The following is a 55,152-nucleotide window of genomic DNA, read 5'->3' as shown; positions in this document are numbered from 1 at the left end:
CCTGCGCCTGTCGCACGCGCAGCAGGTCGAGTGGATTGAGGCCGAGCCGAATCTCTTCGAGGCCGTGGACGGTGCTTGGGGCCGGCGCGGGTGGACCAGTCTCACCCTCTGGGAGGCGGATGAGGACAGGCTTACCGCGGCTCTCCTGGCCGCTTGGCGTGAAGTCGCTCCCGCAGCTTACGACCAGCTCTGACGTTTCGACATGAAAGGGATCCCAACCGATCGCCCTATGACGCGGCGGGACGGATGCGCTGAAGCCGAAGACTTCGTACCGTCCCGTCCCGGGCAAACTGGTGCGTGTTTTTACGCTGCGGCTTTGGCAACAGCCTCGACCACATCATCCACCACCTCCGTCACCAGGTGCCGGTCGTCTCCTTCAGCCATCACGCGGATCACCGTCTCGGTGCCCGACGGGCGGATCACCAAGCGGCCGGAATTGCCAAGTCGTTCACGCGCCTGGGCAATTGCCGTGACGACAGAGTCTGCATCCAGCGGTTGGCCAGACCGGTAGCGCACGTTCTTGAGGATTTGTGGCAAGGGATCGAAGCAGTGGCAGACCTCGCTGACTGGCCGCTCTTGACGCTTCACCACACTCAGCAGCTGAAGAGCCGCTACGAGGCCATCGCCCGTGGTGGCATAATCCGACATGATGATATGCCCGGATTGCTCGCCACCCAGATTGTAGCCGTGTTCCCGCATATGCTCGAGCACGTAGCGATCCCCTACAGCGGTACGTGCCAAGTTGAGACCGATACCCCCCAGGAAGCGCTCAAGGCCCAGGTTCGACATGATCGTGGCGACCAACCCAGGCTGCGTCAGGCGGTCATCCTCCTTCCATGACCGCGCGACCACGGCCATCAGCTGATCGCCGTCAACAGACTGGCCCTTCTCATCAATGATGAGCACGCGGTCGGCGTCTCCATCGAGGGCAATACCGATATCAGCGCGAAGCTCCCGAACTTTGGCCGCAAGCGCGGCAGGCGCAGTCGATCCGACATCGCGATTGATATTGAATCCGTCGGGCTCCACGCCGATGGCGATCACCTCGGCGCCCAACTCCCAGAGGGTTTCAGGTGCCACCCGGTAGGCGGCACCGTTCGCGCAATCCACGACGATGCGCAGGCCGTCGAGGGTGACGTTCCGCGGCAGGGAGCGCTTGGCAAATTCGATGTAGCGGGCGTGCACGCTCTCGATTCGCTTGGCACGTCCAAGATCTCGCGAGCCTGCCAGACGCTTATGCAACTCGCCGTCGATCAGCGCCTCGATCTCACGCTCCACATCGTCGCTGAGTTTGAAGCCATCGGGTCCAAACAGCTTGATGCCATTGTCTTCGAAAGGATTGTGAGAGGCCGAAATCATCACACCGATATCAGCGCGCATCGATCGGGTGAGCATCGCCACGGCCGGCGTTGGCATCGGCCCGAGTTGCAGCACATCCATGCCCATTGATGTGAAGCCCGCAATCAGGGCCGTTTCGATCATGTAGCCCGAAAGACGCGTATCCTTGCCGATCACGACGCGGTGGCGGTAATCGCCGCGCTGGAAAATGAGGCCTGCCGCTTGACCGACCTTTAGGGCAAGTTCCGGTGTGATGACGCCGTTGGCCCGTCCCCGGATACCATCGGTACCAAAATACTTGCGCGACATGCTCTTCGCGTCCTGTTTGCTGTTCTCGGTGTAGGGGAACTGAGTCTGCCTCAAGACGCAATCCTCTGGCTTACCGCTGGTGATGATGCTTCGGCATTAGGTCCACCCCGGGGACTGAAAATCCCGTTGCCGGATCCCGCTCGGGAGGACCAAACCTCCCATACCGTTAAGGAGGGCCTAGATACGAACGAGCCCGCCGGTGGCGGGCTCGTGACGTTAGTTGAAGAAGGCTGCAGCCTGATGGCTCAAGCCTGAGGCTGAGGCTCCAGTCCGTCACTCCCACGCGGACGACCACGACCGGCGGACGGAACAGATGATCCGCGCAGTGTCGTCGGTCCATCGCCCGCATCACGGATTGGAGGTTTGCCAGCAATGAGGTTCTTGATCTCGTCGCCGGACAGCGTTTCATACTCCAAGAGGCCCTGCGCCAACGCCTCCAGGTCATCCTTGTGATTACCCAGGATGCGGCGCGCTTCTTCGAGGCCCGTTTCCACAAGGCGGCGAACTTCCGCATCGATCTTCTGAGCGGTCGACTCCGAAACCGTCTGCTGACGGCCCATCGACATCCCCAGGAAGACCTCGTCGTTGTTCTCTCCGTAGGCAACGGTCCCGAGTTCCGGTGAGAAGCCCCAACGGGTGACCATCATGCGGGCAAGACGTGTCGCCTGCTCGATGTCCGATTGAGCACCCGAGGTCACCTTGTCGGCACCGAAAGTCATCTCCTCGGCGATGCGTCCACCCATCATGATCGCAAGCCGCGAGGTCATCTGCTCGTAAGACATCGACAACTTGTCACGTTCGGGAAGCTGCATGACCATGCCGAGAGCCCGTCCACGCGGGATAATCGTCGCCTTGTGCACGGGATCCGTGGCCGGGACATTGAAGGCAACAATCGCGTGACCGCCTTCATGATAAGCAGTGAGCCGCTTCTCGTCCTCAGTCATGACCAGGGTGCGCCGCTCGGCGCCCATCATCACCTTGTCCTTGGCATCCTCGAACTCGTGCATCGTGACAATTCGTTTGCCGCGGCGGGCCGCCAGCAAGGCCGACTCGTTGACGAGGTTCATCAGATCGGCGCCGGAGAAGCCCGGGGTGCCGCGCGCGATGACCTTGAGATCGACGTCCGGTGCCAGGGGCACCTTACGGACGTGAACGCGCAAGATACGCTCCCGACCGACGACATCAGGGTTCGGCACCATGATCTGGCGGTCGAACCGACCCGGACGCAGCAGAGCGGGATCAAGGACGTCGGGACGGTTCGTGGCGGCGATGATGATCACACCTTCATTCGCCTCGAACCCGTCCATTTCAACGAGGAGCTGGTTCAGCGTCTGCTCACGCTCATCGTTACCGCCGCCAAGACCCGCGCCGCGATGCCGGCCAACAGCGTCGATCTCATCGATAAAGATGATGCAAGGGGCATTCTTCTTCGCCTGTTCGAACATGTCGCGCACGCGAGAAGCACCGACACCGACGAACATCTCGACGAAGTCCGAGCCGGAAATGGTGAAGAAGGGCACGTTGGCTTCACCAGCGACCGCCCGGGCAATCAAGGTCTTACCCGTGCCCGGAGGGCCGACGAGAAGCACGCCGCGCGGGATACGACCGCCCAAACGCTGAAACTTCTGAGGGTCACGCAGGAATTCCACGATTTCCTGCAGGTCCTCCTTGGCTTCCTCGACGCCAGCAACGTCATCGAAACTCACGCGACCCGAAGCCTCGGTGAGGAGCTTAGCCTTCGACTTGCCGAAACCCATTGCGCGTCCTGCCCCGGACTGCATCTGGCGGGAAAGAAAAATCCAGGCGCCGATGAACACGAGGATCGGTAACCAACTGACGAGCAACTGGATGAACCAGGGCGTGTTGTCCGACGGAGGACGCGCAGTGATCTGAACGCCCTTGCTTTGCAGCTTGGACACCAGGCTCGGGTCATTGGGAGCATAGGAGGTGAAGTTGCCGCCGCCGACATAGGTGCCGCTGACATCCTGCCCTGAGATCACAACCGTCTGAATCTTGCCGGAATCGGCATCGTTCAAAAGCTGGCTGTAGGCGATCTCGGAACCGCCACCACGATGACCCGGGTTCTGGAACAGGGTCACGAGGGCAAGCACGAGCAGGAAGATGACGACCCACAAGGCGAAATTGCGGAAATTCGGGTTCATCGATCTATCCCTGGAGGCATCGGGGCCCACCACGCGAATTGGGGCGGGTCGCTCCTGACGCTCCCCGCCAATGTAGGCAGCGAGTCACCCCTTGCCAAGTCGAAGGGGAGGCCGTGCCATGGGCATGCCGCCGCGGCAAGGCTGCATCCAATGGGAAGGTTACGAAGATTTCTTCCCCCGGCGCGGCGGTGCCGATGTCAGGACCAAATCCGCTGCCAGCGTCACTTCGAACAAGATCCCGCGCAGAGTCCTGCGTATCGGAGTGCGCGCATGAAGCGCGGGTCGAAGGTCGTCGAGAACAAGGGCTTCGAGCCGCTCCAGCCGTTCCGGCCCACCCGGGTTCATCTGCTCTGCGGCGAGACTGGTGAGACGAAGAAGCACGGCGTCCGGCAGCGAGCACAGATGTCGACCATCCAGACGGATGCCAGGGCGGAGCTCTGGCCTCCGTGCCACCGCGAATGCGATCTGCGCCGCTTCCGTCAGTGCGGCATCGTCACGTGCGCAGCGCGCTGCTAGGCGGCAGAGCCGATCCGTACTCAGCCCTTCGCGGGTGAGGCCCGGAAGGAGCCGGCGGAGGCGAGCCCGGGCGAAGCGGTCGTCGTCGTTGGAACGATCGCGTACGAAGGCGAACCCCTGGCGCTCGCAATAATCCACGAGTTGGGCCTTCGCGATCGTCAGGAAAGGCCGTACCAGCTTGATGGACGGTGTGAGAGAGCGCTCGGTGCGCATACCCGCAAGGCCTGCGGGCCCGCTTCCCGCCAGCAGACGCATCAGAACCGTCTCGGCCTGATCGTCACGGGTGTGTCCAGTGAGCACGAGTTTGGCACCGACGATTTCGGCATGGGTCGCGAGGAGGGCGTAACGCGCCACACGGGCGGCTTCCTGAAGACCCCGCGACGGTTTCGGTCCGGTCCAGCTCAAGGTTCGGTGCGGAAGGCCGAGCGTCTCAGCGAGAGCCGCGACCGCTGCGGCTTCCGCGCTCGCTTCGCGCCGTAGGCCGTGATCGATCGTGGCGACGTGGACGGTTGCCGCAGACTTTACAGCCACGGCCGCGGCCATCAGCGCAGTCGAATCGGGACCACCGGACACCGCAAGGAGAACCGTCTCGCGCGACAGGTAGGCTCGGAGCGCGTTCTCGACCCCGTCGACCGCCTTGGTCAAGCAGCGCAGCGTGCGCGCTTCTGTTCACGCGTCACGCCCTGACGGACGCTGGCGCTGGCGGAAGGAAATTTACGCTCTAATTCGGCAAGGGTCGCACAGGCTTGCTCGCGGGCGCCGAGCGCGTTCAACGAGGCCCCGAGCTTCAACATGGCATCCGGCGCCTGCGCCGAACGGGCATAGTCCGTCGAGACCTTCAGAAACTGCTCAGCCGCCTCGCGATTGCGGTTGCGCTGCAGGTAGCTCTCGCCGAGCCAGTAGGTTGCCGATGGCACCAGCGCGTCGCGCGGATGAGACTGAATGAATTGGCGTAGGCTCATCTCGGCCTGCTCGTACTGGCGCTGAAGGATGTAGGCGTAGGCTGCCTCGTAATCCCCGCGTGCATCGCCTGACCCCGTGGCAGCGACGCTGCCAGCCCGGGGCGGATTCGGAAGGGCACCGGTGGTCGGAACGCGGGCGGGTGGTGAGAGGTCGACGGGGCCGCCGAGACCAGGTGGCGTCAGGCCGGGCTCTTCGTCGTCCGCCTCCACGACTGTCGGAGGCACATTGCGTGTCCGGGGCGCTTCGGCCACCGCCCCGCTCGGCGTTGTGGTGCCCAACTGCATCGGCGCGCCCGGCAGGCCGGGATTGTGCTCGGGATCGAAGGCATCACTGCGCTTCTGCGGCTTGGCCGAAGCCGGATTGGTACCGGACGGGGCGCCGCTGCGGCCTCCCTTCGCTTCCTGCAGGCGGAACTCCACATCTTCCTGAAATTTGCGGAGTTGCTCCTTCAGCTGGCGATTCTCGTATTGCAGCGTCTCGATCTGCCCGGCGGTCTGGCGCGACTGGTTCTCCAGCCGGTTGAGCCGGACGACGAAGTCCGAGGCGTCCTGTGCCATCGCGGGAGCCGACATCCCACAGAGGATTGATCCCATGACGACGCCGGCTGCGGTGCCGAGGCGGGTCGCGAAGAGGAGGCGGGCAAGCATGGCGGTCGTTACCGGTGATCGGGGGGCAGAAGTGCGCTCGCGAGGATCGCGGTCCGCCGATAGCAAATGCTGTCCCACGCGGCAAAAATGCGGCCATGCCAAACTGCGGCGCATCGTTTTGGATGCGGGATCCCGGGCGAGCATCTGTCCCGAGATCCCGACATAGCCTGGGTCAGGAGCCGGCGCCACGGTCGAGAACGGTAACGGCGCGGCGATTCTGCGACCAGCACGAGATGTCGTTGCAAACGGCCACCGGACGCTCTTTACCGTAGGAAACAGTGCGGATCCGTCCGGTCGCGATCCCGCGCGAGGCGAGATAGTCCTTCACCGACTGCGCGCGGCGCTCTCCGAGCGAGAAGTTGTACTCACGAGTGCCGCGCTCGTCGGCATGACCCTCGATCAGGAAGGTGTAGCGCGGATAGCGCTGCAGCCAGGTGGCCTGCTTGTCCAGGGTGGCGATGGCGGTGGGGGTCAGGTCGGTGGAATCGGACTCGAAGAACACCCGATCGCCGATGTTCACCACGAAGTCCTGAGCACTTCCGGGTGTGTTTGCGCCGCCGTTCATGCCACCGCCGGCGCCGAACCCGGAAGCATCGGCCAAATCCTTATCGTTGGTGCAGGCGGCGACGCTGAGGGCGGCGCAGAGGGCGGCCGCCAGCGGAAACACGCGGAAGCGCGCAATCATGGGCATGATCCTGTTCTCCTCGGGCACAGCCGCCGGGTTCCTGTCAATCAGGCTGGCAACGTCGCCTCATGTGCCCCCCTCGGGGACTCACTGTCGGTTCTAATGTGGTCTCGGTTAAGCGAAGGTTCCGTCAACCTTGAAGCGATCTTTCCGAAATCGGCCAAGGTCTCTTGTAACGCAGTCGTCACGCCAGCCGGCTCCTGATCACTCCGGCGATGGCTTCGGTGAAACGAGATCCGGAATCGTCCCCGATTGCGGCGGCGGCGCGACGCTGACGTCGAAGCATGCATGGGCGTCCCATCCGTGACCGGATGGCAACATGCCGTAACCCGAGGGCTTCAGGATTGGATTCGGATGGCCCGGATCGCCGTCACCGCGGCTTCGGCCGATTTCCGGACCGCTGCGAGAGGCTCGGCAAGGTCGGCTCCCTCCAGGCAAGCCCGCTCCATCTGCGAGCAGCGCTGGGAAAGATCAAAGAAGCCGAGTGATCCGCTCGCGGAAAGCAGAATGTGGGCATCCTGCCCGAGGATGATGCGTTCCGAGGCCGGCGCCAGAAGCCGTCGGCCGATCTCGGTCCTTAAGCGATCAAGCAGATCCATTAAGCGGGCCCGGCCGAAGATGTCCTCCAACTCCTTGAGCGTGCGGGGCTCGTAGATCGACCCCGCCTGCACAACGGGCGCATCGGGGGCTGCGGACGTCCCGGCCTCGTGGGTCGAATGGTCCGGCATCTTGTTTTCCAGACTAGGTCAGGGGCTTGACTTCGCCGAACCGTCGCTTCTGTTGATCGGCAATTAACCACTAGCGGACTAAGCCGGCTGTGCAAAGAGTTGGTGCGATTCATGCGTCGGCGTCAGATCCTCGTCGTCGAGGACAATTACCTGCTTCTTGAGATGCTGACCGCTCTGTGCCAGCGGAACGGCATCGCCGTGGTTTCGGTGTCCAGCGGAGAGGCGGCAGTGGCTGCGATCCGGCAGGCCACTGCGGCAGAAGATAGAGCAGACGGTGCTTTCGCGCTCCTGCTTACCGATATCAACCTGCCAGGCCTCATTGACGGCTGGTCCGTCGCCCAAGCTTTCCGCATGCTCAATCCGAACGGACCGGTCATCTATTCGTCGACCGGGGGATGCAACGATCGCCGTGCCGTGCCGGACAGCGTTTTCCTGGCCAAGCCCTTTCGGATCCAGGATGTGGTTGATCTGGCCAACTCGATGATGCGTGAACCCGCCGCCGGATCGGAGTCGCTGATCCTACGCGCGATAGGCTGAGGGAGGAGCGCGCTCAGGCCTTGAACAATGACCGCACGGCAGGGTTTGCCCGCCAGCCCTCGACTCGGATGCACCCGAGAGACTCCGGTGCATGGCGCCGGTAGATCGCGAAGCTTGCCGCGATGAAGCCCGGTAGGTCGTAAAGTTTCGGGTCGCCCCGGCGGGCCCGGTCCTTGAACAGCATCGTACCCGTCAGGCCATAATGCGCGGCGAGGTCCGGGTAGAGGGGCCAGACCACGTCGGCGGCAAGGGTATCCGGGAGGTAATCCTCAACTCGGGCTGAAAGGGGCCGCAGGCCCGCTTCTACGGCGAGTCGCCGGGCAATATCGGCCAGAACGAACAACTTGGGATGGTTCAGGACGTGCATGAAGCAACCGCGTCGGGACCATCGGGCGAGTTCCGCCTCCAGCGGAAACATGATGTCGCGCGCGCTACCCAGGAGTTCCGCTGCGGCCACGTTCCAGGCTTCATAGAAGCCGAGCCGCGTATAGATCGAATCCCGGAACAGTTCTGCGGTCTCCTCCGGTTTCAGGCCTTCCAAATAGGCGCACAGGACGATGGCAGAGTGATAGGGACCTGTGGGCGAGGCGATGAGGCGCGATGCGGAGAGCGCCCCGACATCACCCACGAGGACCATGTCAGGTTGGTAGCCTGGGAATAGTATGGTCGGATACAGGCTCAAGCGAGGATCGTCTTCGCCGAGAGCATGGACGTTTCCGCCCTCGACGAAACCCTGGGGGAAGAACTGCGTGAAGACGTGATCGAAGGGAGCGAGATAGCCCTTGAGGCGATCCAGAGTGCCATGCCGTTTGCCGAGGCCGTCGAAGGGGACGAGGTGGACCTGCGCGCTGGGGAGCAGAAGTCGCAGGGATTGGGCGATACCCTCGGCCTGGCAGTTGCCGAGGACGGCGATCCGCGGTCCGTCCCGCACCGGGCCAGGGTCGATCCGGGGCCCGCGCCATGCTCCCGCCCAGGATCGCCACGATGAACCCGGACGTGTGAGGGAGGCAGCCAGGGCCGCGAAAGAGTCCGAGACCATTGTCTTGGTGAACGTGCGCGGCAATGGCCTGAGCGATCGGATGGAGATGCCGCCGTGGTAGTGAACCCTTACGCCGATCTACCGGCCGAGCGATTCTGGCGCAAGGTCGTGGCAGGCGTGGCGCCCTTCGCCCTGGCGCCCGCCCCGAGCAGCCGCTTCACCATCGGCCCTGAAGCTCGGGTGGCGACCGCCGGCTCGTGTTTCGCCCAGCACGTCGCCCGCGCCCTGACACGGGCAGGGTTCGGGCATTATCTCACGGAGGTAGGGCCCGACGGTATGGCACCCGAAGCCGCCGCCGACCGGCAATATGGGATCTACTCGGCCCGCTACGGCAACATCTACACCGCCCGCCAGCTTCTGCAGCTCTTCGACCGTGCCTGGGGCACCTACGCTCCTGCCCTGTCGACGTGGACGCGTCCGGATGGTCGCTTGGTTGATCCGTTTCGCCCTGGAATCGAGCCGGCCGGCTTCGCCGATGCGGCCGAAGTGGAAGCCGATCGCCGGAGGCATCTTGCGGCGGTACGGGTCATGTTCGAAAGCCTCGACGTCTTCGTATTCACCTTAGGCCTGACGGAGGGTTGGATGCATCGCGCGGATGGCGCGATGCTCCCGGTAGCGCCAGGGGTCATCGGCGGTAGCTTCGACCCGGACGCCTACGCCTTCGTGAATGCGCGGGTGGGTGATGTGCGGGACGACATGCTGACTTTCCTGGAGCGGCTGTTCGCGGTCAATCCAGCCGCTCGGGTGATTCTCACGGTCTCGCCAGTGCCCCTGATCGCGACCTACGCGGACCAGCACGTGCTGGTCTCCAACACCTACAGCAAGGCCGCTCTGCGGGCGGCGGCCGAAGAGATCGCCGCCGCTGAGCCGCGCGCCGTCTACTTTCCCGCGTACGAGATCGTGACGAGTACCGCCAATGCGGGGCGTTACTACGAGGACGACCTGCGGTCGGTTACGCCCAGCGCGGTCGCCCACGTGATGCGGGTGTTCCTCGACGCCTTCACTGCCCGGGCGAAAGCGCCGATCCTGACTCAGCCCCTCGGCAGCGAGTATCGACGCGCGGCCAGCGTGATCTGCGACGAGGAGGCGATCGAGCGAAGTCTGGCGTGAGCGCCTATTGAAGATGCCGCGCGTAGGTGTCGCCCGCTGCCCGCTTCAATTCGGCGCCGGCCTCGCGTCCGATCTCGGCGGCGTCCGCCACCGCGCCGGAGCGCTGGACGGCCCAGTGGGCGCTGCCGTCGGGCAGGAACAGCAGGCCGTCGAGGTTGAGCGTGTCGCCGCTGATCCGCGCCAGGGCGGCGATCGGGGTCCGGCAGGAGCCGTCGAGCTCGGCCAGGAGACCGCGTTCGGCCGCGAGTTCGGCGGTGGCGGTGGCGGAGACCAGGGGGCCCAGGAGCGCGCGCACGTCCGCGTCGGCTTCGCGGCACTCGATCCCGAGGGCGCCCTGCGCCACGGCCGGGAGCATCTCGCCGACGTCGAGCACGCTGCGGGCCATGTCGGCCATGCCGAGGCGCTCCAGGCCGCAGAGCGCCAGGAGGGTGGCGTCGCAGGTCCCCTCCTCCAGCTTGCGCATGCGCGTGTTGGCGTTCCCGCGCAGGGGGACGATCCGCAGGTCCGGCCGGCGCATCAACACCTGCGCGGCCCGGCGCAGGGACGAGGTGCCGATCCGGGACCCCGACGGGAGCTCGGCGAAGCCGGAAGCTCGCGGCGACAGGAAGGCGTCACGGGGGTCGTCCCGCTCGAGGATGCAGGCGATCACGAGCCCGTCGGGCAGCCACGTCTCCACGTCCTTCATCGAGTGGACGGCGACATCGACGACGTCGGCATAGAGCGCCTGCTCGAGCTCCTTGGTGAACAGCCCCTTGCCTCCGATCTCGGAGAGCGGGCGGTCGAGGATGCGATCCGCCACGGTGTTGACCACCACGATCTCGGTCTCGAGACCCGGATTGGCCGCGACGATCTTGTCCCGGACCACTCCGGTCTGGGCCAGGGCCATCGGACTTCCGCGCGTTCCGATGCGGAGGGGGCGTTGGATCATGGGCGAGGATCGCTCGGTGGTAGGGAGAGTCCGGCGCCCGGGGACCGGGCCGGTTCGGCCTGCTGAACCTAGGTACGCAGTCCGTGCGCCGATGTCACCGGGAGCGCGTTCGATCGTCCTCCGGCCGCTAAGTATTCCGAAACCACGCGCGTAGGTCGCGCCTCCCGCGCCCGGCGATCTTAGGCCAAGCTTATCGCTCTCGGCGTGTATCTCGTGCGACGAGGATGTCACGAGCCAGGTCGGCGGACGCTCACCGATGAAGCGCAGCAAGCTTGAAGCCTATTACGAGCAGGAGTTCGGTCCGCGCGACGACGAATCGGAGGACCGCCCGCCTCGGCGTCCGTCCGGTCGGGATCGTGCGCCGGCCCGTCCCCGCCGGCAGCGCGGCGGTTTCGGCTTCTTCCGCCTGCTGAAGGTCACCCTGATGCTCGGCCCTATGACGATCCTGCTGGCCGCGAGCCTGCTGATGGATTGCCAGGGGAGCGCCCGCGGGTCCTGGGTCCCCGACCTCCTGCGCAGCACCGCCTGCGCCCGCCGCGACCTGGCCGGCCGGATGCTCCATCTCGACAGCGACCTGCGAACGGTCGCGAGCGGCCTGCGGTAGCGCGGCGTGATGGGAACGGATCATCGCGATCGCGGCGGGAGGTCATGGTGACGCTCGGAGCTCGGACGATGCCCCTGGAGACGCGCGCCGGGCCGGCGCGGGACGATCCCGAGGCCGAGGCGGCGATGCCGGCGCAGGCCGGGGTCCGTCAGGCGATCATCCGTGAGGGTCTGCGCACGCCCCGGACGGTGCGCCGCTTCCGGGATGTCGAAGGCGAAGCGGAGCCGGAGGTCCGGTCGTTCGCCCTGGGCTGGGCGCCGTCCCTCCTGCTCAACCTCATCCTGCTCACCGCGCCCTTCGCCCTGGTGATCGCGCTCCCGCCCGTCCTGGCCTGCCGCGAGCGCGCCGCGCAGTTCGGTTTCTTCGCCGGCGAGACCCTGTCGGGATGCGCCGCGCGCGGTGTCCGCGCGCGGATCGGCCGGCTCGACGACCGCATCAAGATGCTGGTGCGCGGTTCCGGCTCCTGACGCGTCCCTTAGAAGGCCTGGAGGGCCAGTTCGGTGTGCTCGACGCTCGGCGGGGCCTCGAAGCAGGGCGAGACCATGGCCCGGTAGTCCTTCCAGGCCTGGGAGCCGGTGAAGTCCACGGTGTGGTTCTCCAGGGTCTCCCACTCGATGTGCAGGCGGTAGCGCTGCGGCTTCTCGATGGAGCGGCGGACGGCGAAGCTGCGGCAGCCCTTGGCGGCCTTGAAGATCACCGAGGCCTTGGCGATGCCGGCCTCGAACTCGGCCTCCATCCCGGGCTTGACGTCGATCTGCGCGATTTCGAGGATCATCGGGGGTCTCCGGCCGTAGGGTTCGAGGGGGATCAGCGGAAAGGGAATTCGCGAAAGGGACTCAGCGAAGGGGGCGGCCGAGGGCCTGGGCGAGCAGGCGCTGCGGGCTGCGCTCGGGGCGGGCCTGGTCGGCCACCGCGAGGTAGGCGGTCTGCTCCAGCATGTACTGGCCGCCCATGGCGCCGTGCATCACCAGGTCCGAGAAGGTCACCCAGGTCTGGCCGGGGGAGAAGTGCACGTCCGCCTGGGGCGCCGTCTCCTGGTAGGCCATGTCCTGCTTCAGGGCGTCGTGCAGGTGCAGCATGAGGTGGTCGTACTCGCTGCGCCGCGCCTTGGTGATCTTCAGGAGCGCCAGGATCCGGGCCGAGAGCGGCGAGTAGCCGGGCAGGCGCGGCAGGAATTTCTGCGCCATCGACGGGAAGTCCTCGCCGACGCGCCAGTGACGCGGCTGCCCGTTGGGATTGATGTTGCGGAAGATGCGCAGGATGCGCTTCTCGCCGATCGGGTTCGACGGGAAGGCGTCCACGTGCAGGCGGGTGTCGTCGCGCCGCCAGCTCAGCTTGCGCTGGTCGACCTCGAAGGGGCGATAGGAGGTGCCCGCGAAAGAGACCTTGCCGGCATAGGCCGGCAGGTGCTCGGCCAGCAGCGTCTCGGCGAAGCGGCGGTAGCGGATCAGGACCTGGCGCAGGGCCTCCTGCTCCTCCGGCGTGCCGGCCGCGCCCCGGAGGGTGGCCTCCGGTCCGCGGATATTGACGTTCTTGGCCTTGCCGTCGGCGAAGGGGCGCTCGACGAAGCGCTCCTCGAAGCGGCTCAAGGGAAAGTCCAGATCGGGGAACATCAGGACCGCGCCGCCCTCGAGGGCATCCACCAGGGACGGCGTGCCGGGGGGCGGCCCCGCGCGTGAGACGGATACGATCGGGCTGATCATCGGGCGGGGATCCTCGAAAACCGCGGCAGGACCGGCGGTTTAGCCGAACGACACGCCGCTGACCACGGGCGCGGCGGCCCGTCAGAGGCCCCCTGCCCGCCCCGGACCGGGTCGGTCCGGGCGGATAGCGGTGGATGACGGTGCTTGCCTGTTGTCACGATGCCCGAACCAGCCCAACCCTGACGGCCTGTCCGGAGCAACCCTGGCGTTTCGGTCGCGTTGATGGAGCAGTCGCGGTTCCGACCTCACGGAACCCTGCGGCGATGAGGATGCCGACCATGGCGACGTTGAAGGAATTCGAGGAGTCCCTGCGCGAGCACGGCATGCACATGGCGCTCGCCCTGCTGGAGCGCCTGCGCGAGCGGGACCGGGCGACGCGGACGATCAAGCCGGCCCGGCGCCTGACCGGCCAGAAGATGACCCCGGAGCTTGCCCGCGCGATCCTCGACCTGCACGCCTCCACCGGCATGACCCAGCAGGAGATCGCCTTCAAGGTCGGCGTGAACCAGGGCCGGGTCAACGAGGTGATCAAGCGCGGCAAGTGGCTCGACGATGATCCCCATGCCCCGGAGGCGATCGCCCGCGACAAGGCGAAAGCCCGTCTCAGGGCCGATCCGCCGGCCGAGCGCCCGGCCGCACGCCGGACCGTGGGCAAGCCTGCGGCCAAGCGCGCCAAGGGCAATCCGGCCGCGCGGCGTCCGAGCCCGCAGGGACAGTTGATCTTCGGCGACCTGTGAGCGCACGCAGCGGCCGAGGCGCCTGAGGCATGGGGCGCGCCGCGTCCCGCGTCGGGATCGACCGGTCGCCGAGCGCGTTGGCCCGCCATGCCGATCCGCATTGCCCGCGCCGCCCTCGTCCTTGCCCTCTGCACCGCACCGGCGCACGCGCAGCGGGCCTCAACGACAGCCATGTCCTGCGGCCAGGCCAAGACGCTGGTGGACCGCCGGGGCGGCCTCGTCCTCGGAACCGGGGGGCAGACCTATGACCGCTTCGTGCGCGACCGCAGCTTCTGCGAGGTCACCGAGATCACGATCCCGGCCTTCGTGCCGGCGCAGGATACGCCGCGCTGCTTCATCGGCTATCGCTGCAAGGAGCCGAGCCGCGACGATGGATTCGACGGCGACTTCTGAGCCGACCGTCCGTCCGGGCACGCGGTCTCCGGATCGGAAGACGCTTTCGGATCGAAAGACGTCTCCGGACAGAAAGAGGCTTCTGGACAGAAAAACGCCCCGGCCGTGCGGCCGGGGCGCTCCGAACGTCCTTACGCGCCGATCAGGCGGCCTGCTGCACCGAACCCTCGATCACCGGGGCCCGCGGGGTGCGGCCGGTGGCGATCTGGATCTGACGGGGCTTCTTCGCCTCCGGAATCTCGCGGACGAGATCGATGTGGAGGAGGCCGTTCTCCAGGGCGGCACCCGTCACCTGGACGTAGTCGGCCAGCTGGAACCGACGCTCGAAGGCGCGGGCCGCGATGCCCTGGTGCAGGAATTCCGCCGGCTTGGCGGGATCGGACTTCCGCTCGCCCTTCAGGGTGAGCGCGTTCTCCTTGACCTCGATCGCGAGATCGGAGTCGGTGAAGCCGGCCACCGCCACCGTGATCCGGTAGGCGTTCTCGCCGGTGCGCTCGATGTTGTAGGGCGGATAGGTCGGGGCCGCGTCGGCACTCACGAGCTGGTCGAGGGCCGAGAAGAGGCGGTCGAAACCGACGGTGGAGCGATAGAGGGGAGCAAGGTCGAACTGACGCATCACATATTCTCCGTAAGAAGCAACATGCTGGTTTCAGGTCCGCCCGAGGGCCAGACCAGTCGCACCGCCGTATTGGCCAGTGCTCCCGTGATATCGGCGCTGGGTTTCAGCCTCGCAAGAGCCTGAGCCGGTGCCTCGGCCAAAAAATTTGGTTCCTTCCTCTACCTGAGACTTCGTCGATGCTGACTCTGCGCTCCACCCCCGACAATCCCGTTCCGCCGGGCGGTGCCCTCAAGGCGGTGCGCACCGACGACGGCATCGAGTTGCGCGCCGCCCATTGGCGCCCGACCACCCGCCTGGTGAAGGGAACCGTCTGCCTCCTCCAGGGCCGGGCCGAATTCATCGAGAAGTACTACGAGACCATCGCCGATCTGCGCGGGCGGGGCTTCGCCGTCGTCGCCTTCGACTGGCGGGGCCAGGGCGAGTCGCAGCGACAGGTCGACGATCCGCATCGGGGCCACGTCGCGGATTTCGACGATTACCGTCTCGACCTGAAGGCGATCGAGGATGCCATCCTGCATCCCCTGATGCCGCATCCGCATCTTGCCCTCGCGCACTCGATGGGCGGGGCCGTCGCCCTGACCGGGGCCCATGACGGCTGGCTGCCGTTCCGGCGCGTCGTCATGGTGGCGCCCATGCTGTCGATCCGCATGGTGCGTTGGCCCGCCGGGGCGGCCCTCCTCGCCGCTGCCCTGCACGCGATCGGCTGGGGCCGGCGCTACATTCCCTTCGGCTCGGCGGTCTCGATCGCGACGAAGCCCTATCCGGGCAATCGCCTGTGCCGCGATCCGAAGCGCTATGCCCGCAACGCGGCGGCCGCCCGGGATGTCGGGGCCGGCGCCGTCGGCGATCCGAGCATCGCCTGGCTCGCGAGCGCCTTCCGGGCGATGAAGCGCCTCGCCGATCCGCGCGTGCCGGGCCGGATCTCGGTGCCGACGCTCATCGTCGCGGCGGGCGCCGACCCCGTCTGCGGTACCCGCACCACCGAGCGTTTCGCCCGCGGCCTGCGCGCCGGGCACATCCTGGTGCTGCCCGATGCCCGGCACGAGATCCTGTCGGAGCGCGACAGCATCCGTCAGGACTTCTGGGCCGCCTTCGACGCCTTCATGCCCGGCTCCGACACGACCCAGCCGACCAACGCACGCGTTCGGCAGGAGGCGTAACCTGAGGGGTCAAGAGGAGGCGTGCGCGTCAGGGACGTCTGGCGGTACCCGATGCGGGAGACCTGTGCCGCGGGGGCTGCTTTCGACCCAATTACGTCGTAGCCGACACTTGGAGTGGCTCTTGAAAGCGGACGGTCCGCTGGAGGGCGAAAAAACCTGACATCCGCTGCGTCCGATCCTCCGGCTCATGGCTAGCGCTCTTGATGTCGCCTTCGCGGCAGATGGAGAACGCCATGCGACTGAGCCTTATCGCCGTTACCCTGCTGGCTGGGACCTGTTTTGGAACCGCCGCGCGTGCCGAGATCGTTGCGGCACTCGTCGGCGATGCCACGCTGGCGCATGTCGACACGGCCGCGAAGAAGGTCACGAAGACGGTGACGATCACCGGGATCGGCGGCAGCGTCCTCGGCATCGACGTGCGGCCTGCCGACGGCATGCTCTACGCCGTGATCTCGGATGGCAGCGTCGTCACGATCGATCCGGTGTCCGGTAAGGCGACGGCCAAGTCGAAGCTCGATACGATGCTAGCCGCCGGCACCGCGGCAACGGTCGACTTCAATCCCGTCGCCGACCGCCTGCGCATCATCGGTTCGGACGGCACCAACCTTCGCGCCAATGTCGATGACGGCAAGGTCACGAAGGACGGCCAGCTCAAGTTTGCCGAGACCGACAGCATGAAGGGCAAGACCCCGAAGGTGACGGCTGGCGCCTACACCAATGCCTTCAAGGGCACGAAGGAGACGGCCCTGTTCGACATCGAGTCCTCCGGCGCGCTGCTGAAGCAGGCTCCGCCGAATGACGGCATCCTGAACACCGTCGGCATGCTCGGCATGTCGGGCGAGGCCGTGGCTTTCGACATCCTGTCCGATGGCCAGGGTGGCAACCAGGCCTGGGCCATGGCCGGCGACACGCTCTACAAGGTGGATCTCGCGACCGGGAAGGGCGACATGGCCGCCAAGATCACCGGCGTGTCCGGCAAGGTCCGTGACATCGCCATTCTGCCCAAGATGTAGCATCGCTCCTCCACTGCAGGACCGGCCAGGCGGCCGGTCCTTCCAATCGCCGGAAGGGTCATGGAGCCGTTCGATCACGCCTCCGCGTTGGAAGGCTGCGCCCGTGGGGATCCTGCGTCGCTGCGGCGTCTCTACGACCAGGAGGCCGGATTCCTGCTCGCCGTCGCGCTCAGGATCGTGCGGCGGCGTGATGTTGCGGCCGACGTCCTGCACGATGCCATGATGGACATCTGGGAGCGCGCCGGCACCTTCGACCGCAGCCGCGGCGCGGGCCGTGCATGGATCACCAGCATCGTGCGACACCGCGCGCTCAAACACATCCGGGTCGTCGGTCGGGAGACGGACCTCGACGCGGCCGCGGCGACAGAGATCGCGGACGACGCGCCCGATCCGTTTGCCATCCTGGCGACATTGCAGGACGGGAGACGCCTCCATGGTTGCCTTGCGCAGCTTGGCGCCGAAAGGCGGGCGGTGATCCTGCTCGCCTATGTCGATGGACTGTCGCAGTCCGAGATCGCCGAGCGATTGGGGACACCGCTCGGGACCGTGAAGGCATGGGTCCGCCGCAGCCTCATCGCCTTGAAGGATTGCCTGTCATGATCCCGAGCCAGCCGGAAGACCGCGACGTCCTGGCGGGCGAATACGTCCTCGGCCTGCTCGATTGCGCAGCCCTGGCGGAGGTCGAGCGGGCACTGGGTTCGGATGCGGATCTGGCCCGCCGCATCGCCTTCTGGGAGGAGCGGCTGCTGCCGGCCTCCGCGGCCGTCGGGAAGGCCGATGTCGATCCGGCGCAATGGGCGCGGATCGAGCAAGCCCTCGTGACGCGCCGGCAGGCGCTCGGCCCGACCGCGGCGCTCGCCCTCACACGGCCGCGAGGCGGGATGTTGCGGGCGGCGTGGCGGAGCCCTGCGCTGTGGCGGGCCACCACGGGGCTCGCCACGGCCGCTGCGATCGTTCTGGCGATCCTGCCGAGCCGCGTCCCGGTGCCGGCCGAGAGCCCGACGCGGTTCTACGCGATCCTGCAGAGCCGCGACGCCTCCGGGCAGGAGAGCGGACCGGGATGGCTCATCCAAGTTGCCCAGAACGGCACCGTGCGGTCCCTGCCGCTGGCTGACGTGCAGCCGGGAAGCGGGCGCGCGTTGCAGCTTTGGACCCTGTGGGATCAGGCGCGCGGTCCGGTCTCCCTCGGCGTGCTGCCCCCGGGCGGAGCGATCCGTCTGCCGCCGGAGCGGCTGGAAGCCATCGGCGACGGGCAGCTTTTCGAGATCACGCTGGAGCCCGAGGCGGGCTCGCCCATCGGTCGCCCGACGGGCCGGATCCTGTTCATCGGCCGCGCGAAAGGGGCGGCAACGCAGGCCCTGTAACGGGGCGATCGCAGTCTTCGAAGGACTTCAGTCGCGTTCGAGACGCGCTGCGACAACTCTGGGCCGTCGTTTCCGTCACATTCCGATCAGAAGCGAACCATCGCAAAGTCACCCGATCCGATCCTATGGCGGACGGCCCCGTCCCGACCCGAACCAATCGTTGTCGGTTCTTCTAAAATGGCTCCAGAGCAGACAGTTTCAGGCGTTGGGAGACCGAGAATAAAAACTCGCTTCGACTGCTCTGTAAGAAGCGAGCCGCGGAGCTTCAAGCGTGCCGGCTAACGTGGTGGAGGTGCGTTAAAATTACCCGAGCAGGTACCCACCCCGAAGTTCCGACGATTGATCGCTGTCTGTCACCCCGCGTCAGGCTTACGACAGATAAAAGCCGTTGGACCTGACTTTGTGATTTGGCTTCCTGCACCGGATACCGTCTGTTTTCGCCCGGCACGCAGCGTACCGGATCTAACGCGCTTGAATGACGTCGGTGCGGAGATGGGTGGGAGTCAAGGACGCATGAGCGCAGCGCTTGGGATCATGTGCAAGGCCCCGCATCCTGGCCGAACCAAGACACGGCTCGCCGCCTTTCTCGGGGCGGAGCGCGCGGCCCGCCTCTCCGGATGCTTCCTCAAGGATGTCGCCCAGGCTGTACTCGCAGTCCCGGACGCCTTGGGAAGCCAGGGCTATGGGGTCTACGCGCCGGCCGGAAGCGAGGCGGAGCTTGAGGAGATCCTACCGCCTTCCTTTCGGCTCCTCCTCCAAGACGGCAATGATTTTGGACTCGTCCTCGGCTCGGCAGTGCAGCGGCTGCTGGGCGAGGCAGGCCATGACTGCGTCGTGCTGATCAATTCCGATTCCCCGACCTTGCCAGTGGCGCTCCTCACGACCGCGATCACGGCTCTGCGGCGACCGGGTGACAGGGTCGTGCTCGGGCCCGCAATTGATGGAGGCTACACCTTGATCGGGCTGAAGCGCGATCACCCCGAACTCTTCGCCGAAATCCCTTGGAGCACGGGCGAGGTACTGCGCCTGACTCTGGAGCGGGCTGCCGGGATCGCCCTCGCGGTCGAGATGCTGCCGCTCTGGTACGACATCGACGACCTGGAGACGTTCCGGGTACTGCAGGCGGAGGTCGCCGGAACGCCGCCGGCCTTTGCACCGCCTAGCCTCATCGGTGGACCGGCCAAGGAGACCCGCGCGATGCTGGCGGAATGGCCGGAGCCATGATCGCAACCCCGGGGCTCGCCCGGCGCCTCGTCCTGCTCGGCCTCGCCGGGACCGTGCTGGTCGGCCTCGGGATGCCCGTGCTCCAGAGCCTCGGCGACAACGCTTTCCTACTGCTCGTCGTCGCTGGCGGGGTGATCGCGGCCCTGGGCGCACGTCTGGAGGGCATCGAGGGGCGCCGGGCGCTCATCGTCATTATCGGCATCGGCCTCGCCATGCGGATGCTCGCGCTGCCCGCGCCTCCGATCCTGTCCACGGACGTCTTCCGCTACGTCTGGGACGGGCTCGTGCAGGGCGCAGGCATCAACCCCTATCGCTACGTTCCGGCCGATCCGGCGCTCGCAGCCCTACGCCCGGCGGCGGTCTATCCGTTCATCAACCGCGCCGATTACGCGGTGACCATCTATCCTCCAGTGGCGCAGGCGTTCTTCTTTCTGGTCACCCGCCTGTCGGAGAGCCCCCTCGCGATCAAGCTCGCGCTCGTGGCCTGCGAGGGGGCGACCTTGCTGGCGCTCATCGGCCTGCTGCGCCTCACCGGACAGCCGCCGACGCGGGTGGCGGCCTATGCTTGGCACCCGCTGCCGGTCTGGGAGATCGCCGGCCAGGGCCATGTCGACGGGCTGATGATCGCCCTGATGATGCTCGGCCTGTGGCTCGCCCTCATCGTCGGACGGCGCTACGGGGGCGCGGGCGCCGTCGTGCTGGCGGCCCTTGTCAAGCCCTTCGCCCTCATCGCCCTGCCGGGCCTGTGGCGGCCGTGGGACTGGCGCATGATTGCGCTCGTGCCCGTCGTCGTCGCGGCGGCCTATTTGCCCTACCTGTCCGTCGGACGCGACGTGCTTGGCTTCCTCGCCACAGGCTACGTTCAGGAGGAAGGTCTGGCCTCTGGCTGGGGCTTCACTCTGCTGCGGCTCTGGCGTTTTTCCGCGGGTGAATGGCCGCACGACACCGGGATCTATCTCGGCCTCTGCCTTGCGATCCTGGCGGCCCTGGCCCTGAGAACCGGTTTCCGAAGGGACCGCACACCAGAGCGGAGCCTGCGCGACATCAATCTTTCGATCGTGATGTTACTCTTCCTGCTCTCGCCCGAATTCCCCTGGTATTTGTTGATGGCGGTGCCGTTCTTGAGCATCGCCGCGACGCTTCCAGGCTGGGCTCTGACGGTGGGAGGCTTTGTGCTCTACGATGTCGTTCCCGGCGATCCGCAGCTCTCTTACGACGACCGCTCGGCGATCCTCGCCGCCCTGGTCTTGGCCGCCGCTCTGGCGCAGGCGGCCTTCACGCGACGATCGGGAACCTACCGATGACAAGCGGCACTGCCACATCCCACCCGGCTGTCGACCCGCGCCGCTACCACGAGGCGGCGCCGAAGTCGGTAGAAGCCTTCGTCGAACGACCGCCAGTCTGCCTCTACCTGGAGGTGACGAACCGCTGCAACCTGCTCTGCACCACATGCCCGCGCACCTATGTCGAGCTTGAACCGCCGGCCGACATGAGCTGGGAGCTGTTCACGCGCATCGTGGACCAGGTGCCGGATCTCAGCCGGGCCGTGCTGCACGGGGTCGGCGAGCCAATGCTGGTCAAAGACCTGCCCCGGATGGTCCGCTACCTCAAGGATCGCGGCACCTACGTCCTGTTCAACACCAACGGCACGGTGCTGTCGGAGAAGAACGGCCGCGCCCTGATCGAGGCAGGGCTCGACGAGCTCCGCGTCTCGCTCGATGCGTCAACTCGGGCGTCCTACATCACGGTGCGCGGTAAGGACTACTTCGAGCGGATCCTGAAGAACGTCCGGGCCTTTCGGGCCATGCAGGAGCGCGAGGGTCACGCCAAGCCTCGGGTCTCGGCTTGGCTCACCGGCCTCAAGGAGACCCTGCCCGAGCTTCCCGCCTTCGTGCGTGTGGCGGCCGAGACCGGCGTGAAGGAGGTTTACCTGCAGCGCCTCGTCTATTTCGAGGAGGATGCCATCGGCATGGCGCGGCCCGACCAGGCACTCTACGAGCGCATGGAGGCGGATGAGGCTCACTACCTCGCGGAGGCCGAGGCGGTGGCCGCCGAGCTTGGGCTCACCTTCTCGGCCTCGGGCGCGGCGAGCGAGCCCGGCGTGAGCCTGAAGCGCGACGACGACGGGTCGCCCTGGTCGCTCTGCCGGCGACCCTGGAACGTGATGTACTTCACCGCGAATGGCCGGGCGCTTCCGTGCTGCATCGCTCCGTTCTCGCAGCGCGGCTACGAGAACTACACGCTAGGCGACGCCACGCAGGACAGCCTGCGGGCGATCTGGAACGGCGTCGCCTACACTGATTTCCGCGCGGCGCTGCTCTCCGACACGCCGCCGCAGGCCTGCGGCAATTGCGGGCTGCGCTGGAGCCTATGAGCGCTACCTCCTTCGTCACTGCGATCGTGCCCTGCCTCGACGAGGAGACGGCGATCGTGGGCGTCGTCGCCGGGCTGCTGGCGTATGGGGCCGACGCGGTCATCGTCGTCGATGGCGGCTCGCGGGACACGACCGCCGCGCGTGCCGCGAGCGCCGGCGCGCGGGTCCTCGTGGAGCCGCGCCGCGGCTACGGCCGGGCGATCCAGGCGGGCATCGCCGCGATGGCGCCGGAGACCCGCATCGTCCTGTTCGTCGACGGAGACGGCAGCGACCGACTCGACCGCGTCCCGGACCTGCTCGAGCCGATCCGCACGGGCCGCGCCGATTTCGTGCACGGCTCCCGAGTCCGCGGTGCGCGCGAGCCGGGCGCCATGAGCCCGCAGCAGATCGTGGCCGGACACCTCGCCGGGTGGCTGCTGCGCCTGACCTACGGCGCCCGCTTCACCGACATGTCCCCGTTCCGCGCCATCCGTCGCGACGCCCTGGCGCGCCTCGGCATGCGCGACGAGACCTACGGTTGGAACCTCGAGATGCTGATGCGGGTCGCCGCGGCGAGCCTGCGCTGCGAGGAGATCGCGGTCGGGCAGCGGCCTCGGCAGGGCGGCGCCTCCAAGGTCTCCGGCGACTGGCGCGTCGGACTGCGCGCCGCCTGGATCATCGGCACTACCTTCCTGCGCCTCTCACGCGGACTCGCCGGCGAAAGACGTCCCCGCGAATAACTTGTGCAAGGGACGCCCCGCCGGGTGAGCGCTCTCAGGTAGCGAAGCGCACGAAGCGCGCCGTCGAGCCCGTGGTCAGGCCCGGCGGAAAGCGGCGGCGCAGATCCGCATCGAGGCCGAGGCTGCGACCGGCGCCGAAGACGCTGAACAGGCCCATGAGACCGGCCAGGAAGACGTAGGTCCATGGCCATTCCTGCGGGTGCAGGTACAGGCCGAGCCAGAGCTGCGCCACGAACATCACGCCGATGGCGCCGGTGATCCGCACGCCGAGACCGAGGAGCAGGGAGGCCGCGAAGGTGAGTTCGGTGAGGAAGACGAAGATGTCGAGGATGTAGAAGTTCGGTGTTGGAAGAAGGACGTTCTTGACCAGATCGCGATGGATCTGGAAGGCGGCGTTCGTCACCTCCTCGCCGGTCCAGAAATACAAGCCGTTCTCGGTGGAGAAGAACGGCAGCTTCCAGAGCATGCCCTGGAACCACATGGCTCCGACCAGGGCACGCAGCACCCACATCGTGAGATCGCGTCCAGAGCGCTGCGTCGGGTCCTCGATCCATTCGCGCAGCGCGATGAGGACGCTGGCCATGACCAGCAGCGCGAAGCAGGCGACCACGAGCCAGCGCCCGAGGCCGAGGCCGAGCTGGTCGCTCTGCTGTCCGAGGAAGAAGGCCCACGTGTCGGTGAAGGGGTCGGTTCGCATGAGCCTGATCCTGGATTGAGGGGCGTGTCCGTCAGGAGCAGACCGGACGGAGCGGTCCGGCCGAAACACCATTCACGGGCTCCGAGAGGCGGGTCGGCAGTTCGGCGAGGCGCAAGGACCGGCGCAGCGCCCGGGACAGGGCATCCACCACGGCCGTCAGCAGGGCGGTGGCGACGATCAGCATCACGGCGACGTCGAGGCGCAACTCAGAGATCGCGGCGTCGACATAGAAGCCGAGCGTCGCCACCCCGAGGATGCCGAAGATCGCGCTCTCGCGCAGGATCAGCTCCCACCGGTAGAGCAGGTAGGCCAGGAACTGCCCGTAGAGCCGGGGCACCGTCTCGTAGGCGTAGAGATCAAGGCCGGACGGCGCGTCCACTCGGTAGGGCAGGCCGTCGGCGTGACGGCCCATCAGGTAGCCGACGATGCCGGCATTGTGGATCGTCAGCGCCAGGATCGCCGGCAGCATCGACGGGCCGAGCAGTTGCAGCAGCACGTAGGCCAGCATGTATTCCGGCGTCGAGCGAACGACTACCAAGAGGACGCGCCCGAAGGGCTGGCCGATCGACCCGGCGAACCGGCGCGAGACCAGGGGGAACAGGAGCAGCGCACCGATGGCAGTGGCCACCAGCGCCACCTGCGCGAGGACCAGGGTCTGGAACGCGCCGGGCAGGATCTGCTGCGTGAGGATGGGCCGAAACCAGGCTCCCATCCGTGCCCAGGTCTCGGGATCGAGGAGGGCGCCGGAGCGAAGCGGGCTCGGGACGATGTCGTGGCTCACGAACCGTCCGAGGCTGGCGAGCCAGTTCGTCGTGCCGATGGTCTTCGGAAGCGCAAGGACGCTGGCGACAAGAAGGACGGGCAGAGTCGAGAGCCGCATCCAGAGGCGGCGCGAGCCGATCAGGGCATAGAAAACGAGGAGCAGGGCCCCGGCCTCGGCGTAGCGGCCCTGGCGAAAGGCGGATTCGAGGTAGAAGCCCATGGTCGGAAGGCCGATGAAGCCGAGCACCAGGGTCGAGCGCATGGCGCATTCGAAGCGGTAGAGCGTGTAGTGCCGGAAAGCCACCGCAACGTCCGGCAGGCGGCCATAGGCGAAGGCGGAGAGCGCCCCGGTTCCCTCGGGCAGCACCCGCAGGGCCGAGAGGTCCGCCTCCTCGATGATCTCGGAATAGACCTTGGCGCAGATGCCCGCATAGGGCAGCGCGATGGCGAGGATGCCGGTGGTGGCCGAGAGGCCGAACACCTGCATGAGCAGCAGGGCCCAGAACAGTTCGTGCACCGAGCGCAAACCCGCGCAGAGCAGGCGCACGCTGCGGAATTGCGCGAAGGGAATCGCCAGGACGAAGCCGGCACCAGCCCCCAGCGTCACCCCCAGGATGGCGAATGCGATGGTGTAGACGACGCTCCAAACTTCGACAGAGCGGAGGTCGGGATGAATCAGGCCGCCAAGCAGGCGCTGGAGATCGGCCCAGGGGTGGAGGCTGGTAACGGCGAGATCGGCGGCGAGCAGCGCCGCCACCGCGCCTCCGACGAACCAGCGGGTCACCGCCGCGTAGCCCCAGCCGGGGATCAACCGAAGGGCGTTCACGCGGCCTGCCCGTAGAACGGCACGAGGGCCGATTCGTCGAGGTGGCGGGCGGGTGCATCGAGCACGATCCGCCCGGCATCGAGCACCACGATCCGGTCCGTATGCGCGAGCGCCAGAGCGATGTCGTGAAGCGCCAGCACCAGGGTGCGGTGGCGCGCGGCGAGCCGCTCGAGGACGAGGCCGCCCTGAAGACGGTCGAGGGCCGAGACGGGTTCGTCGCCGATCAGGATCGGGCGCCCGTTATAGAGCGCGCGCGCTACCGAGACGCGCTGCTGCTGGCCGCCCGACAAAGCGCCGGCCTTGGCCCGAAGCTCGTCCGCGAGCCCGACCTCGCCCAGCACCGCGCGGATTTCAGCAAGGTCGGCGCGGCCCGGGAAGGCCAGGGTGCGCAGGTTGTGCAGGGTCGAGCGCCGATCGAGCCGGCCCATGTAGACGTTGTGGAAGACCGACAGCGTTCGGACCAGCGCCGCCGCCTGCGGGATCAGGGCGACGCGGGCGCGCGCCTGGGCGTGGATCAGGCCGAGGAGGGTGGACTTGCCGGCGCCGGAGCGCCCCATCAGTGCGACCCGCTCGCCTGAGCGGATGGTCAGGTCCACGCCGTGCAGCACCGGCCTGCCATCATAGGCCGCCCGGGCACCCGAGAGCACGATCTCCGCTTCGGGCTCGGTGAGGGACACGGCGGCGCGCTCTCGGCTCAGTCCAGCAGGCCCGTGGATTTCGCCACGCGCTCCACCGGCTCGTAGGCGGCATTGGTCACGGGGATGAACTTGGATCGCGCGAAGGGGGCGAGGATGGCCGGATCGGTGATGCCGATCAGGGCCGCCTTAAGCTTGTCTGTGAAGCCGGCGCCGTAGATCGCATCGACGTCGCCGCGCACGGTCCACTGGTAGTCGGGAAAAGGCGGGCTCTCCCAGATTATGCTGACGTCCTTCGGGTCGACCCTGCCGGCCTTCGTGTCGAGGTCCCAGACCGAGTAATCGACTGCGCCGACCTCGAAGGCGCCAGACTGGACGAGTTGGATCGTGCGGCTGTGGTCACCGGAGAAACCCACACGGGGGAACACCTCCTCGGGCGTCTTGCCGGGGAACGCCTCGCGGATGAAGTATTCCGGCATCAGCCGGCCCGAGGTCGAGGCCCGAGAACCGAAGGTGAGGGTCTTGCCCGCGATCTCCTTCGGGAAATCCGCCGACTTCGTCAGGCCGGTCTTGGTGTTGGCGATGAGGTAGGTCTTGAAGGCGGCGTCCTCGGCGCCCTGCGCGATGGCTTGCGCCCCGGGCGAGGCCTTGCGGGCCTGCACCCCGGTGAAGCCGCCGAACCAGGCGAGCTGAACCTGGCCGTTGGTGAAGGCCGTCACCGCCGCCGGATAGTTCTTCACGGGGATGTAGGTCACGGGCACGCCGAGCTTGCCCTCGAGATAGGTCGCGACCTTGCCGAAGCGCTCGACGAGGCGGCTCTCGTCCTGGTCGGGAATGCCGGTGAAGACGAAGGCCGGCTTGGCGCGCTCCTGCGCTCCTGCCGTGCCGGACACAAGCAGGCATCCCAGGCCCAGTAGCAGCGACCCGCTCAACGTCCGTCTCAGCATCGACCGTCCCCCGACTCTCATGCGGCATTGTACGATGCCACGCGGGCACCGATGTCCAATCAATTGACGGCTATTGCGGGCGCGACGGTACGAAGCCCGACGAACCCTGTTGATGAATCTCTTCGCGCCGAGCGGTCGCCGGGTTACAGGCCCGGTGTCCGGTTCTGATCCGGCGCCCGGCCGAGGGCTAGGAAGGCCACGGCCCGAAGGGCGACCGGCCCGTCGCCCTGGTCCCGCCGCAGATCCTCCGCGAAGCGAGCTAGCACCACTTCCCGGTCGCGGCCCTGCGCATCGAGCATCGCGGCGAGGCCGGGGGCGAAGGCGAGGTGCTCTGCGAGCCACGCTGCGGACCTGGCACGCAGATCCGCCTCGATGCGAACGATGCGATCGAGGGGCACCTCCGCCGCACCGAAGAGGGCTCGAAGGGTTGCCTCTTCGCGGAAGCGCAACTGGGCCGGGCCCTCCGCGGGCGGCGCCTGGGTGCCGCGAACCGCCGTCACCGCCGCGATCAGCCGGCTCACCAGTTCGTAGTTCTGCGGCTCGGTCCAGGTCACCACCGCGAGCGGGCCACCCGGGCGCACTACGCGGCCCATTTCGCGGAGGGCGCGAACCGGATCGGGGCAGAGGATGATCCCGAAGACTGACAGGGCCGCGTCACAGGCGCCATCGGCCAGCGCGAGGGCTTGCGCGTCCATCGCGGCCGCCCACACCGGCTTTGCGCCGTCCCGGGCCCGCGCCCGGATGCGCGCGATCATGCCCTCGGCCGCGTCGATGGCGATGACGCGCGCGCCGCGGGACGCCGCCATCAGGGCGGCGCCGCCGGTTCCGGCGCCGACATCGAGGCAGAGTCCGCCGGGCGCGAGATCGAGGGCCTTCAGGGCGGCGTCGGCGAAGGCGTTGGTGAGGGGCTCAAACGCGGCCTCGTAGGCCTCGGCGAACGGGCTCCAGCGCGCGGGCTGCTGATCTTGCTGAAGATGTGATGTCACCGGGACGCTCCTCCGTGCGAAGGGTACCGTAACGTCCCGCGGCACGACACCGGTCATCCCGGATCGCCGGTCAGGATTAGACAGGAGAATATTCATGGCTCCGATATCCTCGACGCCCGCTTTCCCGCCGGCGCTCCAAGCCGGCCCGGCCCCATCCTTCTCCCTCGGGATCGGACTGACCAACGAATGTAACCTCGCCTGCAGCTTCTGTTATCGCGATCCGGACCGGCTAGACCGGCTCGGTCCCGATCAGGTCCGCGCCGTGCTCGACAGCCTGCCGGTTCGGTCGGTCAATCTCGGCACCGGCGAGAACGGGATGCATCCCCAGTTCAGGCTGCTCCTCGACTTGCTGCGGGCCGAGCCGATCAAGCTCACGATCACCTCGAACGGGCATTCGATCGCGGTGATCGACGACGACGCGGTGCGGGCCTTCGCCGATGTCGAGTTCTCCATCGATTATCCCACCCGCGAGGAGCAGGACGCGCAGCGCGGCGCGGGCAACTGGGACCTCGTGATGACGCAGGCCGCGCGCTGCCGGGCGCTCGGCGTCGGCGTCACCTTCATCGCGGTGATGATGCGCACCAACTTCGATCGCCTCCACGAGATCGCCGCGATCGCCCGGGGCTTCGATGCGCCCCTGCGCATCAACGTCTACCAAGCGGTGCGCACCGACACCTTCGCACTCACCTACGAGGAATACTGGAGCGGGTTCGCGCGGCTGTTCTCCGAGACCGACGTTATCGCCATTGGCGAACCCCTGGTCCGGGCGATGGCCGGCCTGCCGGCGCGCAAGGGCGGCTGTGGCGTCGGCACCGTCCGGGTGACTCCGCGGGCCACGGTGCAGCCCTGCGTGTACTGGGGCGGCACCGGCCAGAGCCTCGACACACTGCGCGAGACGGGCAGCGGCATCGTCGAGACGGCCCCCTTCGCGGCCGCCCGCGCCTTACCCGAGATTTGCCGGGGCTGCGCACACGAAGATTCTTGCCACGGCGGCTGCGCCGGGCGCCGCCGCCTTATGGAGCGCCTCGATCAGGTCGACCCCTATTGCCCGATCGTGCGCGGCGAATCCCGGCCGCTCGCGATCAGCATGGCGCCTGCCCGCGAACTCCCGAAACTCGAGAGCGCCTGCACCACGATCGTTCAAGCGCGTGGCTGACGCGGTCGAAACCATCGTGGGCCTGGGCAGGATCGAGGGTCTCTACGCGGTCGTGCTGTGTGACGTGTTCGGCGTGCTTCACGATGCAACCGAGATCCGTCCCGCCGCCGTCGCCGCGCTCCGGACTTTCCGTGCGGGCGGCGGGACCGTGGTGCTCGTCTCTAATTCCTCCGAACCGGGCCCCCGGCTCGCCGAGACGCTCCGGGCCCGCGGCATTGCTCCCGAATACGACGCGCTCGTCACCTCGGCCGACATCGCCCGCATCCTCCTGGAGGAGCAGGTGCCGAAGCGAGTCCACCATATCGGGCCGGCGCGCGACCGTATCTTGTTCGACGGCCTTTCCGTGACTCTGACGGGGGTCGAATCGGCCGATCTGAGCGTCTGCACTGGCTATCCGGACCCGGACGACGACCTCGACGCGACCCTCGTCGTGGCACTCCAACGCGGCCATCTCTTGGTCTGCACCAACCCGGACACAAGTCTGATGGTGGACAGCACGCGCCTACGCTTTGCCGGCCTCGTGGCCGAGCGCTACCGCACCATCGGCGGTATCGTGATCGAGACGGGCAAGCCCGGCGGGCTGATCTACCGCGAGGCCCTTCGGCGTGCGGGCCAGACACGCGAGCGCCCCATTACCCCTGGGGCAGTCCTCGGCATCGGCGATACCTGGGCCCTCGATGTGGTCGGTGCGCTCAAATGCGGCTTCGGGGCCATTCACATCGGCGCAGCGGAACCGCAAGAGCGTCCGCCGGACTGCCCGGGCCGCCTGTACCGGATGCCCGTTCTTGTCTGGTAGGCATGCCCTTGTCTGATAGGACGGCTCCGGATCATCATTTGTCAAAGCCCCCCGCCACAGGATTTTCCCATGGACATCCCTCCGGTTCGCCTGACCAGCCTCGCTCATGGTGGAGGGTGCGGTTGCAAGCTCGACCCCGAGGTGCTTCGCACGCTCCTCGCCGACCAGCCGGTGGCCGGCCCGTTCGAGCGCCTGCTCGTGGGCAACGAGACCGCCGACGATGCAGCCGTCTGGGCTCTCGATGACGGGACCTGCCTTATCGCCACCACGGACTTCTTCACGCCAATGGTGGACGATCCACACGATTTCGGCCGGATCGCCGCCACCAACGCGATCTCCGACGTCTACGCCATGGGCGGCAAGCCGATTCTGGCGCTCGCCATCCTGGGCATGCCGGTGGGCAAGATCGCGCCCGAGATTGTCGCCAAGATCCTGAAGGGCGGCGCCGCGACCTGCGCCGAGGCGGGCATTCCTATCGCGGGTGGCCATTCGATCGACACGCCGGAGCCGATCTACGGCTTGGCGGTGATCGGCCTCGCCGACCGCGCTCGGATCCGGCGCAACGCGGATGCGAAGGCCGGCGATGTGGCCATCCTCACGAAGCCCCTCGGCGTCGGCATCTATTCCGCTGCGATTAAGCGCGAGGCCCTGGACGATTCCGGCTACGCCGACTTCGTCGCCACCACGACACGGCTGAACAAGGTCGGGGCGGATCTGGCGGGTGACGCGGACGTGCACGCAATCACCGACATCACCGGCTTTGGCCTCCTCGGCCACGGGCTCGAACTCGCGCGCGGTGCCGGCCTGACCTTCGTCATCGAGGGCGGCGCGATCCCGCTCCTGCCCCGGGCCGAAGCGCTGGCGCGGGACGGGTTCGTCACCGGCGCCTCGCATCGCAACTGGGCGAGCTTCGGCGACCACGTCGCCCTGCCCGAGGATCTGCCGGACTGGCGCCGTCACATCCTGACCGACCCGCAGACGTCCGGCGGCCTGCTCGTGACCTGCACGCCCGAGCGCGCCGATGCGATCCTCGCACAGGTCCGAACTGCGGGCTTCGCGCAGGCCGCGATCGTCGGACGGTTCGAAGCCGGGCCCCCAGGGATCCGAGTTGAGGCCTGAGGCGTGGCGGTACCCCCGAGCGACGTGAAATCCGTCCCGATCCTGCGCGACAAGGCGCACGAGGCGGCCTCGGAGTTTACGCCCGAGAGCCTGCTGCGCGAAGCCAGGCGTCAGCGTGGTCTCAGGGAAGGCCGGGTGCCCGCCCTCTGCGTGCTCGACCCGGACGGTGACATCGTCCGCCACCTACAGGCCACGGGAGGTGCGCAGCGCGACCCGGACTGGGCCTGCTATCACAGCGAGTTGCACCGCTTCGTGGCTGGTGGGCGCGAATTCGGCATCATCGGCTGTGCGGTCGGTGCACCCTACGCGGTGCTGGTGGCCGAGCAGATGTTCGCCGCAGGATGCGAGCTCCTGATCAGCATCACCTCATCCGGCCAGATCACGCCGTTGCGGTCACCACCCTACTTCATTCTCATTGAAGCGGCCCTGCGTGACGAGGGCACGAGCTACCATTACCTCCCGGCCTCCGAGTTCGCACAGGCACCCGCTGAACTCGTCGCGGCGCTGGCCCCGGCCCTGACGGACGTCGGCGAGCCGGTGGAACGCGGCACGACCTGGACGACTGATGCACCTTACCGGGAGACGCAGGCAGCCATCGCAGCGGCCCGCGAGCGGGGCATTCTTGCCGTCGAGATGGAGGCCGCGGCGCTCTACGCCTTCGCGCAGGCTCGTGGACGACCGGTGCTGTGCTTCGCCCACGTTACCAATCAGATGGGTCAAGCCGGCGATTTCGAGAAGGGCGAGGCCAACGGTGCGACGGCGGCGCTCCGCCTCGTCGCGGCCGTGGCGAACGCGTGGTTCGCCGCACGCTAGAGTGCCACCGTTCGAAAGCCCGCGATCACGTCGCGACGCTCAGGGCCGAAAAAGTTGCGATAGGCGGTGTCGACCATGCGCGAGCGCGTGACCCAGGCGCCGCCGCGCAGGACCTTGCGGGTGCCGAAGGCGGGCTCGGAATACTCTTTGTAGGCGTCCGGCGAGAAGCCAGGGAAGGGCAGGAACGGGCTCGCCGTCCATTCCCAGACGTTGCCGAGCATCTGCCGGCAGCCCCAGGCGCTGTCGCCCTCGGGGTAGGCGGCGACATCGACGCAGCCGAGATGGCCGCCGTCGAGATTGGCGAGGTCCGGTGCCGGCGTCGCCTCGCCCCAGGGATAGGCACGCTTTCCCGCTCCGAGCGTCCCGTCGCCGGCCGGTGCTCCGGCGGCGGCGGCTTCCCACTCCGCCTCCGTTGGCAGGCGTCGCCCCGCCCAACGGCAATAGGCGTTGGCCTCGTGCCAGTTGACGTGAACGACCGGCTCGTCGGGAGCGAGGGGCTCCTCGCGGTCGAAGCGTCGGATCATCCAATCCCTCGCGCCGTCCCGCGTCCAGTAGACCGGATGCGCGGCTCCGTAGTCGTCGCGCCAGCGCACGCCCTCCACGTCCCAATGGGCGTCCTCATGGTAGCCGCCATCCGCCACGAAGGATGAGAATTCTGCGTTCGTCACCGGAGCGCGGGCGATGCGAAACGGCGCCACGGCGACCGGGTGCGCCCATTTCTCGTTATCGAAAACGAAGCCGCCCCCGGGCTCGGATCCGAGCCGCCAGGTTCCTCCACCGACGGTGACGTCGCCGGGCCAGGAGCCGGAGCCAGTGTGCTCCACCGAGGCTGACGCGGCGAAGATCGGCGCCGGGTAACCGAGGGTCTGGCGTGTGTAGGTGAAGGCCTCGTCGTGCATGTCCTCGTGGAAGGTCACGAGTTGATAGAGCTCGGCCTCCTCGGGCGTGGGCGCGCGTCCGTCGAGCCGGCGCACCAGCGCTTTCTGGACCTGCATCATGTAGCCCAGCGTCTCGGGCAGCGGCATTAGCGGGATTGACCAGCGCGTCCCATGGGGCACCCGCGCGGAATCGTAGAGCGCATCCGCTTCCGCGTTCAGCGGTGGATGCCCGTCGAGGCCGCGCAGGATGAACTGTTCGTGAAACCAGGCGAGATGCCCGATTTCCCACAGGAGGGGGTTCACGATATCGAGCCGCGGCCCCATGAGACGGTCACGGTCGAGACCCGCCACGAGTTCAAGCGTTCTCGACCGGGCATCCTCCAGCATCGCCACGAGACCGGCGGCCGTAACTTGTGCGCTCATCAAACGTCCCGGAATCCTGTCGAATCCATGAAGATCAGCCTCATCACGCCGGCGGCGAAGACGTCCCGTGCCGGCAACCGGACGACGGCGATGCGCTGGGCGCGCATCCTCGGCGATCTCGGACACCAAGTCGACGTGGCGACGACGTACGAGGCCGACCCGGACGTCGACCTGATGGTGGCGCTGCATGCTTGGCGCAGCGCCGCGTCCATCGCGCGCTTTAAGGCGCGCCATCCCGATCGGCCGGTGATTGTCGCGCTGACGGGAACAGACATCTACCACTACCTCGACGCGGACCCCGAGCTGACCCTACGCTCCCTCGATCTGGCCGACCGCCTAATTGGCCTGCACGACCTCGTTCCTACCGCCCTGCCCGAGCGATACCGCCACAAGGTCGACATTGTGCTCCAGTCCGCACTGGCGCACCGAGAGCGCTGGCCTGCTTCAGACGAGGCTTTCGAGGTCCTCGTCGTCGGACACCTGCGCGCTGAGAAGGACCCGTTCTGCGCCGCCCGGGCGGCCCGGCGCCTTCCCGCCCGGTCTCGCATCCGCATCGTCCATCTCGGAGGCGCGCACGATGCGGCCTGGGCGAGCCGGGCGGAGGCCGAGATGGCGGATAATCCGCGCTACGCCTGGCTTGGCGACCGACCCGGCTCCCTGACTCGGCGCTGGTTGACCCGCGGCCGGCTCATGGTCCTGAGCTCGCTGCAGGAGGGCGGCGCCAACGTGATCTCCGAGGCCGTAGTGTCCAGCCTGCCGGTGATCGCTTCCGACATATCCGGAACCCGCGGCCTGCTCGGGCCGGACTATCCGGGCTATTTCCCCACCGGCGACGACGCGGCCCTGGCCGCAATGCTGCTGCGCGCCGAGGAGGAGCCTGCATTTCTTCAAGTCTTGCTTGAACACGGCGGAATGCGTGCGCACCTGTTCTCCCCGGCGCGGGAGCGAGAATCGCTTCACCAAATCTTCGCGCGGTACACAGAGGCGCACAACGGGAACGACACCTCACCGGAGATTCGAAAGCCAAAACGGATACTCACTGATCACGGCGGATTGCGCTGACCGCTCAACTCAGTATGCGCTCTTTCGTCCGGGATCGAAGTCCATCTCTCAGGCATAGCATCGAAGAACAGACATGCTGCTTGCGACCCAGTGCGGTCATTCAAGCTTTTATGTCGGCTGCCCGTTAGCGGACCTTCAGCGATGGCGCATGGGGGATAGGCCGGACACGAAGGAAGTGCTCGCCCTGGTCGACACTCGTGGGAATATAGGAGTTCCCGTCTACCGAGCATTCGGCCTGATGGCGTAGCCGTGCTCCGTCCCGCGCTTTTCGGGCATGATGAGCCTCGTGCCGAGCCATGGAAATCAACGACCGCTAGCCTCCGGCTGCCTCAGAGGTCTGAGAGGATGCCCGGTCGTCTGGGGTATGAGCCGCTTCCTCGCGGTCCTTGCCGAACAGGCGCTCGAAGGCGACGTAGAAGGTCGGCGTCACGAACAGGGTGACGAAGGTGGCCACCAGCAGGCCGCCGATGACCACGGTGCCCATCGACACCCGGGCGTTGGCGCCTGCGCCGCTGGCGATGGCGAGCGGTACCGACCCCATGATAAAGGCGAACGAGGTCATCAGGATCGGGCGCATGCGCAACCGCGCGGCGTCCTCAGCGGCCTTGAGCACGTCTTCGCCCTGCTTGCGCAGGTCCTCGGCGAAGGCGACGAGCAGGATCGAGTTCTTGGCGGCCAGCCCGACCAGGAGCAGCAGCCCAACCTGCCCAAAGATGTCGAGGGCGAGGCCCCGGATCGCCAGGAAGGCGACGGCGCCGAAAATTGCAATCGGTGTCCCGAGAAGGATCACGAAGGGCAGGCGCAAGGACTCGTACTGCCCGGCCAGGAGGAGAAAGATCATCAGGGTACCGAGGCCGAAGATCAGGGGCGCGTAGCCGCCGGCAATCTTTTCCTGATAGGCGACATCGGTCCATTCGACCGCGTAGGTCGAGGGTAGCTTGGCGTCGGCCAACGCCTCGATGGCCGCGATGGCCGTTCCGGAACTGGCGTCCGAGGCGGTGTCCACCGCGATCTCGATGGTGGGGTAGGTGTTGTAGGACAGGACCGCCGTCGGACCGGTGACGAAGCTGGTCTGGATCAGCGAGCCGACCCGCACAGGTTCGCTGCGGTTGTTGAGGACCGTCAGCGCCTCCACGTCCTGAATGGTACGGCGGCCGGAGGCCTCGCTCTGGACATAGACCTGATAGACGTATCCGAAGCGGTTGAAGAGGTTCACGAAGCTCGAACCGACGTAGGTGCCCAACGCGTCGAAGAGGTTCTGCAGGGGCACGCCGAGTTGCTCCGCCTTGGCCCGGTCGATCTCCAGGCGCATTTGCGGAACGCCGTAAGTCGTGGTCGGAATCGCACGCCCGACGGACGGCAGCTTCTCCATCTCCGCGATGAAGCGGTTGGCGGCTTGCGCCAGCTTCAGACCGCCGGTGCCGCTGCGATCCTGGAGCTCCAGGGTCAGGCCGCTGCGCGAGCCGAGGCCGGGAAGCGGGGACGGGTTCACCACGCGGACCTTGCCGTCGGGATCGTGCTTGAAGCGCTCCTGAACCGTGGCGATGACGTCGTTCACGCTCTCGGTACGCTCACCCCACGGCTTCAGCGTCGGGATCTGGAAACCGTAGAACGGCGCGATGGCATCGGCCAGGATGCTGCGCCCGGTCACGCCGATGGTGTGCTCCACGCTCGGGATCTCGCGCAGCGCTTGCCCGAGACGGTCGACCATCACGTTGGTACGGGCCACCGAGGCCCCCTTGGGCAAGACCACGTCGGCGAAGAAGTAGCCCTGGTCCTCGTCCGGCACGAACCCGGAGGGCCGCGCCATGGTCATCCACACGGTGAGGGCCGCGAAGGCGACGAAGGCGATTACGACGAGGGCGACATGACCGGTCAGCCAACCAATCGAGCTGACGAGACGACGGCTCGCCCCATCCAGCACGCGATTGAACCAACGCAGGGGCGCCCGCCACAGGCTCTCGTCCTTCGCGTCATGGTCGCGGTGCTTAAGGATCAGGCCACATAACGCCGGTGTGAGGGTAAGCGAGACCACCGCCGAGATCATCACCGAGATGGCGATGGTCAGGGCGAACTGATTGTAGAGCTTGCCCGTGAGGCCGGGAATGAAGGCCACCGGTACGAACAGGGCGGCCAGGACCAGCGTGGTGGCGATGACCGGCCCTGCAACCTCCGTGACGGCTTCCCGTGAGGCCTCGCGCGGCGCCATGCCGTCGTCCATCAGGCGCTCGGTGTTCTCGACGACGATGATGGCGTCGTCGACGACGAGGCCCACCGCCAGCACCATGCCGAGCAGGCTGAGGGTATTGAACGAGAAGCCGAGCAGAGCCATCGGCCCCAAGGTGCCGACCAGAGCCACCGGGACCGCGATGGCCGGGATCAATGTGGCGCGCCAGTTCTGGAGGAAGAGGTAGGTTACGATGACCACGAGTGCCAGCGCCTCGAACAGGGTCCGCACCACCTCAAAGATCGCCTCCTTCACGAACTCGGTCCGGTCGAGGGCGATGCGATACTTCAGCCCCGGCGGAAAGCGCTTGGCCAGGTCCTTCATGGTTTCGCGGGCGCCGTCCATCACCTGCACCGCGTTGGCGTCGGGGTTCTGGTAAAGACCGAGGGTAGCGGAGGCCGAACCGTCGAAGCTCGACCGGACTCCGTATTGCTCGGATCCCAGCTCGACCCTGGCGACGTCCCGAATACGCACCACGGACCCGTCCGGATTGGCACGCAGGAGAATGTTGCCGAACTCCTCCGGCTTACGAAGGCGTCCCTGGGTAACGAGCTGCAACTCGAAGGCGGTGGCCTGGTCGACCGGTGGCTTGCCGAGGGTGCCGGTGGTGATCTGCGCGTTCTGCTGGCTGATGGCGGCAGTGACCGCACCAGGGCTGATCCCGAGGGCCTCCATCTTCATCGGATCGAGCCACACGCGCATGGCGTAGCGCTTGTTCGAGAAGTTGACGATGCGGCCCATGCCCTGCACCCGGCGCAGCGGCTTGATCACCTGGGTCTCGGCCCAGTTGGCTAGGAACAGCTCGTCGTAGGGGGAGCCTTCGTCAGCGTAGAGCACGATGTTGCCGAGGCGCTGGCGCGAACTCTTCGTGATTTCGAGGCCTTGCGCGTTCACCGAGGGGGGCAGCTTGGCCTCCGCCCGGTTGGCGCGAGTCAGGACTTCCGCGGCTGCGGCGTCGAGATCCGAGCCGACGTCGAAGGTCGCGTCCATGCTGACGCTGCCGTCGGTGTTGCTGGTCGAGCTGATGTAGAGAAGGTTCTGCGCGCCGTTGATCTCCTGCTCCAGCGGGATCGCGATGGCGTCATAGGCCTGCTGTGCGCTGGCGCCGGGATACGTCGCCTGGATGTTGATGATCGGCGGGGCGATCTCCGGGAACTGCGCAATCGGCAGGGTAAGACCCGCGACAGCGCCAATCAGCGTGATGAGCACAGAGATGACGCCGGCGAGCACCGGCCGGTCGACGAAGTGGGCAAACATGCAGGAACGTGGCTTCCGGTCCAGGGCCGGATGCGTGGACCCCGCGATGCAACGTCTCGTCCCCAGGCGTGTTCCTCTCGCGCTGGGCGGGCGCGGTGGCCGGCCTCATCGATCTTAAGGAGCATCGTTGGTGCGGGCAGCAGTCGGATACGGTGTCGGGGCGGGACTGATCGTCCTGCTGGGCGCGGGTGGCTGGTACATGGCCGGGCGCCCCTCGCCGGACCGGATCGTGGCCGCCCTGCCATTCGTCGGCAAGAAGGAAGGCGTGAAGGCCGAGGAGCCACCCCTGGAGGTCCGGGTCATCGTCGCCCGTAAGCGTCAGGTGCCTATCGCCTTCACGTACACCGGCACGATCATCGCGCAGCAGGACGCGACCTTGCAGGCCCGGGTGACTGGTAACGTGACGGAGCGGCCCTTCGAGCCGGGCGGACACGTGAAGAAAGGGCAGGTCCTGTTCCGGATCGATCCACGGCCCTTCGAGGTCGCGCTGCAGACAGCGAAGTCCCAGGCGTCGCAGGCACAGGCGCAGCTGACCTTCGCCCAGGCGGAGGTCGACCGCACCGAGTCCCTGGCCGACAAGGGCTATGCCACCGAGCAACGGTTCCAGCAGTTGCAGTCGAACCGGACCTCCGCCGTCGCCCAGGTCCAGGGCGCCGAGGCCGCGATTGCCAGGCAGAACCTAAACCTCGATTACGCCATCGTGAACGCGCCCTTCGACGGGCGCGCCAGCCTGTCGACGATCAATCCCGGCGACCTCGTGATCGAGAACCAGACCCAGCTCGTCTCGGTCGTGCAACTCGATCCGATCGACATCCAGATGGCCCTCTCCTCGGAGGACTCCGAAGCCATCCGGGCGGCGATGAAGGACGGAAGCGTCATAGTCGCCGTCCTCGACGCTGAGGGCAAGACCGTTCGCGAGGCCAGCATCTACCAGCTCGACAACCGCTTCGACCCCCGAACCGCCCGGCGTCTCGTCCGGGCGTTAATGCCCAACACCGACGAGCGTTTCCTGCCGGGGCAGTTCGTCCGCGCCAAGATCCAGACCGGTACGAAGGACAGGCTGCTGGTCCCCACCGTTTCCCTTGATGCGCAACTCGCGCAGCAGATCGTCTACGTCGTCGATGGGAACGGCACGGTGCAGCAGAGGCCCGTGACCACCGGCGATGCCCATGGCGACGATACTGCAATCCTGGATGGGCTCTCGGACGGTGACCGGGTGGTGGTCGACCATCTCCAGGACATGCGTCAGAACCTGAAAGTCGTCGTCCGACCGGACGCCGACGCCGGTCAGGAAGGCAAGGCCGGTCACGCCGTGAACGGACCCGGATAGGGTCGATGCCCCCCGCAATCGTCGAACCTCGTCGATCCACCCCAGTGACACCGGACACCATGCCAAACGACCGTCCCGTCATCCTGATGGCAGCCCTCCTCACGTCCGGCTGCTTCGCCACGGACGCACTGGCGAAGGAATGCCGTGCCACGCGGTCGGCCTACGACCGCATCGAGACGGGCATGAGCATGGCGCGGGTCCGGACGATTTTTGGATGCGAGGGTCGGCAGGTAACCCATATGACAATCGGCGCCACGCACAGGGCAACCTATTCCTGGCGTGGGGCGGGTCGGTATGGCGCTAACGTCGCCCTGACTTTCCGCAACGGGCATCTCACACGGAAAGCGCAACTCGGGCTGTGACGGTCGAATCGTGGGGACGAGCCGGCCCCCCGAATGGTTGCCTCAGTCGAAGCCTGAATCAGCTGGCCCGTTGCTCCTCCATCTTCGACTACCCCCCACGCATCATGAGAGGACGGAACGCAATCCTCACTTGAGCGTCGCTTTCCGTCATACGAGGACGGGCATGATGGCATCATGAGTGTGAAGTCGGTCGGGAAGTCCCCGGAAGCTGAGGCCGGGGGATAGGAAAACTGCATCCCCGCAAGTTCGACTTGCTCAACCTCACGGTCGTCGACCGAGCCTCAATGAGAGCATGCACGGCGCGCGCGTGAGGCCATCGCATGGACGGTCTCGCCGTCGCCGACCGTGCCGCCGCGGCAGACCGGGGCGTGCGGGTCGATCACGAAGGCCAGCACCACCGAATCCTCGACGGCCTCCAAGGCGATATCGCCGCTCTCCGCCAGAAGGCCGCTCTCGGCCTCGCCGAAGGTCTGGTTGTCGAACGACACGCATCCTTCGAAGACGAAAAAGTAGGTCTTGTGGCCGGGCTCCGTCGGCACGGTCGCGGTCGCTCCGGCCCCGAGCCGGATATCGCGGCAAAGGACGGCGTTGCGAACGTGGAAGGGTGCCTTGCTTCCCGTCGGCCCGAAGACGTCGCGCCACGTATTCGCTAGCGGTGCCGGAAGCCGGCCGTGCTGGATGCCGGGCTCTAGCCCCTCCGCACGCGGGCGGACGAAGATCTGCAGCATCCGGAGCGGCGGGTCGTCGTCGCGGGTTCGCTCCTCGTGCCGGAAACCACGACCTGCGTTCATGACCATGAGATGGTGGGCATCGACCGTCAGGTGGCCGCCCTGGGGGTCGTCGTGGCGCATCACGCCCGCCGGGACCCAGGAGACGATCTCGTCCACGACGTGCTCGTGCAGCTTAATGTGGGTGCCCGGCGCGAGGAACGATTCCATGATCGTCGCCAGCGGTCCGAGGCCATGGTCCGGGCTCCCCGGCTCCAGGTGTCCCGGGAAATTGGCCCGCGCCACGAACCCGTCGCTGTCGATGGCATCGTCCTTGGTTCGCGTCGCCTTGTGGATCATCGTGTCGTTGGCTTCCTGGCTGGGCACACCGCCTGACGGATGCGTCGCCGGATAACGTGCCTGGTGCTTGCGGGTGCCGTACGAGTGGGTACCAGTCGTCGGGTTGCGACTACTACAGGTCGGTGGTGAGGTTCGTCAGCCAACCGGGTGAGGCACGGATATCCGTGACCGGATGCGGGATGGAAGGGCGAGTGGTTAATTCGACGCCTGGGTAATGGCGCGGTCGACGTTCACGCGGGCCGACCAGTCCTTGGCGCTGTCCTGGCCCTTCAGGGACACGAGGCGGGCGCCGCTGACGTCGACGTTCTTGAAGTCGGCGCCCGACACGGTCGCCCCGGTCAGGTTCGCCCCCGACAGGTCGGAGCCCATCAGAATCACGTCGGTCAGGTCCGCATCGGTGAGGTCCGCGTATTCCAGGCGCGAGCGACCGAGGTTCGCCCCCTTCAGGTTTGCGCCCCTGAGGTTCACCGAGACGAACACGGCCCGCATCAGGCCCATGGACTGGTTCTTGATGTCGGCGCCACCCTTGAGGTCGACCAGCGTCGCCCCGGCCATGTTGGCGCCCTTGAAATCGCCGATGGGCATGGACCGGCTGAGGTCGGCTCCGCTCAGGTTGGCGTCCCGGGCGGTGATGCCGAACATCTTGGCGCCGACGAGCTTGGCACCTGAAAGATCGGCCTTGATGAACCAGGCCTGTTCCAAATTCGCCCCGGTCAGGTCGGCGCCCCGCAGGTTGGCCTTGTTGAGGCGGGCGGTGCGCAGGTTCGCGCCCCTGAGGTTCAGGCCCGACAGGTCGAGGCCGGCGAGCGCCTTGTCGGAGAGGTCAATGGGCTTGCCGTCGGCCTTAGCGATCAGCGCCTCGACGTCGGCGCGGGTCATCTCGGCCTTGGTCATCGCCGCCGAGCCCATGTCGGCGCCGAGAAGCAGGTCCTGCTCGGCATGGGCCGGGGCGGCCAGGAGGATGGAGGCGAGTAGAAGGGTGGCGATGCGGCGCATGGTTTCTCCCGATTGTTTCGCCCCGACCCACGGGAAGCCTACGCTTCCTCATTTTGTCGCCGAAGCGGAGTTTTTTGTTCTCTGACGACGGTGGTACCCAGGTCCTTTCCAAGCGTCTGTGACCCAGGTCACCGAAGGTTGCGGATCCCCAGGCCTTTACGCATCGACCGGGGCATGGTGGCGTTCAATGACCGCCAGCCCGAGGAGGAAGACCATGCAGAACGCCCATCAGGTCGAGCGCTGGGTCGAGCGCTTCCCGCTGGTCCGGGACTTCAGCGCGAGCCATCTCCAGGTCGCCCGCGGCACGGTGCATTTCCCCGTGCTGGAGGCCGGCGCGATTGCCTACGAGCTCCAGGGCGCCTGCGCGAACTACCTGATGTGCATCGACGGTCGCACCCGGGTGTTCCGGATGTCCGAGGGCGGCCGCGAGATGCTGATCTACAAGGTCGGCGCCGGCGGCACCTGCGTCCTGACCACCCAGTGCCTGCTGTCGGGCGGGGGCTTCCCGGCGCAGAGCGTCGCCGAGGCCCGGACCGAGTTGGCCGCCCTTCCATCCGACACCTTCCGCCAGCTGATGCGGGAGAGCGACGCGTTTCGGACCTTCGTCCTCGACGACTACACCAAGCTCCTGTCGGGAATGTTCGACCTGGTCGAGGAGATCGCGTTCGCCCCCTTGGAGCAACGCCTCGCCCGCCGATTGCTGGTCGAGGCCGATGCCGAGGGGATCGTCTGGAAGACCCACCAGCAATTGGCGTCCGACGTAGGGAGCGTGCGCGAGGTCGTCAGCCGCCTCCTGGGCGAGTGGGCCGACGACGGCCTCGTCGAGATCCGGCGCGGCCAGGTGCAGGTCATCGACCGGGCGAGCCTGGCGGCCGGCAGGCGGAATCCCTGCTGATCAATCAATCGGGTTCGGACGCCATCGACATGGACATCGCCCTTCGCGTCGAACCTCGGAAGATCGAGTTTACGACCTACGGACCGGGGAAGGCCCCAGTCTGGTCGGTGACCTTCGCGCTCCATGCGTCCAGCGGTTACGAGCACCTTTGCACGGTCATCGTCCCGGGGCACGGGCACGACGACGTGACCGACATCTGCGGGAGGGCGCGGACCGAGCTTCGACGGATCGCCGCGCTGATTTCCACCCCGCCGCCCGATCCGCCGGAGGAGCCCGCGTCGGCAGTCGTCGGAAAGCGCACCAGAGGACGTCGTCCCGTACGGCTACCGTGAGGATGTCGGCCGGGTTGCCATGCCTGTAACACCTAACTACCTACTAGATGGTAGGCGTAACGCTCCGCGTCCGATCAAGGACGGCTCCCGAGAGAGCCGCATTTGGAGGAGATCCGAGATGGAAAATTGGAATGGCTACCGCGGCGAGTTGGTGTCCACCCTGGGCCAGATGGGTGAGATCAGCCCCGAACTCCTAAGCGCGCACGACAAGTTGGCATCGGCCAAGCCGAAGGAGCCGAAACTCGACGCCAAGACGCGGGAATTGATCGCCCTTGCCGTGGCGGTGACGACCCGGTGCGATGGTTGCATCGCCTTCCATACCGATGCCGCGCGCAAGGCGGGCGCGAGCAAGGAGGAGATGGTCGAGGCATTGGGTGTCGCCGTGGCCTTGAATGCCGGCGCGGCGCTTGTCTACAGCGCCCGGGCATTCGACGCCTTCACGCGAGACGTGGGCTGATCGGCGCAGCTGACGGACGACAGATTTTCACGAGGCATACGAAGCGTCCTCCGAGAGTGGGTATGAGCCTTTAGCCCCTGCGAAAATGCTGAATCGTCCAAGCCTTATGAAGGCCAAGCCCTCGCCCAGTCCACCGACCTGGCGAGTGCTTGGAAGGCATGAAGTTCGGTACGAGGCCGAACGAGCTGCCGTCGTCAGCGACGGCAGCGACCGCCCGGACCGCGATAGAGACCGGGCGGGCAACCGCGCGGGGCGCCCGTGATGGCCCGCCGCATAGCGCCGCGCGGCCCGCGGTTCAGGCGGCAGCCCCCGAACGGGCCGCGATGGGCGCCGAAGCCGCAACCGGCGCGGACCTGGACGATGGGAGCGTCCACGCCTAGACCGCCGGCCGGCATGGGAAGGGCCTGAGCTCCGCCTGCCATGAGCAGCGTCGCGAAACCGCCGACGATGAGACCTGTGAGCTTCATTCTGATTCTTTCGTTCTGATGGACGCGGCATACGGACCGTGTCCTGGGGTAAAATCGCTATCCGAACCCCGATCCAGGGCGTTCAGTTCACTTGGCGCGGCAGGGTCGCTCCGCGCGGACGACGCGACCGTCGTGGTCGGCGTCGAGCCGTGCGAACCGCTTGCTGGACGTGGTGTCGATCTCCTCCGCGGTGAGGAAGCCGTCGCCGTCCGCGTCGATGGCCCGGAACCGCCCGGCAGGGTCGTAGGGTCCCTTGCCGGGACGGGCGTCCCACCAGGCCGCCCATTCCGCCCGGGTGACGCGCCCGTCGTGATCGGCATCGGCCCGCATGATCCGTGTGCGGTTCCGCGAAAGGAAGGTCGCGAGGGCGGCTCCCGCTCCCTTCGGCGGGTCGGTGACCGCAGGCGTCTGGGCGGATGCGGATGTAACCGCCAGGAACGTGCACAGGGTCAGGGAGGCGATAGCCTTCGTCATGATCGCACCTCTCGCGTCACCGGGTCGTCCCGGGGCCGCGCCGGATGGCACGACCCCTAGCCTCGGCAGGGTCACCAACGGTGATGCCAGCCGTGGTGGCCCCACCCGCGATGGCCCCACCCGCGATGGCCCCACCCGCGATGGCCCCAGCCGACATGCCGGTAGCCGCCCCAGCGAGGACCGCCCCAACCGAACCGTCGCGGTCCGTAGAAGGCGGGCCGGAAGGCGTAGGGCCGGTAGAATACCCTCGGTCCGAGGTTGGGCCGGCAGTAGCCGTAGAACCCGCGGTGGCCCCCGAGGCCACAGCCGTCGCGGGCCTCGGCCGTGCCGGCGGTGGCCAACGGCGCCGCCAGGCCGGCCGCCAGCAGGGCCGCGGGCAGGAGCCGCCTCAACAGGGTCGGCGCGCGTACCGCTTGCTTCGTCATCGCTTCGTCTCCCGATGCGGGGTTTGAACTGCCCGCACCTTGCCGCCGGCCTGTCGCAGGGATTTGCCGGGAAACCCCGTTTTCGTCGCGAACCGTCGCGGGTTCGAAGGTCCCGATACATTTCGCGACAGAATCCCCCGGGAGGGGGAGGCCGCCGCGCGTTAGGGTCCGGTACGAAAGGTTCGGGACATGGACGACGCACACATCCTGGTGGTGGACGACCATCACGACATCCGCGATCCGCTCGCTGCCTACCTCAGGCGGCACGAACTCAAGGTCACCGTCGCAGCCGACGCGGCGGCCGCCCGCGTCGTCCTGGCCGGAAGCGCCATCGACCTGGTGCTCCTCGACGTGATGATGCCGGGCGAGGACGGACTCTCGCTCTGCCGCCACATCCGGGAAGCCTACGACACGCCCGTCATCCTCCTCACCGCCCTGGCAGAGGGGACCGACCGGATCGTCGGGTTGGAGATCGGGGCCGACGACTACGTCACGAAGCCGTTCGAGCCGCGCGAGCTCCTCGCCCGTATCAAGAACCTCCTCCGGCGCACGCGCGCGCTTCCCCGGACCCGGGACGAGGCGGACGGACGCAAGCTGACGTTCGACCGCTGGACGCTGGATACCGACCGGCGCGAGCTCGTCGACGACGCCGGCACCCCCGTCGCGCTCAGCACATCTGAGTTCCGCCTGCTGTCGGCACTGACCCGGCATCCGAGGGTGGTGCTCTCGCGCGACCAGCTCCTCGACCTGACCAGCGGCCGGACCGCCGACGGGTTCGACCGCAGCATCGACAACCAGGTCAGCCGCCTCCGGCGCAAGCTGGAGCGCGACCCGGCCAACCCGGGGCTCCTCAAGACGGTCTGGGGCGGCGGCTACGTCCTGGCGGCCGAGGTGAGGATGGTGCCTTGAGGCTGGTGCCGCACTCGCTCGGCGGACGGCTGGCGATCCTGCTGGTGTTCGCCGTCGTCGGCGCCCAGGCCGTGGCCTTCGCGATGTTCGCGCACGAGTCGTCGCGGGTCGGTCGCGCGGCGGCCCGGACCCAGGTGGTCGACCGCATCGCCACGCTGGTTCGCCTGCTCGACGCGGTCCAGCCCGACACCGTCCCGAGCGTGGTCGCGGCGTATGGCTCCCCCCGTCACCGCTTCACCATCGATGCCAGCAGCCTCGTCCCGGAAGGCGCGATGGGAGTTGACGAGGCACGGCTCGCGCGGCGGATCGACCGTCGCATGAAGGACGACGCGAGCCAGGCGCGGATCGCCCTGGTCGAGCGCGACGTCGGGGAGAATGCCCCCCGGGGCCGCCTGTCGGACAGGACCCAGGCCCTGCGGGTCTCCGTCCGGCTTGACGACGGGCGCTGGCTCAACGCCGAGGCCCCGCTCGCGTCGCGGACCCCGCCGTGGATGCGGATCGCGCTCATCCAGGTCCTGGCGAGCGTTGTCGCCGTGCTCGTGGTCGTCGCCGTCGCCAGGCGCGGGATCGTCGGTCCGGTGGCTGACCTCGCCAGGGCCGCGGAGAAGGCCGGTCGCGGCACCGGGTTCGAGCCGCTGCCGGAGCGCGGCCCGAGCGAGTTGCGGACCATGACGGCGGCGTTCAACCAGATGCAGGAACGCTCGGGGGCCTTCGTTGCCGACCGCACCCGGATGCTGGCCGCCATCAGCCACGACCTGCGCACCCCCATCGCCTCCCTCTGGCTTCGGGCCGAGATGGTCGAGGACGGCGAGCTCCGGAACGCGATGGTCCGTACGATCTCGGATATGGGGCGCATGGTCGACGCGACCCTGGCATTCTCCCGGGATGACGCGCTCGCCCAGGACAGCGGCGCATTGGACCTTTCCGAGATGGTCCGGGCGCTCGCGGACGACCACGGAGTGCTCGGGCGGGACGTCACCGTCACGTCCCCGGCCACCGTTCCCTTCCAGGGCCGGCCGCTGGCGCTGCGCCGGGCCCTAGACAACCTGGTCGAGAACGCCGTCCGCTACGGCGACAGGGCACGGATCTCGCTGGAGCGAGCCGACGACCTGATCCGTATCCTCGTCGACGACGATGGGCCGGGGGTGCCGCCCGACAGGATCGAGGAGATGTTCGTGCCCTTCGCGCGGCTAGAGGGCTCGCGCAACGCCGACACGGGCGGGACCGGTCTTGGGCTCGCCATCACACGGTCGGCGATCCGCGCCCATGGGGGCGACGTGGTGCTGGCGAACCGGACCGGTGGCGGATTACGTGCGGAGGTGACCCTGCCGTCCTGAGTATCAGTCGGACGTGAACGCGGCCCAGCCCGTCTCATGCCTCGTTAGTATAGGCACTAGAGGATTTAAACCTCTAATACCTGTTGCTGCCAATGTCCAGTTTCGGACAAATTCCAGCTGTAAGCAGCTGGGCCAATTTATACCCGAAACGATCGTAAAACGGACGGGTACCAACCCAACCCGGTCATCGGGACCGCAGTTAACGCTTCCAGAAAGCGGCTATTTGTCGGTCATCCGGCAGCTTAGACAAAAGGTGTTTTGCAGAAGTCAGGCCGCGCCGAAGGCAAGATGATACCGAGCCTCGCCCTCCGGGCGGTTTCCGGACAGGCTTAATGACTGGAAGTATTCAGGGGGCACTCCGGCGAGGACGATTGCCGGGTCGGCAGCGAAGCCGAAACGTCGGTAATAGGCAGGGTCACCCAACACGACACAGCCCCCGGCACGACGCTCCCGCAGGCTGCCCAACCCCGCATCGATCAGGCGCTGGCCTATGCGTCGTCGCCGGTTTTCGCGCCGTACGGCCAGAGGGCCGAGCCCGAACCAACCTTCCGACGCAAGCCCGACCACGACCGGGGAGAAAGCGACATGTCCGACGATTTCATCGCCCTCCGTGCAGACGAGGGAGACCGTCAACGCGCCGTCCTCACGGAGGGCGTCGACGATGTCCGCCTCGGTGCCACTTGCGTGAGGCGCATCGTGGAAGGCATCGGTGACAAGGGAACGGATTGCGAAAGCGTCGGAAGCGGTTTCGGGACGTAGGAGCATACCGACAGCGTACCCTGTTCGTATCGCGAGGTCAGCCATGGAGCGCGAGCGGGCCCAACGGCGATGTCCGTTTTTGCCAACTCTCGCTATGAGCGGACAGTCGCAACACGACCCATCAGTGCCGAACAGGCCGATTTGCAACATTCCCGAAAACGGCCGTTCGCTGATTGAACGTTCTGGAGCTTCCGTCGCAGCGCCGAGATGACAGCGATGCGGCGACGCCCAGCAACGGCGGCGTTCGAGGGCAAAGACGATTGTCAGGACTTGAGATGCCGAAACATGTTGGCGCGCGCCTCGTCGTCCATCTCGGGCTTGAAGGGGAAGCGGTCCTTGAGGCCGGCAGCACGCGCGGCGGCTGGGCGGGTAGCAATCTCGTCGTGGTGGCGCTTGAGGTGGGGCAGCTCCGCCCAGGCCGTCTCGCCGAGGACGAAGGGGATCATGCGGGCCCATCCCCAGGCGCTCATGTCCGCGATGGTGTAGGCGTCGCCCACGAGGTAGCGGCGCTGGGCGAGGTGTGCGTTCAAGATATCGTAGTGACGGCGCGCCTCGAAGCTGTAGCGCGCCTGGGCATAGGGCACCTGTTCCGGGGTGAAGTGCCGGAAATGGACCGCCTGGCCGGAGAACGGCCCGACGCCCGTCGCGACGAACATCAGCCAGGACAGGAATTGAGCCCGGTCGCCACCCGAAGGCGGCAGGAATCGTCCGGTCTTCTCGGCGAGGTAGAGCAGGATGGCATTGCTGTCGAAGATCACATCCGCGTCGTCGACGAGGACCGGCACCTTGCCGTTCGGATTGAGGGCCAGGAAATCAGGCGCGAACTGGTCACCCTTGCGGGTGTCGATCGGGACGGGCTCGTAGGGCAGTCCGAGCTCCTCCAGCAGCAACGCGACCTTCGTCGGGTTCGGAGAGCCGTTGAAGAAGAATTTCAGCATTTCAAAACCTCATGCCGTTCCGGGCCGGTGGCCGCCAAACCGCTCGGCAACTCCCGTTTAGCGGCGGTCCACATGACACCGATCGGCGGATATCGGGCGATTCACGTTCAGACTCACTACAGCCCGGAAAACCAGTTGTAGCCCTGATCTTCCCAGTATCCACCCGGGTAATCGTTCGTCACCGTGATGGCCATGATGTGCTTGGGGTTCTTGAACCCGAGCTTCGTCGGAATGCGCAGCTTGACCGGAAAGCCGTATTTCGGCGGCAGGGGTGCGCCGGCGTAGTCCAGGGCCAGGATCGTCTGGGGGTGAAGCGCGCTCGGCATGTCGATGCTCGTCCAATAATCGTCCCCGCAGGCGAAGCGGACGTAACGTGCGGTCGTGTCGGCCCCGATCCGTTCGAGGAAGGTCCGGAACGGGACCCCCGACCATTGCCCGATGGCGCTCCAGCCCTCGACGCAGACGTGGCGGGTGATCTGCGCTTCCTGCGGCAGGGTCCTCAGGCGGTCGAGGGTCCACGGCGCCTTGTCGGCGACGAGACCGGCGAGTTCGAGCTTCCAGGTCGACCCGTCGATCACCCGGATCTTGCTCGCCGGATAATAGGCATTGAAGGGGAAGTCCGGGGTGATCTCCGAGACAGCGAAGGTCGGGGCCAGGCGCGTGCCCCCGAAGAGGGCACCCTGGACGCGATCGTTCAGCCGCGAGATCCCACCAAGGATGCTCTCCACCTGCGGGTTGTCCGAGATGTCGCAACCGCCGAGCGCGAGGCTCCCCGCCGCGACGAGGCCGCCGCGCAGGAACAGGCGTCGGTCGGCGCGGACGAGGGGCGTCCCAGGGACCGTGAGATCCGCAAGCGGGCGGCGCAGAAGGCGATCGAGGGGCGTCATGGCTTCACCACGTGGTTGCGGCCGAAATGGATCTCGCGGCCGATGATCATCGTCGGCAGGGTCCTGGGAACCAGGAGCACCAGGGCGAGATGCACTGCCACGAAGCCGACGATGCCGGCCATGGCGAGGAAATGGACGATCCGCGCCGTGTCGTAGCCGCCCATCAGCGCCGTCAGGGGCGCGAACTGGACCGGCTTCCAGATCGCGAGACCGGAGAGCACGATGACGATCCCGATGAGCAGGACCGCGACGTAGAGGAGACGCTGAACGGCGTTGTAGACGCCCGGGTCGTGGGGAAGCCTGAACCTCAGGGCGGCGACGAAATCATGCCCGATCTCGCGCGGCCGCAGGGGCGTGAGGCGCCGACGCAGGTGGCCCGAGATCAGTCCATAGGTCAGGTAGACGAGGCCGTTGGCGACGAGGAGCCACATCCCCGCGAAGTGCCATTGCAGGGCCCCGCCGAGCCAGCCACCCAGGGTGACCGATTTCGGGAACGCCCAATCGCCGAAGATCGGCGAGGCGTTGTAGATGCGCCATCCGCTGGTGATCATGATCAGCATGGCCAAGGCGTTCACCCAATGGGTGATCCGAACGACCAGGGGGTGGATCGGGCGCTCGGCCCGCGGCGAAGAGGGATACATCGGGACCGTCCTGAAGAGGTGGTGGCTGTCGGACCGTCGAGCCCGAGGCGTGGGATCGCGTCAGGCGGGGTCGTGTCCGACGAGGGCCGGAGCCGGCGCGGCGAATTCGGGAAAAAAGCGTTTCAGGTCGCGCACCTTCGCGGCGTCGTTGGCGACGATGTACGGGTGTGCGGGATGCAGGACCATGAAGTCCTGGTGGTAGGCCTCGGCCGGGTAGAACGGAGCACCGAGTTCGATCCGGGTGGCGACCGGCGCACCGTAGCCTCCGGAGGCGTCGAGTTGCGCGATGTAGGCGCGGGCCACGGCGCCCTGCTCGGCATTGCCCGGGAACAAGGCCGAGCGGTATTGCGGGCCATGATCCGGCCCCTGCCGATCGACCAGCGTCGGATCGAGGGCGACGGAGAAGAAGACCCGGAGCAACGTGTCGTAGGAGACCACGCGTGGATCGTAGGTCACCCGGACCGCCTCGGCGTGTCGCGTACGCCCGCTGGAGACGGCCTGGTAGTTCGCGCTTGCTCCGTCTCCGCCGGCATAGCCCGAAACCGCCTGGGTGACGCCGCGGACGTTCTGGAACACCCCCTGCACGCCCCAGAAGCATCCACCGGCGAACACCGCGCTCTGAAGCCGGGCGGGTTCACGCGCCGGTGTCGCGGCGGCCGGCAGGCGCCGGCTCGCTTCCTCGGCGCCGGCCCGTTCGATCGTCATGGAGAGGACGAGGCCGAACAGGGCCAGGACACCGCCGCCGAAAGCCCCCGTCAGGCGCGAGCGATACGGGGGAACGGTCGCGGGCTTAACGATCTGGGACATGGGGGTGGTCCTTTGGGGTGGTCCTTTGCGGGACGGTAAAGACGCGATCGGTCAGGCGGGCTCGAAGCGCAGCGCGACGCCGTTCATGCAGTAGCGAAGTCCCGTGGGGGCGGGTCCGTCGGCGAAGACGTGGCCGAGATGCCCGCCGCAGCGCCGGCAATGCACCTCCGTCCGGCTCATCCCCAGGCTGGAATCCGTCGTCGTCCCCACGGCCTCCGCGAGGGGGGCGGTGAAGCTGGGCCAGCCGGTTCCGCTCTCGAACTTTGCGTTGGAGGCAAATAGCGGCTGGTCGCACCCGGCGCAGGCGAAACGACCGGCGCGCTTCTCGGCGTTGAGTGGGCTCGAGCCGGCGCGCTCGGTGCCGTGCCGGCGCAGGACCGCGTAGCCGTCGGACCCGAGCTGCGCCCGCCAAGCGGCCTCGCTCTTCGCGACGGCGAAGGTTTCGGCCACGGCGGGGCCGCCGACCAGGGACCCTCCGGCGGCGCGAAGGAATGTCAGGATGCCGAGTGCCGAGACGCCGGCGGTGAGGATCTGTCTGCGGTCCATGGTGCCGAGTTCCTTGATACCGGGCTCCTTGCCGGAGGCTCTGGTCAGTCATTCGCCTTGCGGATCGAGCCGGTTACAGGCCGGCCTCGCGGTCCGGCATTTCTGTCGAGGAGGCGGCCGCCGAAAAGACTGTTCAGGCCGACGACGATGAGGACGGCGACGAGGTGGACCAGCAGGTCCGTCGCGGTGGCGTCGTGCGGATGGAACGGCACCAGCAAGGCCGCCGCCGCCGCGGCTGCGGCAAGTCCCCCGAGGGCCGCCGTGAGATTGGGGCGAAGCGGGCAGGCCCGCCGCAGCATCAGCACCAGCAGGACGGACAGCGGCAGCGAGACTCCCATCAGGAACACGAAGCAGCCCCGCATCTCCTCCGGCTCGGCGAGGTTGGCGGCCGGCGCGAGCCAACCACGAAGGCAGCCGAGGCCACTGGCGCCGAGCCAGAGGACGAGCGGGGGGAGCGGCAGCCATGACCAGGCCGCGCTTCGGCCGGGCACGCTGCTCTGGAAGGCCGCCAGCGCAGCCGCGATGGCCGTGAGGATCGCCCCGAGGGCCGCCCAGTGCAGGTCCGGCACACCGAGACGCGCCCGCAATCCCGAGACGTCGGACATCGGCACGAGGAGGAGGCCCACCGTGAGCACCGCGCCGGACCAGACCAGGGTCCGGCGCCCCGGGCCCGAGAGCCGGCGGACCGGCGTCAGCGACCGGGCCAGATCCTCGACGAGATCGTGGGTGGAAAGGTCTCGGCTGGCCGGGTCTTGGGTGACCGGGTCTTGGGTGACCGGATCAGACATCCGTGTCTTCCTTGCGGGATGAGAGCGATACGCGGAGGGCCTTGAGACCACGGTGGAAGTTGACTTTGAGCGCCCCCTTGGTCCGCCCGGTGAGCGTCGAGGTCTCGTTGAGGGACAATTCGCGCAGGGCGATGTGCTCGATCGCCTCTCGCTGTCCTTCGGGGAGATGCGCGACGGCCGCAGCGAGGATCGCTGCACGCTCGCGACGCGCCAGGTCGTCACCCGGCCCAGGGCCGTCGTCGGCACGCGCCTCATAGGCGAGCGGCTCGTGGACTTCCTGCGGACGACGCCCCTTGCGGCGCAACGCGTCGATGGCCCGCCGCTGCGTGATGGCGCGCAACCACGGCAGGAACGGCCGGGCCGGATCGTAGGTCGCCCGCGCGCGATGAAGGGTGAGCAGGGTGTCCTGCACCACGTCGTCGAGCGCCGCTCCCTGAACCCCCTTGGCCCGTGCCATCGCGGAGATCACCGGCAGGCAATCGCGCAGGAGTGCCCGGTAAGCGGCGGCATCGCCGACCTGCGCCGCCTGCATCGCGGCGGACAGGGCTGCCTCGCCGGACAAGGCCGCTGATCGAACGGGCATGGGATCGGGGATTCCGGACGCTGCGGGGAGAGCCGGGAAGAACCCGGCATGAGGAACGGGCGGCCCGAATGGCCGACCCGCACCGTCCGCATGAGGCCGAACTTACTTCTTCATCGAGTCCTTGGCCATGCCGTCCTTACCCATCGAATCCTTGGCCATGCCGTCCTTGGCCATGGAATCCTTGGCCATGGAATCCTTGCTCATCCCGTCCTTCTTCATTCCGTCCTTGGCCATGGAGTCTTTCGACATGCTGTCCTTGGCCATCCCGTCCTTGGCCATGGAATCGACGGCATATGCCGGAGCACCGGAGACGGCGGTGGCGAGGACGAGAGCGGCGGCGACGCGGAAGAGAGTGCTCATGTGAGGCGATCCTTCTAGGGTGTACCGAAGATCTTGGCGGTACTGGATTGTCTTTCGAAGGGGTGCCGACGACGGTTACAGGTCAGGGCGAAAAATCCGTCGTGATCTTGTCTGGGCTCTCGCGCTCCGCTCGCTCGATGGCGGCCCGTAGCGTTGCCGGCGCCAGAAGTTCCGGCAGGGCCTCGCCGCGCGGCAGGCCGGGCCCGTAGACGGCCACAAGCGGGATCCCGAAGCGTCCGAAGCGGCGCAGGAAGGCGAGGATGGCCGGGTCTGCCTGGGTCCAGTCCGCCCGCATCGCGACCGCATCGGGCGCCGACAGGCGCGCAAGGGTCTCCGCGCGATCGAGGGTGGTGACGTCGTTGATCCGGCAGGTCAGGCACCAGGACGCCGTCACGTCGACGACGACGACCTTGCCCTCCGCCACCAGGGCGGGGATCGCCTCGGGGGCGAAGGCGCGCCAGGGGCCGTCCTCCACCTGAGCCACCGGGGTCATTCCAGAGCTGCGCGGCCACACCGTCACCGAGACGAGCGCGAGGACGAGGGCCGCGGTGACCAGGCTTCGGCGACGATCGGGAACGCGCTGCCGTCGGCTCAGGGCGAGCCAGCCGAGCAGAAGGGCCAGGATGCCCGCCAACCCCATCGCCCGAGGGATGCCGGCCACCTCGGCGAAGACCATCAGGAGCCATACGGTCGTTCCGAGGAGAAGAAGGCCGAACCCGCTTCGAAGCCGGATCATCCAGGGGCCGGGTCGCGGCAGCAGGCGCGTCCATCCCGGTCTCAGCGCAAGAAGCACGAAGGGGAGCGCCATTCCGAGGCCGAGCGCCGCGAAGACCGTCAGGATCTCGAAACGTCCCCGGGTCAGCGCGAAGCCCACCGCGCTTCCGACGAACGGTGCCGAGCAGGGCGTGGCCAGCAGGGTGGCGAAGGCGCCGGTGAGGAAGGCCTCCGACAGGTGCCCGGACCCGCGCAGGGATCCGAGGGCGGCCAGCGGGCGGGGCAGTCCGAGGGTCACCCACGAGAACAGGCTCGCGGCGAACAGCGCCGTGAGCAGGGCCATGCCGGCGAGAAACCACGGTGCCTGGAACTGGATGCCCCAGCCGACGCTGGCCCCCGAGGCCTTCACGGCGATCAGAGCCAGGGCGATGGCGAGGAAGGACGCGAGGATGCCCGCCGCCGTCGCGAGCAGTTCGGCCCGGACGCTCCCCCGCTGCGCTCCGGCTGCCCGCGTCAACGCGAAGGCCTTCAGGGACAGGACCGGCAGGACGCAGGGCATCGCATTGAGGACGAGACCGCCGAGCAGGGCCGTCGCCAGGATGGCGAGCCACGCACCCCAGCCGGTGCCGGCCGTGGCCGGGAGCGTGACTTCGGCGCTGCGCAGGCCATCGACCAGGGTGATGCGCAGCGCGCTATCCGCGGCGTCCGGGGGCAGGCTCAGGGCGAGCCGGGCCGCACGGCCACCGTCGGCCAGGGCGATTTCCGGAGGGGCGGTCACGACGCCCGTCAGACCCTCGACGAACAGATCCGGCGCGACGAAGGCTCGGCGTTCGCTGGTCACCCGCAGGACCAGGCGCCGGTCGTTCGGCGGTCCCTCCCGGGCCTGCCCGACGAGGGCGAAGCCCGCAGCCTCGGGCGGCCCGGGAACGCGCGCGCGGGCGGCATCGATCAGTCCCGCCTCCGCCGAGGGGCGATCCGGTCCCGCCGGCAGCGCGAGTTCGAGGGTCGCGCGATAGGGCACGCAGACCTCACCGCAGACCGCGTGCACGAGGCGCAGGCGCAGATGCGCGGCCCCGTCGCCACGCCGTGTGAAGCGAAGGGGCAGGACGACGCCGGATTCGTACACGAACGTCTGGAGGTCGCCGACGGTGAGGCGTCGCGGTGCGGGCCAGGCGATGGATTCGAGCACGAGCCCGTCCGATCCGCTCCAGTCGAAGGTCGGGGCCAAGCCGGCATCGCCCGGGCTGCGCCACGCCCCGTGCCAGCCCTCACCGAACCGAAACTCGAGGCCCGCTTCGACGGGCGATCCGTTGTCCGCGGCGTCCGTGGCCGTTACGAGCCGCACCGCCGCTCGGTCGTCGCCGATCCACGCGGTGGATGCCGCCTGCGCCGGGAAAGCTCCGAGAAGGAAGAGCGGCGCGAGGCAGGCGAGCAGACTGCGCCGGACAGGAGCGATCGGGACCATCCTCAGGCACTTGCGCGAAGCAGGCGCCGGCCGAACCCGGCCCCGGCTCCGGAGAGCAGCGCTGTCCGACGTCAGCACCTGTGGGACAGAATGAGGGTCTTCCCGAACGGAGGATGGCTGGTTCATCGTAGCCCCTGAGGAGCGAAGATGAAGCAGA

The 55,152-nt window shown here is 67.4% G+C and carries 58 protein-coding genes (1 of these 58 only partly in view); 26 read left to right on the top strand and 32 right to left on the bottom strand.

Annotated features, from left to right (window positions below):
- A protein-coding gene (locus ASF58_RS08400) for an MmcQ/YjbR family DNA-binding protein (RefSeq protein ID WP_244477234.1) crosses the window boundary here: on the top strand, positions 1-193 show its 3' portion. Its footprint begins 110 nt before the window's first position; only the last 193 of its 303 coding nucleotides appear in the window; its start codon lies off the left edge, out of view; its stop codon occupies positions 191-193.
- Between the two features lie 110 nt (positions 194-303).
- On the opposite strand, the gene glmM is transcribed toward ASF58_RS08400, so the two are convergent.
- The 6 genes from glmM to ASF58_RS08370 form a co-directional block, all read right to left on the bottom strand.
- The gene (glmM, locus tag ASF58_RS08395; RefSeq protein ID WP_055950434.1) at positions 304-1,647 is read right to left on the bottom strand and encodes a phosphoglucosamine mutase; all 1,344 of its coding nucleotides are present in this window, start codon (positions 1,645-1,647) and stop codon (positions 304-306) included.
- A 245-nt stretch (positions 1,648-1,892) separates the two neighbouring features.
- Entirely contained in the window at positions 1,893-3,809 is a 1,917-nt protein-coding gene (gene ftsH, locus ASF58_RS08390; RefSeq protein ID WP_055950272.1) for an ATP-dependent zinc metalloprotease FtsH, read from the bottom strand.
- A 159-nt stretch (positions 3,810-3,968) separates the two neighbouring features.
- On the bottom strand, positions 3,969-4,970 hold the full coding sequence (gene tilS, locus ASF58_RS08385; RefSeq protein ID WP_055950269.1) for a tRNA lysidine(34) synthetase TilS: 1,002 nt from the start codon (positions 4,968-4,970) through the stop codon (positions 3,969-3,971).
- The gene (ybgF, locus tag ASF58_RS08380) at positions 4,967-5,935 is read right to left on the bottom strand and encodes a tol-pal system protein YbgF (RefSeq protein WP_055950266.1); all 969 of its coding nucleotides are present in this window, start codon (positions 5,933-5,935) and stop codon (positions 4,967-4,969) included. Before ybgF ends, tilS begins: the two co-directional genes overlap by 4 nt.
- Positions 5,936-6,107: 172 nt before the next feature.
- Positions 6,108-6,626 carry a peptidoglycan-associated lipoprotein Pal gene (gene pal / locus ASF58_RS08375; RefSeq protein WP_055950431.1) on the bottom strand — a complete coding sequence of 173 codons (519 nt, stop codon included), beginning with the start codon at positions 6,624-6,626 and terminating at the stop codon, positions 6,108-6,110.
- Between the two features lie 332 nt (positions 6,627-6,958).
- A complete protein-coding gene (locus ASF58_RS08370; protein WP_244477233.1) occupies positions 6,959-7,291 on the bottom strand; it encodes an Hpt domain-containing protein in 333 nt (110 codons plus the stop codon).
- Between the two features lie 168 nt (positions 7,292-7,459).
- Between ASF58_RS08370 and ASF58_RS08365 the strand changes: the two genes are divergently transcribed.
- The gene (locus ASF58_RS08365) at positions 7,460-7,885 is read left to right on the top strand and encodes a response regulator (RefSeq protein WP_055950260.1); all 426 of its coding nucleotides are present in this window, start codon (positions 7,460-7,462) and stop codon (positions 7,883-7,885) included.
- A 13-nt stretch (positions 7,886-7,898) separates the two neighbouring features.
- Here ASF58_RS08365 and ASF58_RS08360 read toward each other — a convergent pair whose 3' ends face one another.
- Positions 7,899-8,816 (bottom strand): WcbI family polysaccharide biosynthesis putative acetyltransferase, encoded by a 918-nt coding sequence (locus ASF58_RS08360; RefSeq protein WP_244477232.1) that lies wholly within the window; start codon positions 8,814-8,816, stop codon positions 7,899-7,901.
- Between the two features lie 168 nt (positions 8,817-8,984).
- On the opposite strand from ASF58_RS08360, the gene ASF58_RS08355 reads away from it, so the two are divergent.
- The gene (locus ASF58_RS08355) at positions 8,985-10,034 is read left to right on the top strand and encodes a GSCFA domain-containing protein (RefSeq protein WP_082512931.1); all 1,050 of its coding nucleotides are present in this window, start codon (positions 8,985-8,987) and stop codon (positions 10,032-10,034) included.
- A 4-nt stretch (positions 10,035-10,038) separates the two neighbouring features.
- On the opposite strand, the gene hemC is transcribed toward ASF58_RS08355, so the two are convergent.
- Positions 10,039-10,962 carry a hydroxymethylbilane synthase gene (gene hemC, locus ASF58_RS08350; protein WP_055950255.1) on the bottom strand — a complete coding sequence of 308 codons (924 nt, stop codon included), beginning with the start codon at positions 10,960-10,962 and terminating at the stop codon, positions 10,039-10,041.
- 256 nt (positions 10,963-11,218) lie between these two features.
- Here hemC and ASF58_RS08345 point away from each other — a divergent pair, with 256 nt between their 5' ends.
- Both ASF58_RS08345 and ASF58_RS08340 read left to right on the top strand, forming a co-directional pair.
- Positions 11,219-11,566 (top strand): hypothetical protein, encoded by a 348-nt coding sequence (locus ASF58_RS08345; RefSeq protein WP_055950251.1) that lies wholly within the window; start codon positions 11,219-11,221, stop codon positions 11,564-11,566.
- Between the two features lie 68 nt (positions 11,567-11,634).
- Positions 11,635-12,033 carry a hypothetical protein gene (locus ASF58_RS08340; RefSeq protein ID WP_055950248.1) on the top strand — a complete coding sequence of 133 codons (399 nt, stop codon included), beginning with the start codon at positions 11,635-11,637 and terminating at the stop codon, positions 12,031-12,033.
- A gap of 8 nt (positions 12,034-12,041) precedes the next feature.
- Here the strand turns inward: ASF58_RS08340 and ASF58_RS08335 are convergent, their stop codons facing one another.
- Positions 12,042-12,341, bottom strand: a complete 300-nt coding sequence (locus tag ASF58_RS08335) for an antibiotic biosynthesis monooxygenase family protein (protein WP_055950246.1) — start codon at positions 12,339-12,341, stop codon at positions 12,042-12,044.
- A gap of 61 nt (positions 12,342-12,402) precedes the next feature.
- Positions 12,403-13,269, bottom strand: a complete 867-nt coding sequence (locus tag ASF58_RS08330) for a Kdo hydroxylase family protein (RefSeq protein ID WP_055950243.1) — start codon at positions 13,267-13,269, stop codon at positions 12,403-12,405.
- A gap of 278 nt (positions 13,270-13,547) precedes the next feature.
- Between ASF58_RS08330 and ASF58_RS08325 the strand changes: the two genes are divergently transcribed.
- Together ASF58_RS08325 and ASF58_RS08320 are read left to right on the top strand one after the other, a co-directional pair.
- Positions 13,548-14,006, top strand: a complete 459-nt coding sequence (locus ASF58_RS08325) for a hypothetical protein (RefSeq protein ID WP_055950240.1) — start codon at positions 13,548-13,550, stop codon at positions 14,004-14,006.
- An 87-nt stretch (positions 14,007-14,093) separates the two neighbouring features.
- Entirely contained in the window at positions 14,094-14,399 is a 306-nt protein-coding gene (locus ASF58_RS08320; protein ID WP_055950237.1) for a hypothetical protein, read from the top strand.
- A 142-nt stretch (positions 14,400-14,541) separates the two neighbouring features.
- Here ASF58_RS08320 and ASF58_RS08315 read toward each other — a convergent pair whose 3' ends face one another.
- Positions 14,542-15,015 (bottom strand): Hsp20 family protein, encoded by a 474-nt coding sequence (locus ASF58_RS08315; protein ID WP_055950233.1) that lies wholly within the window; start codon positions 15,013-15,015, stop codon positions 14,542-14,544.
- A gap of 179 nt (positions 15,016-15,194) precedes the next feature.
- Between ASF58_RS08315 and ASF58_RS08310 the strand changes: the two genes are divergently transcribed.
- From ASF58_RS08310 to ASF58_RS08275, 8 genes are all read left to right on the top strand, one after another.
- Positions 15,195-16,178: an alpha/beta hydrolase gene (locus ASF58_RS08310; RefSeq protein ID WP_055950230.1), complete on the top strand. Its 984-nt coding sequence runs from the start codon at positions 15,195-15,197 to the stop codon at positions 16,176-16,178.
- Positions 16,179-16,411: 233 nt separating this feature from the next.
- Positions 16,412-17,191, top strand: coding sequence for a DUF4394 domain-containing protein (locus ASF58_RS08305; protein ID WP_055950226.1), 780 nt, complete (start codon positions 16,412-16,414; stop codon positions 17,189-17,191).
- 60 nt (positions 17,192-17,251) lie between these two features.
- Positions 17,252-17,791 (top strand): sigma-70 family RNA polymerase sigma factor, encoded by a 540-nt coding sequence (locus tag ASF58_RS08300; protein ID WP_055950223.1) that lies wholly within the window; start codon positions 17,252-17,254, stop codon positions 17,789-17,791.
- The gene (locus tag ASF58_RS08295) at positions 17,788-18,555 is read left to right on the top strand and encodes an anti-sigma factor (RefSeq protein WP_055950220.1); all 768 of its coding nucleotides are present in this window, start codon (positions 17,788-17,790) and stop codon (positions 18,553-18,555) included. The genes ASF58_RS08300 and ASF58_RS08295 overlap by 4 nt, the downstream gene beginning before the upstream one ends.
- A gap of 513 nt (positions 18,556-19,068) precedes the next feature.
- Positions 19,069-19,779, top strand: a complete 711-nt coding sequence (locus ASF58_RS08290; protein WP_055950216.1) for a TIGR04282 family arsenosugar biosynthesis glycosyltransferase — start codon at positions 19,069-19,071, stop codon at positions 19,777-19,779.
- Entirely contained in the window at positions 19,776-21,083 is a 1,308-nt protein-coding gene (locus ASF58_RS08285) for a glycosyltransferase 87 family protein (protein WP_162242036.1), read from the top strand. Before ASF58_RS08290 ends, ASF58_RS08285 begins: the two co-directional genes overlap by 4 nt.
- Positions 21,080-22,153, top strand: a complete 1,074-nt coding sequence (locus tag ASF58_RS08280; RefSeq protein ID WP_055950211.1) for a radical SAM protein — start codon at positions 21,080-21,082, stop codon at positions 22,151-22,153. The genes ASF58_RS08285 and ASF58_RS08280 overlap by 4 nt, the downstream gene beginning before the upstream one ends.
- Positions 22,150-22,872 (top strand): glycosyltransferase family 2 protein, encoded by a 723-nt coding sequence (locus tag ASF58_RS08275; RefSeq protein WP_055950208.1) that lies wholly within the window; start codon positions 22,150-22,152, stop codon positions 22,870-22,872. The genes ASF58_RS08280 and ASF58_RS08275 overlap by 4 nt, the downstream gene beginning before the upstream one ends.
- A 34-nt stretch (positions 22,873-22,906) precedes the next feature.
- Here the strand turns inward: ASF58_RS08275 and ASF58_RS08270 are convergent, their stop codons facing one another.
- The 5 genes from ASF58_RS08270 to ASF58_RS08250 form a co-directional block, all read right to left on the bottom strand.
- The gene (locus tag ASF58_RS08270) at positions 22,907-23,569 is read right to left on the bottom strand and encodes a hypothetical protein (RefSeq protein ID WP_055950206.1); all 663 of its coding nucleotides are present in this window, start codon (positions 23,567-23,569) and stop codon (positions 22,907-22,909) included.
- A 31-nt stretch (positions 23,570-23,600) separates the two neighbouring features.
- Positions 23,601-25,157 carry an ABC transporter permease gene (locus ASF58_RS08265; protein WP_082512928.1) on the bottom strand — a complete coding sequence of 519 codons (1,557 nt, stop codon included), beginning with the start codon at positions 25,155-25,157 and terminating at the stop codon, positions 23,601-23,603.
- A complete protein-coding gene (locus ASF58_RS08260; protein ID WP_055950203.1) occupies positions 25,154-25,834 on the bottom strand; it encodes an ATP-binding cassette domain-containing protein in 681 nt (226 codons plus the stop codon). Before ASF58_RS08260 ends, ASF58_RS08265 begins: the two co-directional genes overlap by 4 nt.
- A 17-nt stretch (positions 25,835-25,851) precedes the next feature.
- Entirely contained in the window at positions 25,852-26,739 is an 888-nt protein-coding gene (locus ASF58_RS08255; RefSeq protein ID WP_082512927.1) for a putative selenate ABC transporter substrate-binding protein, read from the bottom strand.
- Between the two features lie 143 nt (positions 26,740-26,882).
- Positions 26,883-27,725 (bottom strand): class I SAM-dependent methyltransferase, encoded by an 843-nt coding sequence (locus ASF58_RS08250; protein WP_055950200.1) that lies wholly within the window; start codon positions 27,723-27,725, stop codon positions 26,883-26,885.
- A 94-nt stretch (positions 27,726-27,819) separates the two neighbouring features.
- Between ASF58_RS08250 and ASF58_RS08245 the strand changes: the two genes are divergently transcribed.
- The 4 genes from ASF58_RS08245 (at position 27,820) to ASF58_RS08230 (ending at position 31,609) form a co-directional block, all read left to right on the top strand.
- Positions 27,820-28,881 (top strand): radical SAM protein, encoded by a 1,062-nt coding sequence (locus ASF58_RS08245; RefSeq protein WP_082512925.1) that lies wholly within the window; start codon positions 27,820-27,822, stop codon positions 28,879-28,881.
- A complete protein-coding gene (locus ASF58_RS08240) occupies positions 28,874-29,677 on the top strand; it encodes a TIGR01459 family HAD-type hydrolase (protein WP_055950197.1) in 804 nt (267 codons plus the stop codon). The genes ASF58_RS08245 and ASF58_RS08240 overlap by 8 nt, the downstream gene beginning before the upstream one ends.
- A 69-nt stretch (positions 29,678-29,746) precedes the next feature.
- Entirely contained in the window at positions 29,747-30,796 is a 1,050-nt protein-coding gene (gene selD, locus ASF58_RS08235) for a selenide, water dikinase SelD (RefSeq protein WP_055950194.1), read from the top strand.
- A 3-nt stretch (positions 30,797-30,799) separates the two neighbouring features.
- Entirely contained in the window at positions 30,800-31,609 is an 810-nt protein-coding gene (locus ASF58_RS08230) for a nucleoside phosphorylase (RefSeq protein ID WP_244477230.1), read from the top strand.
- Here ASF58_RS08230 and senA read toward each other — a convergent pair.
- A complete protein-coding gene (senA, locus tag ASF58_RS08225; protein ID WP_055950187.1) occupies positions 31,606-32,910 on the bottom strand; it encodes a selenoneine synthase SenA in 1,305 nt (434 codons plus the stop codon). The genes ASF58_RS08230 and senA overlap by 4 nt on opposite strands.
- Positions 32,911-32,937: 27 nt before the next feature.
- Here senA and senB point away from each other — a divergent pair, with 27 nt between their 5' ends.
- A complete protein-coding gene (gene senB / locus ASF58_RS08220) occupies positions 32,938-33,972 on the top strand; it encodes a selenoneine biosynthesis selenosugar synthase SenB (RefSeq protein WP_082512923.1) in 1,035 nt (344 codons plus the stop codon).
- A gap of 313 nt (positions 33,973-34,285) precedes the next feature.
- Here senB and ASF58_RS08215 read toward each other — a convergent pair whose 3' ends face one another.
- Positions 34,286-37,456 (bottom strand): efflux RND transporter permease subunit, encoded by a 3,171-nt coding sequence (locus tag ASF58_RS08215; RefSeq protein ID WP_055950185.1) that lies wholly within the window; start codon positions 37,454-37,456, stop codon positions 34,286-34,288.
- Positions 37,457-37,586: 130 nt separating this feature from the next.
- Between ASF58_RS08215 and ASF58_RS08210 the strand changes: the two genes are divergently transcribed.
- Positions 37,587-38,786 carry an efflux RND transporter periplasmic adaptor subunit gene (locus ASF58_RS08210; protein ID WP_244477229.1) on the top strand — a complete coding sequence of 400 codons (1,200 nt, stop codon included), beginning with the start codon at positions 37,587-37,589 and terminating at the stop codon, positions 38,784-38,786.
- Between the two features lie 643 nt (positions 38,787-39,429).
- Here the strand turns inward: ASF58_RS08210 and ASF58_RS08200 are convergent.
- Together ASF58_RS08200 and ASF58_RS08195 are read right to left on the bottom strand one after the other, a co-directional pair.
- Positions 39,430-40,215, bottom strand: coding sequence for a pirin family protein (locus ASF58_RS08200; protein WP_055950177.1), 786 nt, complete (start codon positions 40,213-40,215; stop codon positions 39,430-39,432).
- Positions 40,216-40,410: 195 nt separating this feature from the next.
- Positions 40,411-41,211, bottom strand: a complete 801-nt coding sequence (locus ASF58_RS08195; RefSeq protein ID WP_055950174.1) for a pentapeptide repeat-containing protein — start codon at positions 41,209-41,211, stop codon at positions 40,411-40,413.
- 214 nt (positions 41,212-41,425) lie between these two features.
- Here ASF58_RS08195 and ASF58_RS08190 point away from each other — a divergent pair, with 214 nt between their 5' ends.
- The 3 genes from ASF58_RS08190 (at position 41,426) to ASF58_RS08180 (ending at position 42,895) form a co-directional block, all read left to right on the top strand.
- A complete protein-coding gene (locus tag ASF58_RS08190) occupies positions 41,426-42,106 on the top strand; it encodes a Crp/Fnr family transcriptional regulator (RefSeq protein ID WP_055950171.1) in 681 nt (226 codons plus the stop codon).
- A gap of 29 nt (positions 42,107-42,135) precedes the next feature.
- Complete coding sequence (locus tag ASF58_RS08185; protein WP_055950168.1) at positions 42,136-42,438, top strand: hypothetical protein; 303 nt, start codon at positions 42,136-42,138, stop codon at positions 42,436-42,438.
- A gap of 118 nt (positions 42,439-42,556) precedes the next feature.
- Complete coding sequence (locus ASF58_RS08180) at positions 42,557-42,895, top strand: carboxymuconolactone decarboxylase family protein (protein ID WP_055950165.1); 339 nt, start codon at positions 42,557-42,559, stop codon at positions 42,893-42,895.
- 554 nt (positions 42,896-43,449) lie between these two features.
- On the opposite strand, the gene ASF58_RS08170 is transcribed toward ASF58_RS08180, so the two are convergent.
- Positions 43,450-43,836: a hypothetical protein gene (locus ASF58_RS08170; RefSeq protein ID WP_055950161.1), complete on the bottom strand. Its 387-nt coding sequence runs from the start codon at positions 43,834-43,836 to the stop codon at positions 43,450-43,452.
- A gap of 71 nt (positions 43,837-43,907) precedes the next feature.
- Positions 43,908-44,261: a hypothetical protein gene (locus tag ASF58_RS08165; protein WP_244477228.1), complete on the bottom strand. Its 354-nt coding sequence runs from the start codon at positions 44,259-44,261 to the stop codon at positions 43,908-43,910.
- Positions 44,262-44,450: 189 nt separating this feature from the next.
- On the opposite strand from ASF58_RS08165, the gene ASF58_RS08160 reads away from it, so the two are divergent.
- Both ASF58_RS08160 and ASF58_RS08155 read left to right on the top strand, forming a co-directional pair.
- Positions 44,451-45,170: a response regulator gene (locus ASF58_RS08160; protein ID WP_055950159.1), complete on the top strand. Its 720-nt coding sequence runs from the start codon at positions 44,451-44,453 to the stop codon at positions 45,168-45,170.
- Between the two features lie 5 nt (positions 45,171-45,175).
- On the top strand, positions 45,176-46,507 hold the full coding sequence (locus tag ASF58_RS08155; RefSeq protein WP_055950156.1) for an ATP-binding protein: 1,332 nt from the start codon (positions 45,176-45,178) through the stop codon (positions 46,505-46,507).
- A 267-nt stretch (positions 46,508-46,774) separates the two neighbouring features.
- On the opposite strand, the gene ASF58_RS08150 is transcribed toward ASF58_RS08155, so the two are convergent.
- From ASF58_RS08150 to ASF58_RS08105, 10 genes are all read right to left on the bottom strand, one after another.
- Positions 46,775-47,272, bottom strand: a complete 498-nt coding sequence (locus ASF58_RS08150; RefSeq protein ID WP_055950154.1) for an N-acetyltransferase — start codon at positions 47,270-47,272, stop codon at positions 46,775-46,777.
- Positions 47,273-47,529: 257 nt separating this feature from the next.
- Positions 47,530-48,204, bottom strand: a complete 675-nt coding sequence (locus ASF58_RS08145) for a glutathione S-transferase N-terminal domain-containing protein (RefSeq protein WP_055950152.1) — start codon at positions 48,202-48,204, stop codon at positions 47,530-47,532.
- Positions 48,205-48,320: 116 nt separating this feature from the next.
- Positions 48,321-49,091 (bottom strand): molybdopterin-dependent oxidoreductase, encoded by a 771-nt coding sequence (locus ASF58_RS08140; RefSeq protein ID WP_055950148.1) that lies wholly within the window; start codon positions 49,089-49,091, stop codon positions 48,321-48,323.
- Complete coding sequence (locus tag ASF58_RS08135; RefSeq protein ID WP_055950146.1) at positions 49,088-49,732, bottom strand: cytochrome b/b6 domain-containing protein; 645 nt, start codon at positions 49,730-49,732, stop codon at positions 49,088-49,090. Before ASF58_RS08135 ends, ASF58_RS08140 begins: the two co-directional genes overlap by 4 nt.
- Positions 49,733-49,792: 60 nt before the next feature.
- Complete coding sequence (gene msrA, locus ASF58_RS08130) at positions 49,793-50,437, bottom strand: peptide-methionine (S)-S-oxide reductase MsrA (protein ID WP_082512936.1); 645 nt, start codon at positions 50,435-50,437, stop codon at positions 49,793-49,795.
- Positions 50,438-50,590: 153 nt separating this feature from the next.
- Entirely contained in the window at positions 50,591-51,085 is a 495-nt protein-coding gene (msrB, locus tag ASF58_RS08125; protein ID WP_055950140.1) for a peptide-methionine (R)-S-oxide reductase MsrB, read from the bottom strand.
- Positions 51,086-51,129: 44 nt separating this feature from the next.
- Positions 51,130-51,873 (bottom strand): NrsF family protein, encoded by a 744-nt coding sequence (locus tag ASF58_RS08120; protein WP_244477227.1) that lies wholly within the window; start codon positions 51,871-51,873, stop codon positions 51,130-51,132.
- Positions 51,866-52,456 carry a sigma-70 family RNA polymerase sigma factor gene (locus ASF58_RS08115; RefSeq protein WP_055950137.1) on the bottom strand — a complete coding sequence of 197 codons (591 nt, stop codon included), beginning with the start codon at positions 52,454-52,456 and terminating at the stop codon, positions 51,866-51,868. The genes ASF58_RS08120 and ASF58_RS08115 overlap by 8 nt, the downstream gene beginning before the upstream one ends.
- Positions 52,457-52,558: 102 nt before the next feature.
- Positions 52,559-52,816 carry a pentapeptide MXKDX repeat protein gene (locus ASF58_RS08110; RefSeq protein ID WP_055950135.1) on the bottom strand — a complete coding sequence of 86 codons (258 nt, stop codon included), beginning with the start codon at positions 52,814-52,816 and terminating at the stop codon, positions 52,559-52,561.
- A gap of 82 nt (positions 52,817-52,898) precedes the next feature.
- Positions 52,899-54,995 carry a protein-disulfide reductase DsbD domain-containing protein gene (locus ASF58_RS08105; protein ID WP_055950130.1) on the bottom strand — a complete coding sequence of 699 codons (2,097 nt, stop codon included), beginning with the start codon at positions 54,993-54,995 and terminating at the stop codon, positions 52,899-52,901.
- Positions 54,996-55,152 lie beyond the last annotated feature (157 nt).

Origin of the sequence: Methylobacterium sp. Leaf125 (assembly GCF_001423085.1) — a bacterium.
In the GTDB taxonomy this organism is placed as follows: Bacteria; Pseudomonadota; Alphaproteobacteria; order Rhizobiales; family Beijerinckiaceae; genus Methylobacterium.
This window is presented reverse-complemented; position numbering and strand designations above follow the sequence as displayed.

Bases quoted from the DNA above. Each gene is read 5' to 3' on its own strand.
- glmM (WP_055950434.1), bottom strand. From the start codon at position 1,647: ATGTCGCGCAAGTATTTTGGTACCGATGGTATCCGGGGACGGGCCAAC.
- ftsH (WP_055950272.1), bottom strand. From the start codon at position 3,809: ATGAACCCGAATTTCCGCAATTTCGCCTTGTGGGTCGTCATCTTCCTG.
- ybgF (WP_055950266.1), bottom strand. From the start codon at position 5,935: ATGCTTGCCCGCCTCCTCTTCGCGACCCGCCTCGGCACCGCAGCCGGC.
- pal (WP_055950431.1), bottom strand. From the start codon at position 6,626: ATGCCCATGATTGCGCGCTTCCGCGTGTTTCCGCTGGCGGCCGCCCTC.
- ASF58_RS08365 (WP_055950260.1), top strand. From the start codon at position 7,460: ATGCGTCGGCGTCAGATCCTCGTCGTCGAGGACAATTACCTGCTTCTT.
- hemC (WP_055950255.1), bottom strand. From the start codon at position 10,962: ATGATCCAACGCCCCCTCCGCATCGGAACGCGCGGAAGTCCGATGGCC.
- ASF58_RS08345 (WP_055950251.1), top strand. From the start codon at position 11,219: ATGAAGCGCAGCAAGCTTGAAGCCTATTACGAGCAGGAGTTCGGTCCG.
- ASF58_RS08340 (WP_055950248.1), top strand. From the start codon at position 11,635: ATGCCCCTGGAGACGCGCGCCGGGCCGGCGCGGGACGATCCCGAGGCC.
- ASF58_RS08335 (WP_055950246.1), bottom strand. From the start codon at position 12,341: ATGATCCTCGAAATCGCGCAGATCGACGTCAAGCCCGGGATGGAGGCC.
- ASF58_RS08330 (WP_055950243.1), bottom strand. From the start codon at position 13,269: ATGATCAGCCCGATCGTATCCGTCTCACGCGCGGGGCCGCCCCCCGGC.
- ASF58_RS08325 (WP_055950240.1), top strand. From the start codon at position 13,548: ATGGCGACGTTGAAGGAATTCGAGGAGTCCCTGCGCGAGCACGGCATG.
- ASF58_RS08320 (WP_055950237.1), top strand. From the start codon at position 14,094: ATGCCGATCCGCATTGCCCGCGCCGCCCTCGTCCTTGCCCTCTGCACC.
- ASF58_RS08315 (WP_055950233.1), bottom strand. From the start codon at position 15,015: ATGCGTCAGTTCGACCTTGCTCCCCTCTATCGCTCCACCGTCGGTTTC.
- ASF58_RS08310 (WP_055950230.1), top strand. From the start codon at position 15,195: ATGCTGACTCTGCGCTCCACCCCCGACAATCCCGTTCCGCCGGGCGGT.
- ASF58_RS08305 (WP_055950226.1), top strand. From the start codon at position 16,412: ATGCGACTGAGCCTTATCGCCGTTACCCTGCTGGCTGGGACCTGTTTT.
- ASF58_RS08300 (WP_055950223.1), top strand. From the start codon at position 17,252: ATGGAGCCGTTCGATCACGCCTCCGCGTTGGAAGGCTGCGCCCGTGGG.
- ASF58_RS08295 (WP_055950220.1), top strand. From the start codon at position 17,788: ATGATCCCGAGCCAGCCGGAAGACCGCGACGTCCTGGCGGGCGAATAC.
- ASF58_RS08290 (WP_055950216.1), top strand. From the start codon at position 19,069: ATGAGCGCAGCGCTTGGGATCATGTGCAAGGCCCCGCATCCTGGCCGA.
- ASF58_RS08285 (WP_162242036.1), top strand. From the start codon at position 19,776: ATGATCGCAACCCCGGGGCTCGCCCGGCGCCTCGTCCTGCTCGGCCTC.
- ASF58_RS08280 (WP_055950211.1), top strand. From the start codon at position 21,080: ATGACAAGCGGCACTGCCACATCCCACCCGGCTGTCGACCCGCGCCGC.
- ASF58_RS08275 (WP_055950208.1), top strand. From the start codon at position 22,150: ATGAGCGCTACCTCCTTCGTCACTGCGATCGTGCCCTGCCTCGACGAG.
- ASF58_RS08270 (WP_055950206.1), bottom strand. From the start codon at position 23,569: ATGCGAACCGACCCCTTCACCGACACGTGGGCCTTCTTCCTCGGACAG.
- ASF58_RS08255 (WP_082512927.1), bottom strand. From the start codon at position 26,739: ATGCTGAGACGGACGTTGAGCGGGTCGCTGCTACTGGGCCTGGGATGC.
- ASF58_RS08245 (WP_082512925.1), top strand. From the start codon at position 27,820: ATGGCTCCGATATCCTCGACGCCCGCTTTCCCGCCGGCGCTCCAAGCC.
- selD (WP_055950194.1), top strand. From the start codon at position 29,747: ATGGACATCCCTCCGGTTCGCCTGACCAGCCTCGCTCATGGTGGAGGG.
- senA (WP_055950187.1), bottom strand. From the start codon at position 32,910: ATGAGCGCACAAGTTACGGCCGCCGGTCTCGTGGCGATGCTGGAGGAT.
- senB (WP_082512923.1), top strand. From the start codon at position 32,938: ATGAAGATCAGCCTCATCACGCCGGCGGCGAAGACGTCCCGTGCCGGC.
- ASF58_RS08215 (WP_055950185.1), bottom strand. From the start codon at position 37,456: ATGTTTGCCCACTTCGTCGACCGGCCGGTGCTCGCCGGCGTCATCTCT.
- ASF58_RS08200 (WP_055950177.1), bottom strand. From the start codon at position 40,215: ATGATCCACAAGGCGACGCGAACCAAGGACGATGCCATCGACAGCGAC.
- ASF58_RS08195 (WP_055950174.1), bottom strand. From the start codon at position 41,211: ATGCGCCGCATCGCCACCCTTCTACTCGCCTCCATCCTCCTGGCCGCC.
- ASF58_RS08190 (WP_055950171.1), top strand. From the start codon at position 41,426: ATGCAGAACGCCCATCAGGTCGAGCGCTGGGTCGAGCGCTTCCCGCTG.
- ASF58_RS08185 (WP_055950168.1), top strand. From the start codon at position 42,136: ATGGACATCGCCCTTCGCGTCGAACCTCGGAAGATCGAGTTTACGACC.
- ASF58_RS08180 (WP_055950165.1), top strand. From the start codon at position 42,557: ATGGAAAATTGGAATGGCTACCGCGGCGAGTTGGTGTCCACCCTGGGC.
- ASF58_RS08170 (WP_055950161.1), bottom strand. From the start codon at position 43,836: ATGACGAAGGCTATCGCCTCCCTGACCCTGTGCACGTTCCTGGCGGTT.
- ASF58_RS08165 (WP_244477228.1), bottom strand. From the start codon at position 44,261: ATGACGAAGCAAGCGGTACGCGCGCCGACCCTGTTGAGGCGGCTCCTG.
- ASF58_RS08160 (WP_055950159.1), top strand. From the start codon at position 44,451: ATGGACGACGCACACATCCTGGTGGTGGACGACCATCACGACATCCGC.
- ASF58_RS08150 (WP_055950154.1), bottom strand. From the start codon at position 47,272: ATGCTCCTACGTCCCGAAACCGCTTCCGACGCTTTCGCAATCCGTTCC.
- ASF58_RS08145 (WP_055950152.1), bottom strand. From the start codon at position 48,204: ATGCTGAAATTCTTCTTCAACGGCTCTCCGAACCCGACGAAGGTCGCG.
- ASF58_RS08140 (WP_055950148.1), bottom strand. From the start codon at position 49,091: ATGACGCCCCTCGATCGCCTTCTGCGCCGCCCGCTTGCGGATCTCACG.
- ASF58_RS08135 (WP_055950146.1), bottom strand. From the start codon at position 49,732: ATGTATCCCTCTTCGCCGCGGGCCGAGCGCCCGATCCACCCCCTGGTC.
- msrA (WP_082512936.1), bottom strand. From the start codon at position 50,437: ATGACGATCGAACGGGCCGGCGCCGAGGAAGCGAGCCGGCGCCTGCCG.
- msrB (WP_055950140.1), bottom strand. From the start codon at position 51,085: ATGGACCGCAGACAGATCCTCACCGCCGGCGTCTCGGCACTCGGCATC.
- ASF58_RS08120 (WP_244477227.1), bottom strand. From the start codon at position 51,873: ATGTCTGATCCGGTCACCCAAGACCCGGTCACCCAAGACCCGGCCAGC.
- ASF58_RS08115 (WP_055950137.1), bottom strand. From the start codon at position 52,456: ATGCCCGTTCGATCAGCGGCCTTGTCCGGCGAGGCAGCCCTGTCCGCC.
- ASF58_RS08110 (WP_055950135.1), bottom strand. From the start codon at position 52,816: ATGAGCACTCTCTTCCGCGTCGCCGCCGCTCTCGTCCTCGCCACCGCC.
- ASF58_RS08105 (WP_055950130.1), bottom strand. From the start codon at position 54,995: ATGGTCCCGATCGCTCCTGTCCGGCGCAGTCTGCTCGCCTGCCTCGCG.